At 73.1% G+C, this 54,655-nt stretch carries 57 protein-coding genes (2 of these 57 running past the window's edge); 26 read left to right on the top strand and 31 right to left on the bottom strand.

The window, feature by feature from the left end:
* Window positions 1-831 carry the end of an NAD(P)/FAD-dependent oxidoreductase gene (locus tag M1L56_RS01675; RefSeq protein ID WP_248597887.1) on the top strand. Its footprint begins 933 nt before the window's first position, so only the last 831 of its 1,764 coding nucleotides appear in the window; the start codon falls outside the window, past its left edge; the stop codon is at window positions 829-831.
* A gap of 43 nt (window positions 832-874) precedes the next feature.
* Here the strand turns inward: M1L56_RS01675 and M1L56_RS01670 are convergent, their stop codons facing one another.
* Window positions 875-1,174 carry a hypothetical protein gene (locus M1L56_RS01670; RefSeq protein WP_248597886.1) on the bottom strand — a complete coding sequence of 100 codons (300 nt, stop codon included), beginning with the start codon at window positions 1,172-1,174 and terminating at the stop codon, window positions 875-877.
* Window positions 1,175-1,345: 171 nt separating this feature from the next.
* On the opposite strand from M1L56_RS01670, the gene M1L56_RS01665 reads away from it, so the two are divergent.
* Both M1L56_RS01665 and M1L56_RS01660 read left to right on the top strand, forming a co-directional pair.
* Window positions 1,346-1,864 carry an SRPBCC domain-containing protein gene (locus M1L56_RS01665; RefSeq protein WP_067947807.1) on the top strand — a complete coding sequence of 173 codons (519 nt, stop codon included), beginning with the start codon at window positions 1,346-1,348 and terminating at the stop codon, window positions 1,862-1,864.
* Between the two features lie 7 nt (window positions 1,865-1,871).
* Window positions 1,872-3,020: an AI-2E family transporter gene (locus M1L56_RS01660; RefSeq protein ID WP_248597885.1), complete on the top strand. Its 1,149-nt coding sequence runs from the start codon at window positions 1,872-1,874 to the stop codon at window positions 3,018-3,020.
* A gap of 33 nt (window positions 3,021-3,053) precedes the next feature.
* On the opposite strand, the gene M1L56_RS01655 is transcribed toward M1L56_RS01660, so the two are convergent.
* The 3 genes from M1L56_RS01655 to M1L56_RS01645 form a co-directional block, all read right to left on the bottom strand.
* On the bottom strand, window positions 3,054-3,620 hold the full coding sequence (locus M1L56_RS01655; protein ID WP_248597884.1) for a thioesterase family protein: 567 nt from the start codon (window positions 3,618-3,620) through the stop codon (window positions 3,054-3,056).
* Window positions 3,621-3,727: 107 nt separating this feature from the next.
* A complete protein-coding gene (locus tag M1L56_RS01650; RefSeq protein WP_248597883.1) occupies window positions 3,728-5,677 on the bottom strand; it encodes a carboxypeptidase regulatory-like domain-containing protein in 1,950 nt (649 codons plus the stop codon).
* A 114-nt stretch (window positions 5,678-5,791) separates the two neighbouring features.
* Window positions 5,792-6,985, bottom strand: coding sequence for a bifunctional 2-methylcitrate synthase/citrate synthase (locus tag M1L56_RS01645; RefSeq protein WP_067947799.1), 1,194 nt, complete (start codon window positions 6,983-6,985; stop codon window positions 5,792-5,794).
* A gap of 593 nt (window positions 6,986-7,578) precedes the next feature.
* Between M1L56_RS01645 and M1L56_RS16040 the strand changes: the two genes are divergently transcribed.
* Window positions 7,579-8,202, top strand: a complete 624-nt coding sequence (locus M1L56_RS16040) for a DUF559 domain-containing protein (RefSeq protein ID WP_248597882.1) — start codon at window positions 7,579-7,581, stop codon at window positions 8,200-8,202.
* A gap of 28 nt (window positions 8,203-8,230) precedes the next feature.
* On the opposite strand, the gene M1L56_RS01635 is transcribed toward M1L56_RS16040, so the two are convergent.
* Window positions 8,231-9,769 carry an MmgE/PrpD family protein gene (locus M1L56_RS01635; protein ID WP_248597881.1) on the bottom strand — a complete coding sequence of 513 codons (1,539 nt, stop codon included), beginning with the start codon at window positions 9,767-9,769 and terminating at the stop codon, window positions 8,231-8,233.
* Window positions 9,770-9,864: 95 nt separating this feature from the next.
* On the opposite strand from M1L56_RS01635, the gene M1L56_RS01630 reads away from it, so the two are divergent.
* Window positions 9,865-11,169 carry an aminotransferase class V-fold PLP-dependent enzyme gene (locus M1L56_RS01630; protein WP_067947793.1) on the top strand — a complete coding sequence of 435 codons (1,305 nt, stop codon included), beginning with the start codon at window positions 9,865-9,867 and terminating at the stop codon, window positions 11,167-11,169.
* Window positions 11,169-11,609, top strand: coding sequence for a Fe-S cluster assembly sulfur transfer protein SufU (sufU, locus tag M1L56_RS01625; RefSeq protein WP_248597880.1), 441 nt, complete (start codon window positions 11,169-11,171; stop codon window positions 11,607-11,609). The genes M1L56_RS01630 and sufU overlap by 1 nt, the downstream gene beginning before the upstream one ends.
* Window positions 11,610-11,713: 104 nt before the next feature.
* Here the strand turns inward: sufU and M1L56_RS01620 are convergent, their stop codons facing one another.
* On the bottom strand, window positions 11,714-12,802 hold the full coding sequence (locus tag M1L56_RS01620; RefSeq protein ID WP_248597879.1) for an enoyl-CoA hydratase/isomerase family protein: 1,089 nt from the start codon (window positions 12,800-12,802) through the stop codon (window positions 11,714-11,716).
* A gap of 56 nt (window positions 12,803-12,858) precedes the next feature.
* On the opposite strand from M1L56_RS01620, the gene M1L56_RS01615 reads away from it, so the two are divergent.
* Both M1L56_RS01615 and M1L56_RS01610 read left to right on the top strand, forming a co-directional pair.
* Window positions 12,859-13,242 carry a glyoxalase/bleomycin resistance/extradiol dioxygenase family protein gene (locus M1L56_RS01615; protein WP_248597878.1) on the top strand — a complete coding sequence of 128 codons (384 nt, stop codon included), beginning with the start codon at window positions 12,859-12,861 and terminating at the stop codon, window positions 13,240-13,242.
* Between the two features lie 50 nt (window positions 13,243-13,292).
* On the top strand, window positions 13,293-13,973 hold the full coding sequence (locus tag M1L56_RS01610) for a LysE family translocator (protein ID WP_067947786.1): 681 nt from the start codon (window positions 13,293-13,295) through the stop codon (window positions 13,971-13,973).
* A gap of 67 nt (window positions 13,974-14,040) precedes the next feature.
* On the opposite strand, the gene M1L56_RS01605 is transcribed toward M1L56_RS01610, so the two are convergent.
* On the bottom strand, window positions 14,041-14,577 hold the full coding sequence (locus M1L56_RS01605) for a YbhB/YbcL family Raf kinase inhibitor-like protein (protein ID WP_248597877.1): 537 nt from the start codon (window positions 14,575-14,577) through the stop codon (window positions 14,041-14,043).
* 120 nt (window positions 14,578-14,697) lie between these two features.
* Between M1L56_RS01605 and M1L56_RS01600 the strand changes: the two genes are divergently transcribed.
* A complete protein-coding gene (locus tag M1L56_RS01600; protein ID WP_248597876.1) occupies window positions 14,698-15,597 on the top strand; it encodes a rhodanese-related sulfurtransferase in 900 nt (299 codons plus the stop codon).
* A gap of 25 nt (window positions 15,598-15,622) precedes the next feature.
* Here the strand turns inward: M1L56_RS01600 and M1L56_RS01595 are convergent, their stop codons facing one another.
* The 3 genes from M1L56_RS01595 to M1L56_RS01585 are packed head-to-tail and all read right to left on the bottom strand — an operon-like array spanning window position 15,623 to window position 18,252.
* Complete coding sequence (locus tag M1L56_RS01595) at window positions 15,623-16,747, bottom strand: serine hydrolase domain-containing protein (protein ID WP_248597875.1); 1,125 nt, start codon at window positions 16,745-16,747, stop codon at window positions 15,623-15,625.
* A 9-nt stretch (window positions 16,748-16,756) separates the two neighbouring features.
* Window positions 16,757-17,359, bottom strand: a complete 603-nt coding sequence (locus M1L56_RS01590) for a hypothetical protein (protein WP_248597874.1) — start codon at window positions 17,357-17,359, stop codon at window positions 16,757-16,759.
* Entirely contained in the window at window positions 17,356-18,252 is an 897-nt protein-coding gene (locus M1L56_RS01585; protein ID WP_248597873.1) for an LssY C-terminal domain-containing protein, read from the bottom strand. Before M1L56_RS01585 ends, M1L56_RS01590 begins: the two co-directional genes overlap by 4 nt.
* Before the next feature lie 49 nt (window positions 18,253-18,301).
* On the opposite strand from M1L56_RS01585, the gene M1L56_RS01580 reads away from it, so the two are divergent.
* From M1L56_RS01580 to M1L56_RS01560, 5 genes are all read left to right on the top strand, one after another.
* On the top strand, window positions 18,302-19,513 hold the full coding sequence (locus M1L56_RS01580) for a cysteine desulfurase-like protein (protein WP_248597872.1): 1,212 nt from the start codon (window positions 18,302-18,304) through the stop codon (window positions 19,511-19,513).
* 19 nt (window positions 19,514-19,532) lie between these two features.
* Entirely contained in the window at window positions 19,533-20,309 is a 777-nt protein-coding gene (locus M1L56_RS01575; RefSeq protein ID WP_248597871.1) for an isocitrate lyase/phosphoenolpyruvate mutase family protein, read from the top strand.
* An 86-nt stretch (window positions 20,310-20,395) separates the two neighbouring features.
* On the top strand, window positions 20,396-21,292 hold the full coding sequence (locus M1L56_RS01570) for an ABC transporter ATP-binding protein (protein WP_248597870.1): 897 nt from the start codon (window positions 20,396-20,398) through the stop codon (window positions 21,290-21,292).
* A complete protein-coding gene (locus tag M1L56_RS01565) occupies window positions 21,292-22,122 on the top strand; it encodes an ABC transporter permease (protein ID WP_248597869.1) in 831 nt (276 codons plus the stop codon). The genes M1L56_RS01570 and M1L56_RS01565 overlap by 1 nt, the downstream gene beginning before the upstream one ends.
* A 73-nt stretch (window positions 22,123-22,195) precedes the next feature.
* A complete protein-coding gene (locus M1L56_RS01560) occupies window positions 22,196-22,588 on the top strand; it encodes a DUF1304 domain-containing protein (protein WP_248597868.1) in 393 nt (130 codons plus the stop codon).
* A gap of 33 nt (window positions 22,589-22,621) precedes the next feature.
* Here M1L56_RS01560 and M1L56_RS01555 read toward each other — a convergent pair whose 3' ends face one another.
* From M1L56_RS01555 to hemE, 14 genes are all read right to left on the bottom strand, one after another.
* Window positions 22,622-23,074: a hypothetical protein gene (locus M1L56_RS01555; protein ID WP_248597867.1), complete on the bottom strand. Its 453-nt coding sequence runs from the start codon at window positions 23,072-23,074 to the stop codon at window positions 22,622-22,624.
* A 192-nt stretch (window positions 23,075-23,266) separates the two neighbouring features.
* Entirely contained in the window at window positions 23,267-24,601 is a 1,335-nt protein-coding gene (gene hemL, locus M1L56_RS01550; protein ID WP_248597866.1) for a glutamate-1-semialdehyde 2,1-aminomutase, read from the bottom strand.
* Window positions 24,598-25,593 (bottom strand): porphobilinogen synthase, encoded by a 996-nt coding sequence (gene hemB, locus M1L56_RS01545; protein ID WP_248597865.1) that lies wholly within the window; start codon window positions 25,591-25,593, stop codon window positions 24,598-24,600. The genes hemL and hemB overlap by 4 nt, the downstream gene beginning before the upstream one ends.
* An 84-nt stretch (window positions 25,594-25,677) precedes the next feature.
* On the bottom strand, window positions 25,678-26,475 hold the full coding sequence (locus M1L56_RS01540) for a uroporphyrinogen-III synthase (protein WP_067947850.1): 798 nt from the start codon (window positions 26,473-26,475) through the stop codon (window positions 25,678-25,680).
* A 14-nt stretch (window positions 26,476-26,489) separates the two neighbouring features.
* The gene (gene hemC, locus M1L56_RS01535) at window positions 26,490-27,452 is read right to left on the bottom strand and encodes a hydroxymethylbilane synthase (RefSeq protein WP_248597864.1); all 963 of its coding nucleotides are present in this window, start codon (window positions 27,450-27,452) and stop codon (window positions 26,490-26,492) included.
* Window positions 27,449-28,672, bottom strand: a complete 1,224-nt coding sequence (locus tag M1L56_RS01530) for a ferrochelatase (RefSeq protein ID WP_067947757.1) — start codon at window positions 28,670-28,672, stop codon at window positions 27,449-27,451. The genes hemC and M1L56_RS01530 overlap by 4 nt, the downstream gene beginning before the upstream one ends.
* The gene (gene hemQ, locus M1L56_RS01525; RefSeq protein WP_248597863.1) at window positions 28,672-29,409 is read right to left on the bottom strand and encodes a hydrogen peroxide-dependent heme synthase; all 738 of its coding nucleotides are present in this window, start codon (window positions 29,407-29,409) and stop codon (window positions 28,672-28,674) included. Before hemQ ends, M1L56_RS01530 begins: the two co-directional genes overlap by 1 nt.
* Before the next feature lie 59 nt (window positions 29,410-29,468).
* Window positions 29,469-29,978, bottom strand: a complete 510-nt coding sequence (locus M1L56_RS01520) for an OsmC family protein (protein ID WP_248597862.1) — start codon at window positions 29,976-29,978, stop codon at window positions 29,469-29,471.
* Between the two features lie 25 nt (window positions 29,979-30,003).
* Complete coding sequence (locus M1L56_RS16035; RefSeq protein ID WP_248597861.1) at window positions 30,004-30,690, bottom strand: GntR family transcriptional regulator; 687 nt, start codon at window positions 30,688-30,690, stop codon at window positions 30,004-30,006.
* A gap of 7 nt (window positions 30,691-30,697) precedes the next feature.
* Complete coding sequence (locus M1L56_RS01510; protein WP_157356756.1) at window positions 30,698-30,994, bottom strand: DUF3618 domain-containing protein; 297 nt, start codon at window positions 30,992-30,994, stop codon at window positions 30,698-30,700.
* Entirely contained in the window at window positions 30,978-31,385 is a 408-nt protein-coding gene (locus M1L56_RS01505) for a phage holin family protein (protein ID WP_067947752.1), read from the bottom strand. The genes M1L56_RS01510 and M1L56_RS01505 overlap by 17 nt, the downstream gene beginning before the upstream one ends.
* A gap of 27 nt (window positions 31,386-31,412) precedes the next feature.
* Window positions 31,413-31,886, bottom strand: coding sequence for a YtxH domain-containing protein (locus M1L56_RS01500; RefSeq protein ID WP_197466983.1), 474 nt, complete (start codon window positions 31,884-31,886; stop codon window positions 31,413-31,415).
* Between the two features lie 115 nt (window positions 31,887-32,001).
* Window positions 32,002-33,516 (bottom strand): protoporphyrinogen oxidase, encoded by a 1,515-nt coding sequence (hemG, locus tag M1L56_RS01495; RefSeq protein ID WP_248597860.1) that lies wholly within the window; start codon window positions 33,514-33,516, stop codon window positions 32,002-32,004.
* Complete coding sequence (gene hemE, locus M1L56_RS01490; RefSeq protein WP_067947750.1) at window positions 33,513-34,673, bottom strand: uroporphyrinogen decarboxylase; 1,161 nt, start codon at window positions 34,671-34,673, stop codon at window positions 33,513-33,515. The genes hemG and hemE overlap by 4 nt, the downstream gene beginning before the upstream one ends.
* A gap of 187 nt (window positions 34,674-34,860) precedes the next feature.
* On the opposite strand from hemE, the gene M1L56_RS01485 reads away from it, so the two are divergent.
* Genes M1L56_RS01485 through M1L56_RS01475 form a run of 3 tightly spaced genes read left to right on the top strand, consistent with a single transcriptional unit; the run spans window position 34,861 to window position 37,761 of the window.
* Complete coding sequence (locus M1L56_RS01485) at window positions 34,861-35,574, top strand: hypothetical protein (protein WP_248597859.1); 714 nt, start codon at window positions 34,861-34,863, stop codon at window positions 35,572-35,574.
* 56 nt (window positions 35,575-35,630) lie between these two features.
* Window positions 35,631-37,049, top strand: a complete 1,419-nt coding sequence (locus tag M1L56_RS01480; RefSeq protein WP_248597858.1) for a glutamyl-tRNA reductase — start codon at window positions 35,631-35,633, stop codon at window positions 37,047-37,049.
* 28 nt (window positions 37,050-37,077) lie between these two features.
* Complete coding sequence (locus tag M1L56_RS01475; RefSeq protein WP_248597857.1) at window positions 37,078-37,761, top strand: GNAT family N-acetyltransferase; 684 nt, start codon at window positions 37,078-37,080, stop codon at window positions 37,759-37,761.
* 10 nt (window positions 37,762-37,771) lie between these two features.
* Here M1L56_RS01475 and M1L56_RS01470 read toward each other — a convergent pair whose 3' ends face one another.
* On the bottom strand, window positions 37,772-38,386 hold the full coding sequence (locus tag M1L56_RS01470; RefSeq protein WP_248597856.1) for a hypothetical protein: 615 nt from the start codon (window positions 38,384-38,386) through the stop codon (window positions 37,772-37,774).
* A gap of 187 nt (window positions 38,387-38,573) precedes the next feature.
* Window positions 38,574-39,959 carry a glycine--tRNA ligase gene (locus M1L56_RS01465; protein WP_067947743.1) on the bottom strand — a complete coding sequence of 462 codons (1,386 nt, stop codon included), beginning with the start codon at window positions 39,957-39,959 and terminating at the stop codon, window positions 38,574-38,576.
* Between the two features lie 145 nt (window positions 39,960-40,104).
* Between M1L56_RS01465 and M1L56_RS01460 the strand changes: the two genes are divergently transcribed.
* A complete protein-coding gene (locus tag M1L56_RS01460; protein WP_067947742.1) occupies window positions 40,105-40,509 on the top strand; it encodes an NUDIX domain-containing protein in 405 nt (134 codons plus the stop codon).
* Window positions 40,510-40,611: 102 nt separating this feature from the next.
* Window positions 40,612-42,138, top strand: coding sequence for an alpha/beta hydrolase (locus M1L56_RS01455; RefSeq protein WP_248597855.1), 1,527 nt, complete (start codon window positions 40,612-40,614; stop codon window positions 42,136-42,138).
* Window positions 42,139-42,166: 28 nt separating this feature from the next.
* Here M1L56_RS01455 and M1L56_RS01450 read toward each other — a convergent pair whose 3' ends face one another.
* The gene (locus M1L56_RS01450) at window positions 42,167-42,832 is read right to left on the bottom strand and encodes a GAP family protein (protein WP_248597854.1); all 666 of its coding nucleotides are present in this window, start codon (window positions 42,830-42,832) and stop codon (window positions 42,167-42,169) included.
* Window positions 42,829-43,353 (bottom strand): TetR/AcrR family transcriptional regulator, encoded by a 525-nt coding sequence (locus M1L56_RS01445; protein ID WP_248597853.1) that lies wholly within the window; start codon window positions 43,351-43,353, stop codon window positions 42,829-42,831. The genes M1L56_RS01450 and M1L56_RS01445 overlap by 4 nt, the downstream gene beginning before the upstream one ends.
* 145 nt (window positions 43,354-43,498) lie before the next feature.
* Here M1L56_RS01445 and M1L56_RS01440 point away from each other — a divergent pair, with 145 nt between their 5' ends.
* From M1L56_RS01440 to M1L56_RS01430, 3 genes are read left to right on the top strand one after another with little or no spacing between them, the layout of a single operon-like run.
* On the top strand, window positions 43,499-44,245 hold the full coding sequence (locus M1L56_RS01440; RefSeq protein ID WP_067947736.1) for an ABC transporter ATP-binding protein: 747 nt from the start codon (window positions 43,499-43,501) through the stop codon (window positions 44,243-44,245).
* On the top strand, window positions 44,242-45,546 hold the full coding sequence (locus M1L56_RS01435; RefSeq protein WP_248597852.1) for an ABC transporter permease: 1,305 nt from the start codon (window positions 44,242-44,244) through the stop codon (window positions 45,544-45,546). The genes M1L56_RS01440 and M1L56_RS01435 overlap by 4 nt, the downstream gene beginning before the upstream one ends.
* A 15-nt stretch (window positions 45,547-45,561) precedes the next feature.
* Window positions 45,562-46,194 (top strand): TetR/AcrR family transcriptional regulator, encoded by a 633-nt coding sequence (locus M1L56_RS01430; RefSeq protein ID WP_067947731.1) that lies wholly within the window; start codon window positions 45,562-45,564, stop codon window positions 46,192-46,194.
* A gap of 16 nt (window positions 46,195-46,210) precedes the next feature.
* Here M1L56_RS01430 and M1L56_RS01425 read toward each other — a convergent pair whose 3' ends face one another.
* Window positions 46,211-48,199 carry a glycogen debranching N-terminal domain-containing protein gene (locus M1L56_RS01425; RefSeq protein WP_248597851.1) on the bottom strand — a complete coding sequence of 663 codons (1,989 nt, stop codon included), beginning with the start codon at window positions 48,197-48,199 and terminating at the stop codon, window positions 46,211-46,213.
* Window positions 48,200-48,365: 166 nt separating this feature from the next.
* Between M1L56_RS01425 and M1L56_RS01420 the strand changes: the two genes are divergently transcribed.
* Genes M1L56_RS01420 through M1L56_RS01405 form a run of 4 tightly spaced genes read left to right on the top strand, consistent with a single transcriptional unit; the run spans window position 48,366 to window position 52,804 of the window.
* The gene (locus M1L56_RS01420; protein ID WP_067947728.1) at window positions 48,366-49,412 is read left to right on the top strand and encodes a LacI family DNA-binding transcriptional regulator; all 1,047 of its coding nucleotides are present in this window, start codon (window positions 48,366-48,368) and stop codon (window positions 49,410-49,412) included.
* A 28-nt stretch (window positions 49,413-49,440) separates the two neighbouring features.
* Window positions 49,441-50,667 carry an extracellular solute-binding protein gene (locus M1L56_RS01415; RefSeq protein ID WP_082847081.1) on the top strand — a complete coding sequence of 409 codons (1,227 nt, stop codon included), beginning with the start codon at window positions 49,441-49,443 and terminating at the stop codon, window positions 50,665-50,667.
* A 2-nt stretch (window positions 50,668-50,669) separates the two neighbouring features.
* Window positions 50,670-51,890 carry a carbohydrate ABC transporter permease gene (locus M1L56_RS01410; protein WP_248597850.1) on the top strand — a complete coding sequence of 407 codons (1,221 nt, stop codon included), beginning with the start codon at window positions 50,670-50,672 and terminating at the stop codon, window positions 51,888-51,890.
* Complete coding sequence (locus M1L56_RS01405) at window positions 51,887-52,804, top strand: carbohydrate ABC transporter permease (protein ID WP_067947724.1); 918 nt, start codon at window positions 51,887-51,889, stop codon at window positions 52,802-52,804. The genes M1L56_RS01410 and M1L56_RS01405 overlap by 4 nt, the downstream gene beginning before the upstream one ends.
* 99 nt (window positions 52,805-52,903) lie before the next feature.
* On the opposite strand, the gene M1L56_RS01400 is transcribed toward M1L56_RS01405, so the two are convergent.
* A complete protein-coding gene (locus M1L56_RS01400) occupies window positions 52,904-53,812 on the bottom strand; it encodes a serine hydrolase (RefSeq protein ID WP_067947722.1) in 909 nt (302 codons plus the stop codon).
* 92 nt (window positions 53,813-53,904) lie between these two features.
* Window positions 53,905-54,655, bottom strand: partial view of a M13 family metallopeptidase gene (locus M1L56_RS01395; protein WP_248597849.1) — the end only. It continues 1,241 nt past the right edge of the window; only the last 751 of its 1,992 coding nucleotides appear in the window; its start codon lies beyond the right edge, outside the window; the stop codon is at window positions 53,905-53,907.

The raw sequence follows: 54,655 nt of genomic DNA, 5'->3' as shown, positions 1-54,655 counted from the left end.
CTGCTCGCGGCATCCGCTGCGCCCGACCGGACCGCCGCGGCACCCCGCGCGGCCGCCGCCGACGGCCCGGCCGCGATCGCCCCCCGCGACGAGCGCCCTACGGCCACCGACCCCGAGGTCCCCCTCGACGAGTACGCGCGCCGCCGCGTCGAGCGCCTCGGCATTCCCGAGGGCGCCCAGGTGAAGGTCAACCTGCTGCTCACGCGCCTGCCCCGCCTCCGCGACGAGCAGGTCGCGCCCGAGCAGGCGTTCGCCGGCACCTTCCACATCAACGAGCTCGGCTCGCAGCTCGCCGATGCCTACGCGAGCGCCGCCGGCGGGGTCCTGCCCGACCCGCTGCCGTGCGAGATCTACTGCCACACGCTGAGCGACCGCAGCATCCTCGGCCCCGAGCTGGCCGACTCCGACGCGCAGACGCTCACGGTCTTCGGCCTGCACGTGCCCGACCGCCTCGTCGACCGGTACGGCAACGACGAGCTGCGCGACCTCCTCCGCGACGCGGTGCTCGCGTCGCTCGACTCCGTCCTCGCCGAGCCGATCGCCGACGTGATCGCGACGGATGCCGCAGGCCGCCCCTGCGTCGAGGTGAAGACGACCCGCGACCTCGAGGAGGCGCTCGGCATGCCCGGCGGCAACATCTTCCACGGGCCGCTCTCGTGGCCGTGGGCGGAGCCCGACGCGCCGCTCGCGAGCCCCGCCGAGCGTTGGGGCGTGGCGACCGCGCACGCGCGCGTCCTGCTGTGCGGTTCCGGGGCCGTGCGCGGCGGCGCCGTCAGCGGTGTCGGCGGCCACAACGCCGCGATGGCCGTGCTCGAGGGCGAGCTGCCGTGAGCGGACGCCGCGACCTCGCGCCGCGGCATCCGCTCGCCCGGGACTAGAAGACGAACATCTGGCCCAGCACGAGCACGGCGATGAAGAACGCCGCGACCACGCTGCCCACGATCAGCAGCGCGCGCGGCGACATGCGCGCGATGCCGTAGCCGACGAGCACCGGCAGCGCGAGGAGCATGAGCGTCACCACCCACCAGAACGCCTGGTAGCCCGCGCTCGTCGCGTCGGAGAGCCGCCCGGCGAACAGCTGCTGCGTGCCGGGGTTGGTCGCGAACGCGAACGCGGCACTGAGGGGCACCGCGACCAGCGCGAACACGATGAGGCCGACGAACCACCCCCACATGTCCGGATGGCGTCCTCCGAGCCGGAGGCGGTCGTCGTCGTCATGATGCGGTGCCTGCGGGGGGTGGTGCCTGACCCGCGGCTTCGAACCGGAGCTGCCCATGCGCGTCACTCTAGCCCTGCGCTCGCACCGGGATTAGCCTGAAGCCAGGACGACACGCGGGGGGCGAAGATGACCAGCATCCGACCGACCGGCCACTACACGCAGAAAGCCGACGGGTTGTACCTCCAACTCGATCGCCTGTTCCGTGCCCCGATCGAGGAGATCTGGTTCTCGCTGACGAACCCGACGGCGCTGAACGGCTGGATCGGCACCTACACCGGCAGCCCGTCGACCGGTGCCGTGCGGTTCCGCATGGGCGCCGAGGGCGCCGAGGCGCCCTGGCAGGACGTCAGCATCCTCGAATGCGCCCCGCCGCACCGCATGCACCTCGACATCGACCAGGGCGAGGACGCGCCGCCGTGGCGGCTGCTCGTGCACCTCAACGAGGGTAGCGGCCTCACGACGCTCACGCTCGCGCACCGGCTCCCGCCGGGCGAGGACGTCGGCAGCCTCGGCGCCGGATGGGACTACTACCTCGACCGCCTCACCGCGGCGCGCGCCGGCGACCCGCTGCCCGACTGGGACCGCGACGGGTACCTCGACACGCTCGGGCCGCACTACCGCGAGCTCCGGATCCCGGCCGCCTAGGCCGCCCGTGAGCATCGAGCGCAGGCCGGGCGGTCGGCCCGGTCGCGCCGTCATCCGTTCGCGAGCCCGGAACGGGCGGGCGGTCAGCCCCGATTCGCCCCGACCGACCGAGGAGCTGTTCGCGCACCACCCGGTGGTGTGGGGCTTCCGCGTCGCGCTGGGCCTCCTCGCGGCGGCGCTGCTCGCCCTCGTCGTCGTCAACCTCAGCGACGTGCTGCTGTCGGTGTTCATCGCCGCGTTCGTCGCCCTCGGGCTCGATCCGCTCATCCGCTGGTTCGAACGTCGAGGGATGTCGCGGCCGACCGCCATCGTGACGGTGCTCATCCTGTTCATCGCTGTCGTGGTGGGCATCGTGTGGATCCTCATCCCGCCCGTCGTCGCCCAGGCGACCGCGCTCATCACCAACCTGCCGTCGCAGGTGCGCGGCCTCGAGGACTCCGGATGGTTCGAGCGGGTCAACGAGACCACCAACGGGCTCGCCGCCACCCTCGCGAACGGCATCGGCGACATCCTCTCCGACCCGAACACGTGGGCGACGATCGGCGGCGGGGCGCTCGCGTTCGGCGCCAGCATCCTCAACGCGGTCTCGACCGGGTTCTTCGTCGTGGTGCTCTCGATCTACTTCATCGCCACGCTCGACAGCTCGAAGCGCGCGATCTACACCCTCGTCGCGGCATCCGAACGGCCCGTGGTCGTGCCGCTCGCCGAGCGGATCATGCAGTCCATCGGCAAGTACCTCAGCGGCATGGTCGTGCTCGCGTTCCTGAACGCGGTGTTCTCGACGATCCTGCTCGTGCTGACCGGCAACCCGTACGCGCTGATCCTCGGCGTCATCGCGCTGTTCGTGACGCTGATCCCGCTCATCGGAACCGTGCTCACCACCGTGCTCATGACGGTCGTGTCGCTGTTCGTCTCGCCGACGGCGGCGCTCATCGTGTTCATCGCGATGCTCGTCTACATGCAGGTCGAGGCGTACATCCTCACGCCGCGCGTGATGGGCAAGGCCGTGCAGGTGCCGGGCACGATCGTGCTGATCTCGGCACTCGCGGGCGGCACCCTGCTCGGGCTGCTCGGCGCCCTCGTGGCGATCCCGATCTCGGCGGGCATCCTGCTGATCCTGCGCGAGATCGTGGTGCCGCGGCAGGCGGTGTCGTAGGCCGGCCTTTCGGCCGTCGGCCGTACTGCCGGTTCAGGCCCAGACGGACGGCGCCTCCGCGCGGGTCGCGGGCAGCGCGACATCCGCCCCCCAGCGCTCGATCCACTCGGGGAGCTCGTCGCTCACGGGCGGCGCGCCGAACGCGTCGATGAGTTCCGACACGGGAACCGTGCCGCCCTCCTTGCGCAGGAAGCGGGCGCGGATGAAGCCCTTCGCGTAGATCTCCGGCTCGCCGTCGGCGCCGGGGCGCACGAAGCGCTGCTCGCAGTACACCGCCTTCTCGTCGAAGCCGAGCAGCCGCGACTCGATCGTGAACCGCTGCCACGGCTCGAGCGACTTGCGGAACGTGATGGTCTCGCTCACGACCACCGGGTACCAGCGGCGCTGCCGCATGATGCGGAACACATCGCTGCGCACGAGCAGGTCGAACCGCGCGACGTCCATGATCGAGAAGTACACGCCGTTGTTCATGTGCCGGTTGATGTCGAGGTCGGTCGGCAGCACGATGAACCGCGTGTGCGCGACGTCGTAGTGACCGAGGTCGGGCTTGCGTCGCGACAGGAAGAGCACGTGCAGCAGCGTGCGGAACAACATGTGCATGGTCCACGACTGTAGGCGCGATCCGTGGTGGATCCTCCATCGTTCGTGGTGGCGCACAGTGCGACGACGGAAGCCGCGGCGCGGCGTTGTGCGCAGCCGCGAACGGCCTACGGCAGCACCGACACGGCGAGGCTCGCCCGTTGCGCAGTCGTGTAGCCGGCCTTCTCGCCGGTGACCACGACTCTGAGGTTGCGTCCGGCGTCGCCGGGGACCGGGGTGTAGGTCGGCCCGGTCGACAGCACGGTCGTGCCGCGCATCCACTGGATCGTGAGCACGTCGGGGTCCGGCGTCCACACGCCCAGGTCCACCGAGAGCTCGACGCCCACCTGCGGGGCCGGTACGATGACCGGCCGATCGGCGCGGAAGACCCCCTCCGTGACGGGCCCGCTCGGTGCGCTCACGGCGGTCGCCGTGGTGTAGCCGAGTCTGCTTCCGGTGATCTCGGCCGACAGGCGCGCACCGAGGTCGTCGACGCCGACGGTGTGGTACTCCCCCGTCGCACCCTCGATCGGAACGCCGTCGCGGAGCCACTGGTACGTCCATGCCTCCGCCGCGGGGCTCCATGCGCCGTGCACGGCGCGCATTCGATCGCCGACACGGGGCTCGACCGCCATCCGATCCGTCTTGAGCACGGCCGACGGCGTCGCGAACGCACCTTCGGCGACCGGCGCGGTGGGACCGCTCGCCCGAACGGTCGTGCGATGCCCGTCGAGTACCCCCGTGACGACGAACGTCAACTCACCGCCCAGGTCGGTGCCCTTCGGCACGTAGCCGCGGTTGGTGGCGCCTTCGATCGGTTCGCCGTCCCGGAACCATTGGAACGTACGGGTCGTGCCGGTGGCCCAGCTGCCGAGGGTCGTGTCGAGTCGTACGCCCACCGTCGGCGAGCCCACGATCTGCGGGGTGGGCGCCGGAGCGATCTCGGGGTCGGTCGCGGGCGACACCGGGCCGACGGGGAGGGCTTCGATCCGGGTGCGGAAGTAGCCGAGCATCTGCACGGCCTCGGCGGTCGCGGTGATCTCGCCGCCGACGGCCTCCGGTGGAACGACCAACGTCGGACGCACGGCGCCGGGGATGGGCTCACCGTCGAGGTACCAGGTGATGTGCCCGATCCGGGTGTCGTTCAGGCCCGGGATGTCGAACGGGTCGGCGAGGTCCGGCGCGAGGCTCAGGAGGCCGCCCTCGACGGGGTCGCCTTCGATGGCGAGCCGTTCGCCGGGCGCGGTCGTCTCGGGCGGGGCGAACGTCGCATCGATAGCGACCCATCCTCCGCCGGTCGACGGCACGTTCAAGATGTCGGCCCTCGATCGCGTCGCCTCGTATGGCCACCACTGCTCGACGCCTTCGGACACGAATCGGACTTGGTAGTTGCCCTGGGCTACGTCGTCGAAGACGTACTGGCCGCGCTCGACCGTCGTCGTGCGCGCGGGCGCGCCCTGCCCGATCCGGTAGAGCTCGACGGTCGCCGACTCCGCGGCGGACTGCTGCTCGTTGAACACGACGCCGCCGAGGAACGCCGCCGAACGCGCGGCGAGAACGTTGACGTACGCCGGCTGCTCGAACGATTCGTCGCCGACCTCCACCTCGAGTACCGGCGCATCGGAGAATCCGCGCACGGGCGCGAACGGATGGTACGCGTCGATGAGGCCGCCGAGGCGACCCGGCTCGTCCGTCGCCTCCGCGCCGCCGTCGGCCACCCAACCCGCCCAGGTCGGAAGGTAGCCCTCGACCGTGGCTCGGATCCGGTACGAACCGTCGGGCAGGTCGAGCCACGTGTACTCGAAGAGGAACATGGGCCCGATGTCGACGGTCATGAGCGGCTCGGAGCCGTCGCCCGTCGCGTCGAAGACCTCGATGACCCCGGGCGGCAGCTCCTCACCGTCCGCGGGGCCGAAGAAGTCCGTCGACGCCAGCAGGACGCCCACGCCCACGTTGCCGTCCGCGGCATGAGCCGGCTGCGTCGCGCCGACGCCGGCGACGACCAGCGCTGCGGTCGCGAGTACGGCGAGGAGCCGTGCCCGTCGCGAGCCGGACCCCGGGGCGAGACGTTCGGGCATGAGCGGACCTCCATCGAGGGCCCGGTCGGACGTCGGGTCGGCGTCGGCCGCTGAACCGAAGGTTACTCAGCTTCGGGGTCGAGGGCTGGCCCCCGAAGGAGGCAGATCAGCGCTTCAGGCCGCGGGCTCGCCCGTCGCGTTGCCGCGCGGCGGCACGTGCCGCTCGTCGGGGCCGTTGTAGACCGACAGCGGGCGGATGAGCGCGTTGGCCGCGTTCTGCTCCATGATGTGCGCGGTCCAGCCCGTGACCCGGCTCGCCACGAAGAGCGGCGTGAAGGTCTCCGTGTCCCACCCCATCAGGTGGTACGCCGGCCCGGCCGGGTAGTCGAGGTTCGGCTTGATGTTCTTCCGTTCGCCCATCGCCTGCTCGAGCGCGGTGTACACCTCGAGGACGTCCGGACGGCCGTAGTGCTCCGCCATCCGCTCGAGCGCATCGCGCATGGTCGGCACCCGGGAGTCGCCGTTCTTGTAGACGCGGTGGCCGAAGCCCATGATCTTGCGCTTCTCGGCGAGCGCGGCGTCGAGCCACGCCACCGCCCGCTCGGCCGAGCCGTCGCCCAGGCCGATCTCGTCGAACGTGTGCATGACCGCCTCGTTCGCGCCGCCGTGCAGCGGGCCCTTGAGCGCGCCGATCGCACCGACCACCGCCGAGTACAGGTCGGACAGGGTCGAGGTGATCACGCGCGCCGTGAACGTGGAGGCGTTGAACGAGTGCTCGGCGTACAGGATCATCGACACGTCGAACGCGTTGACGACCTCGAGCTCGGGCGCCTCGCCGAACGCCTGCCAGAGGAAGTTGGCCGAGTAGCCGAGGTCGGCGCGCGGCTCGACGAACTCGAGCTCGTGTCGCCGGCGCTGGTCGTAGGTGACGATCGACGGGAGCTTCGCGAACAGGCGGATCGCCTTCTCGAGGTTCGCCTCGCGCGAGTCGTCGGGCGTGGTCGGGTCGCTCGCGCCGATGACGCTGACGGCGGTCCGCACGACATCCATCGGGTGGGCGGTGAGCGGCAGCTCATCGACGATGCGCTTCACCTCGTGGTCGAGGCCGCGGTGGCTGCGCTCGAGCTCCTCGAACTCGGCCAGCTGCGCGTCATCCGGCAACTCGCCGTGCCAGAGCAGGTAGGCGACCTCCTCGAAGGTGACGGATGCCGCGAGCTCCTGCACCGGATAGCCGCGGTAGAGCAGCGAGTTGGTCTCGGGGTTCACTTTCGAGATGGCGGTGTAGTCGACGGGCACACCGGCGAGGCCCTTGAAGATCTGGGGCTGGAAGGCCGCGGCCGCGGTGGTCTCCTGCGTCTGCTCGCTCATCGTGCTCCTCGTGGGATCTCGGCTCGCCCGCCGCCTCGCGGGCGCCACCCCAGCCTACGACGCCCCCTCGCCCTCCGGCGATCGGACAGCATCCGGCGGCTGCACTGCCACCCGGGCGCCCGATCCTGTCCGACCGGCGAGATGCGCGTGCGTGGGGGGGGGGGGGGGGACCCTCCTCCCCAAGGTGAGGGTCCGCGCGGCGGGCGGTGGCGGGCGGCCGCGGTCGACGGCGGGACGTCCGTGGACCGGATGATGTGGGGATGCCGCATCCACGTCCGCTGCCGGCCCCGTTCGTCGACAGGCCCTTCACCGTCGCTGCCGCCCGGGCCGCCGGGGTCGACGCGGATCGGTTGCGGCGACGCGACCTCGCTTCGCCGTTCTCCGGGGTGCGGGTCCCGAGTGGCGCGCTCCCCGCGGCGAAGCTCGCAGCGGTGGCGCTGCTGGCGTGCGGACCAACGGCCTTCCTGTGCGGCGGGTCGGCGGCGGCCTGGCACGGAATGCCGCTTCCTCCGCGCCTCGCGCGGCGGACGGCGGTCGAAGTCGCCGTGCCCGCCCCCGGTCGTGCCATCCGTCGTCGGGGGATCATCGGACGGGTGCTCGACGTGACCCCCGCCGAGGTGGTCACGTCGCGCGATCGGGTGCGCGTCACCTCGCCGGCTCGCACCTGGTGCGACCTGGCCGTCCAGCTGACGGTGCCGGAACTCGTGGCTGCCGGGGATCTCCTGCTGCGAAGCGGCCGAGTCTCACTCGGAGAGCTGCGGTCCGCCGCCGACGCCCGACGCGACCGTCGCGGCATGGTGGCCATCCGTTCCGCCCTGCCCCTCCTCGACCCGCGGTCCCTCTCCCCGAAGGAGTCGGAACTGCGAGCCCTCGTCGTGCTCGCAGGGTTCCCGGTACCGGGCGTCAACGTCGACATCCACGCGCCGACCGGCGAGTTCGTCGCCATGGTCGACCTGTTCTTCGAGGAGTTCGGCGAGATCCTCGAGTACCAGGGCGATCATCACCGGACCGACCGACGCGCGTGGCGACGGGATCGAACCCGTGAGGCGGAACTCGAGGCCCTCGGATACCACGTGATGGAGGTGACCGACGACGACTTGGCGAACCCCGAGGCGCTGCTGCGCCGCATCGCCCGCAACCTCATGCGCCGCGGCTGGCGCGGCGAACCGCGCCCGTTGGACGAGATCCGGCGCCACCTTCAGATTCCGGGCGCCTGATTTCGTCTTATCGACGCGAGAGACGAGCTCAGAAGAGGCCGGTGGGGATCTCCACGTGGTTGAGGGCGCCGGGCGCGGCGGTGAGGGTCAGCTGGCCGAGCTCGTCGGGGCCGAGCTCCGGCAGGCGCTGCGCGACATCCAGGAACCGCTCGATCTCGGCCTCCTCGAGCACCCACTCGGCGAGCGTGCGGAATTTCTGCACGTACTGCTCGCGCCCGAACGGCCGGGCGCCGAGCGGGTGCGCATCGGCGACCGCGATCTCCTCGACGATCTCGCTGCCGTCGGCCAGGCGGATGACGACGCGGCCGCCGAACGCCTTCTCCTCGATGTCGAGCGAGTGGTAGCGCCGGGTCCACTCCGGGTCCTCGACCGTCGACACCTTGCGCCAGAGCGCGACGGTGTCGGGACGGTGCGCGCGCTCGGGCGCGTACGAGTCGGCGTGGTGCCACGTGCCGTCCTGCAGGGCGACGGTGAAGATGTACGGGATCGAGTGGTCGAGCGTCTCCCGCGAGGCATCCGGGTCGTACTTCTGCGGGTCGTTCGCGCCCGAGCCGATCACGTTGTGCGTGTGGTGCGACGTGTGGATCGTGATCGACTCGACCCGGTCGGGGTCGTCGAGCACGAGCGGGTACTCGTCGTGGATGCGGCGGGCGAGGTCGATGAGCGCCTGCGCCTGGTACTCGGCCGAGTGCTCCTTCGTGTACGAGTCGAGGATGGCGCGCTTGGCCTCGCCCTCCTCGGGCAGCGGGACCTCGTAGTTCGCCTCGGGGCCGCCGAGGAGCCAGGCGATGACGCCGTCCTCGCCCTCGTAGATCGGCACGGGGCTGGTCTCGCCGCGCATGGCGCGGTCGACCGCCTCGACGGCCATCTTCCCCGCGAAGGCCGGTGCGTAGGCCTTCCACGTCGAGATCTCGCCCTTGCGCGACTGGCGCGTGGCGGTCGTGGTGTGCAGCGCCTGCCCGATCGACTGGAAGATCGTCTCCTGGTCGAGGCCGAGCAGGGTGCCGATGCCGGCCGCGGCCGACGGGCCCAGGTGGGCGACGTGGTCGATCTTGTGCGCGTGCAGCGTGATCGCCTTCACGAGGTCGATCTGGATCTCGTAGCCCGTCGCGATCGCGCGCACGACGTCACGGCCGGTGAGCCCGCGGCCCGCGGCGAGGTGCTGGGCGACGGCGACGATCGGGGGGATGTTGTCGCCCGGGTGCGAGTAGTCGGCGGCGAGGAACGTGTCGTGGAAGTCGAGCTCGCGAACCGCGACTCCGTTCGCCCAGGCGGCCCACTCGGGCGAGGTCCGCCGTGCGGCATCCGCGCCGAACACGGTGGCGCCGTCGCCGCCGATCGAGACGGGGTGCGCGAGCGCCTGGCTGCGCGCGGCGACGACCGGCTTGCGGGCGAGGGATGCCGCGGCGACGGCGGCGTTGTCGATCACCCGGTTCACGACCATGTTGGCGACGTCGTCCTCGACGTCGACGGGGTCGACGGCGACGGCCGCGAGCTGCCAGGCGAGCTGGCCCTCGCGAGCGAGGTTCTCGTCGCTCCGGTGGGTGCGCAGGTGGTGGGTCTTCACGTGGCCACGCTATCGAATGGGGTGACGGATGTCGCGGACCGGCCGCTCCCGTCCTCCCAGCCTCGTCCGCTATCGCGCGTGAGACGATTGAGGCGATGAATCACACCGACGCCGACTCGGTCGGCGGCCGCCCGGTCCGCGACATCCGCCTCGACTTCCCCGCCTTCGCGACGACCGGCGACGCCCGGCCGACCGCCTACCTCGACTCCGCCGCGACCGCGCAGCGGCCCACCGCCGTGCTCGACGCGGAGCGCGACTTCCTCGAGCACCACGTCGCGGCCGTGCACCGCGGCGCGAGCGCCGCGACCGGCGACTCGACGACCCGGTTCGAAGCGGCCCGCGCCGACGTCGCCCGCTTCGTCGGCGCCGGCGAGCGCGAGATCGTCTGGGCGCAGAATGCGACCGACGCACTGAACATGGTCGCGCTCGGCATCGCCGATGCGAGCGCCGGCATCGGCGGGGCGGATGCCGCGCGCTTCGCGCTCCAGCCCGGCGACGAGATCGTGCTGACCGAGGCCGAGCACCACGCGAACCTCCTCCCGTGGCAGCGCGTGGCGCAGCGGACCGGGGCGCGCATCGTGCCGGTGCGGGTCGACGAGCACGGCTGCTGGTCGGTCGACGACGTCGCCGCGGTGCTCACCGAGCGCACGCGCGTCGTCGCGTTCGCGGAGGTCTCGAACGTCACGGGCCAGATCGCCCCCGTCGCCGAGGTCGCCGAGCTCGCGCACCGCCACGGTGCCCTCGTGGTGCTCGACGCGTGCCAGTCGGTGCCGCACCGCCCGGTGGACTTCGCGGCGTACGGCGTCGATTTCGCCGCGTTCTCGGGCCACAAGATGCTCGGGCCGAACGGCATCGGGGTGCTCTACGGCCGCGATGAGCTGCTCGACGCGCTGCCCCCGGCGCGCACCGGCGGGTCGACGATCACGAAGGTCACCATGGAGGAGGCGCGATTCCTCCCGGCGCCGCACCGCTTCGAGGCCGGGACCCAGGCCGTCTCGCAGGTCGTCGGCCTCGGTGCCGCCGTCCACTACCTCGAGGCGATCGGCATGGACGCCGTCGCCGCGCACGAGGAGGCGTTCGCGGAGCGCGTCGTCGCCGGCGTGAGCGCGATCCCCGGCGTCCGCGTCGTCGGCCCGCAGGTCGGGGAACGCCGCGGGGGCCTCGTGAGCGTCGCGGTCGACGGGGTGCACGCGCACGACGTGGGCCAGTTCCTCGACGAGGCCGGCCTCGTCGTCCGCGTCGGCCACCACTGCGCGCAGCCCCTGCACCGCGCGCTCGGCATCACCGCCACGACGCGCGCGAGCGCCCACGTCTACACGACCGCCGACGAGGCGGACCGGTTCGTCGACGCGATGGGCGAGGTCCGCGGGTTCTTCGGACTCGGACGGAAGGTGTCCTGATGGCCGGACTCGAGGGCCTCTACCAGCAGATCATCCTCGACCACTCGAAGGAGCGGCACGGTGCCGGCCCCCTCGACGGCGCCGACGGGGAGCACCACGAGTTCAACCCGACCTGCGGCGACGAGATCACCCTGCGGATCAAGCTCGACGCCGCGCACGAGCGCATCGAGCAGGTCGCCTGGGAGGGCGACGGATGCAGCATCTCGATGGCGTCGGCCTCGGTGCTGACCGACCTCGTGCAGGGCCGGCCCGTCGAGGAGGCGCTGGCGACAGCCGAGACGTTCCGTGAGATGCTCCGCTCGAAGGGCGAGGGCGAGCCCGACGAGGAGGTCCTCGGCGACGCCATCGCGTTCCACGGCGTCGCGAAGTACGTCATGCGCATCAAGTGCGCGATGCTCGGGTGGGTCGCGCTCGAGGCGGCGGTGGCGAAGGCGCGGTAGGTCTCGGTACGCCGGCTTCGCGCGGCTACTCGACCAGCGGAGGGCTTCGCGCGGCTACTCGACCAGCGAGGGGCTTCGCGCGGCTACTCGACCAGCGCGCGCGGCTACTCGACCACCGTGGCCGCGGGCCACACCGGCTCGTGCAGTTGCTCGGTGAGCACGCGCTCGGCGAGCCCGGCCGGCACGTCGTCGAGCGTGGGCGGGTCCCACTTCGGGTTGCGGTCCTTGTCGATGACCTGCGCACGGATGCCCTCGTGCAGGTCGTGCTCCCCGATGAACCACGACACGGCCCGGAACTCCTGCTCGAGCGCCTCCTCGAGGGAACGCAGCGTCCGAGCCCGTCGCACCGCCTCGAGCGTCACGGTGAGTGCGGTCGGCGAGAGGGCCTCGAGCTCGTCGGCGGCGCCGGCCGCGTAGGCGGCGGCCGCGGCATCCGCTCGCCCCTCGGCGAACGCCCGCAGGCGCTCGATGATGTCGGCGACCGTCGGCGCCGAATAGCACGCGTCGACCCACGGACGCGCCGCGGCGAGCGCCGACGGGCCGGGCGTCTCGTCGAAGAGCATCACGATCTCCCACGGCGTGCCCGGGTCGGCGCGCTCCTCGAGGGCCTGCAGCAGGTGCGGTATGCGGTCGGACGGCACGTAGGCGTCGGCGAAGCCGGCGTGCATCGCGTCGGCGGCGTCCATCGTGCGCGAGTTCAGGGCCAGGTGCACGCCGAGTTCGCCGGGGGTGCGGCCGAGCAGCCAGCTTCCGCCGACGTCGGGCGTGAAGCCGATGCGCGTCTCGGGCATGGCGACCCGCGACCGCTCGGTGACGATGCGGATCGACGCGTGCCCGGCGAGGCCGATGCCGCCGCCCATGGTGATGCCGTCCATGATGGCCACGACCGGCTTCGGGTAGCGGGCGATGGTCGCGTTCAGTCGGTACTCGTCGCGGAAGAACCGCAGCGCCTCGGCCGCGTGGCCGCCCGTGGTGTACCCGTAGAGCTCGCGGACGTCGCCGCCGGCGCAGAACCCGCGCTCGCCCGCGCCGTCGAGCACGACCATCGCGACCTCGGGGTCGTACCGCCACGCGTCGAAGACGGCGCTGATCGAGCGGATCATCTCGTAGCTCAGCGCGTTCAGCGCCTGCGGGCGCTGCAGGGTGAGGCGCCCGACCCCGTCGGCGACGGTCGCGGAGATGTGCTCGGTCACCCTGCAACGCTAGCGGCATCGGTCGGGGCCGCGTAGCGTCGGGCGCAGGAGGGGTCATGATCGAATCCGCGTTCCCCATCGTCGAGGTTCCCGACATGGATGCCGCGATGCGCTTCTACCACGACGCGCTCGGCACGACGGTGGTCTACCGCTACCCGACCGAGGGCGACCCGGTCTTCGTGACGCTGCAGGCCGGGTCGGCGCAGCTCGGACTGGGTCTCGCCGAGGGTGCGACGGCCGGCGAGGGTGCGGGCATGCTGATCTGGTTCTACGTCGACGACGTCGACGAGACGACCGCCGCCCTGGCTCGCGCGGGCTACCCGGTCGTCGAGCAACCCGACGACACCCCGTGGGGCGAGCGGATGTCGATGGTCGCCGACCCGTTCGGCACGCGCGTCCGGCTGGCGCGCGCCATCCAGCCGCAGCCCGAGGAGGAGTAGCGGCCGCGCCGACCGTCGACGGCCCCGCCTCGCGCGAGTAGCATCCCTGCATGCTCCCTCTCGAGAACGTGGCCGCGTTCGCCGCCGCATCGGCGCTGCTGATCGCCGTGCCCGGTCCGAGCGTGCTGTTCGTGATCGGCCGCTCGATGGCCCTGGGGCGTGTCGGCGGGCTCGTGAGCGTCGTCGGCAACCTCCTCGGCGTGCTGCTGCAGATCGCTCTCGTCGCCGCGGGCGTCGGGGCCCTCGTCGCGCAGTCGGCGGCGGCGTTCACCGCGGTGAAGCTCGCGGGCGCCGCCTACCTGGTCTACCTGGGCGTGCAGACGATCCGTCATCGCCACGCGTCGGTGACCGCACTCCGCGAGGCCGCGGAGGCCGGCACCCGACCGACGGCCGCCGGTCGCGCGACGCGACACGGGTTCTCGACGCGTCGGGTCCTGCTCGAGAGCGCCACGGTGGGCGTGACCAACCCCAAGTCGATCGTGTTCTTCGTCGCGGTGCTCCCGCAGTTCGTCGACTACGGCTCGGGTGCCATCCCGCTGCAACTCGCCCTGCTCGGCTCGGTGTTCGCCGTCATCGCCCTGGCCTTCGACGGCGCCTGGGCGCTCGCGGCCGGCACCGCGCGCGACTGGTTCGCGCGGCGCCCCGCGCGCATGTCGAAGCTGTCGGCGACCGGCGGCGTGATGATGATCGGCCTCGGCGGCGCGCTCGCGCTCTCCGGCAACAAGAGCTGACGTCGTCTCCGTGCTCCGGAACCATGTGAGGGGCGCGGGTGAGGGGGTCAGGCCGGTCGCGCGCCGGTCAGTCGCGGGTGGCGGTGCCGGTCAGGATGCCGCGGGCGAGCCCGTGGAAGAAGCAGCGGCTGCCGAGGATCGCGGGCGAGGTCGCGGGGTCGAGCTCGAGGCTCGGCACGTCGAGCGCGTGGACGACGAACAGGTAGCGGTGCATGCCCGTGCCGCGGGGCGGGGCGGCGCCACCGAAGCCGCGCTCGCCGTCCTCGTTGCGGAGCACCAGCGACCCGGCGGGGAGCGGCGGTCCACCGGCGGCACCCGCCCCCGCCTCGAGGCTCGTGGTGGTCACGGGCAGGTTGGCGACCGCCCAGTGCCACCATCCCGAACCGGATGGCGCGTCGGGGTCGAGGCACGTGACCGCGAAGCTGCGCGTGCGCTCGGGGAAGCCCGACCACGACAGCTGCGGCGAACGGTCGACCCCGCCGGCGGCGGCGCTCCACTGCGGCCGGGCGAGGGGCCCGCCGTCGTCGAAGTCGGTGCTCGTGACCGTGAACGAGCCCACGGGCCGGAGCTTCTGCAACGCAGCGTAGGGGTCCACGTCGAGCATCGCGATCCTCCTCGTCGGGGGTGGTCGGCGTCGCGGTCAGGATACGACCGCGGGTCCGGCTCGGGCCGTGCACGCGCCGCGGGGCGGCATCCGCTCAGCGAACCCGCCTATGATCGGCCGGTGCCGCTCGCCAAGATCCTGCTGTTCTACGTGTTCACGCCCCTCGCCGACCCCGACGCGGTGCGGCTGTGGCAGCGCGACCTCGCCGAGTCGCTGGGCCTGCGCGGCCGCATCCTCATCTCGAAGGACGGCCTGAACGGCACGCTCGGCGGCGAGATGGGCGCGCTCAAGCGCTACGTGCGGAAGACGCGCGACTACCCGGCGTTCAAGGCGATCGACTTCAAGTGGAGCGAGGGCACGGGGCTCGACGACGAGGGCCGGAGCCTCGACTTCCCCCGGCTCAGCGTGAAGGTGCGCGACGAGATCGTGTCGTTCGGGGCGCCCGGCGAGCTGCGCGTCGACGAGGCCGGTGTGGTCGGCGGCGGCACGCGCCTGAGCCCCGACGCGCTCCACGAGCTCGTGACCGAGCGGGGCGACGAGGTGGTCTTCTTCGACGGCCGCAACGCGCTCGAGGCGGCGATCGGCCGGTTCCGCGGCGCGGTGGTGCCCGACGTCGAGACGACGCGCGACTTCGTCGCCGAGCTCGACTCGGGCCGGTACGACGACCTCAAGGGCCGGCCGGTCGTGACCTACTGCACCGGCGGCATCCGTTGCGAGGTGCTGTCGAGCCTCATGACGAGCCGCGGGTTCGGCGAGGTGTACCAGCTCGAGGGCGGCATCGTGCGCTACGGCGAGCGCTTCGGCGACGACGGTCTCTGGGAGGGCTCGCTGTACGTGTTCGACGGGCGCGGCTCGGTCGATTTCAGCGACCACGCCGCGGTGATCGGCGTGTGCGAGGGCTGCGGCGGCGCGACGAAGCAGACGGTGAACTGCACGGATGCCGCGTGCCGCACGCAGCTCGTCCGCTGCGCGTCGTGCGGGCCGGCGCCGTGCGGCCGGCACGCGGCATCCGTCGCCTGAGCCGCGCGCTGCAGGGCCGCCGACGTCAGTCGCCGCGGATGACCCGCGCCATGAGATCCTCGGCGAGCGCGTCCACGGGCTCCCCGCCGTTGGAGAGCACGATCACGGCACGACCGGCCGTCCGGTCGATCATGAGGCTCGCCCCGAACCCGGCCGTGAGGCCGCCGTGGGACGCGATCTCGTGGCCGTCGTACCCGGTCGAGAGCACCCAGAACCAGCCCGTCTCCGATCCCTCCCACGCCTGGGCGGGTTCGAGGGCCGGGCTGTCGGCGAACGGGCCGTCGATGACGCCGCGCGCGTACGCGGCGAGGTCGTCGACGGTCGCGACGATGCCGCCGGCGGGTGCGAACGCCGCGAGCGTGGACGGCTCGGCCGGTCGACCGTCGGCGAGGAAGCCGGGCGCGAGGGTGTCCGGGACCTCGTCGTCCTCCACGGGCAGGGTCGCGGTCTCGAGGCCGAGCGGCTCGAAGATGCGCTCCTCGAGCAGCGTGGCGTAGTCGGTCCCGGCGGCGGCGGCGAGGGCCTGGCCGGCGAGCGCGGCGCCGAGGTTCGAGTACTGCGGCGGCGCGTCGGGCGGGATCGTCTCGGCGCGAGCGAGGGCGAGCAGCTCCGGCACGGTCTCGTCGAGCACGTCCTCGCCCGCGAAGAACCCCTCCTCGACCGACGCCATCCATTCCGGGTCGCTCGGGAACGTCGGCAGGCCCGACGAGTGCGTGGCCAGTTCCTCGAAGGTGACGGATGCCGCGGGGGCGTCGCCGAGCTCGAGGTACTCGCCGATCGGATCGTCGGGCGCGACCTCGCCCCGGTCGACCGCCTCGGCGAGCAGCAGCCCGATGAACGTCTTGCTCACCGATCCGATCTCGAAGGCCGTGTCGGCGTCGGCGCCGATGAAGGCCGTCCGCAGTTGGTCGCCGTCGACCACGGCGACCGCGACGACGTCCTCCGGGTCCGAGAATGCCGGGCGGATGGCGCGGAGCAGCTCGGCGTCCTCGGTGGGCGTGACCGCTTCGCTCGAGGTCGGCGGGGTGGGCTCCGGGTCTGCGGCGCAGGCGGTGAGCGCGGTGAGCGCGGCGACGAGGGCGGAGGCGAGGACGACGGTCCGGGCGAGGCGACGCGGCGCGTCGCGGCGGGAGGAGGAGACGTGGGGCACCAGCAGAACCTACGACGCCGTCCCGGGCGCGTCCTCAGGGTCGTCCCGGACGGGCCGGCGGGGATGCGAGGCCGCGGCGTGCCGCCCGTGCCGCCGCACCCGGGCCCAGGCGCGCGCGTCCCGGCTCGAGAGCGCGAGCAGGATCAGGATGTCGATCGCCACGGTCAGGAAGGTGGTCCGGATGGTGACCTCGGTGTCGCCCGTGAACGAGTCGATCGCCGCGACGCTGATGTTGATCGTCGCGAAGAGCATCACGGTGATGCGGGCCCAGTTGCTGCCGAACCAGATGAGCACGGCGAGCACGAGATCGATGAGCAGCACCGTGCCGCCGATGAGCAGGACGACGGAGCGCGCGACGTCCGAGGCCGCCGCCTCCGCCGCGCCCCCGAGCTGCAGGTCGAACTCGCGCTCGACCGCCGACCAGTTCAGGGCCACCGCGGCGAGCCAGATCGCGCCGGCGATCGCGCGCAGCACCACGAGCACCGCGCCGAACGAGGTCGCCGCCGGCCGCCGCATCCGTCGCTGCAGCGGTTCGTGCTCGGCGAGGCGCGCGGGCGGCTCGAACGCGGTGCGCTTCCCGACGGGCAGGTCGGGCCCGGTCGCGGCCGTCACGGTGTCGCCTCCCCGACGACGGATGCCGCGGCATCCGTCACCCGCACCGCCCGCACGTCGACCACCGGCAGGTCGCCGTCGGTGCGGATGGTGTCGCCGCCGCCGTTGCGGGAGTGGTACCCGGTCGAGAAGTCGTGCAGGACGCGCACGCGCACGCCGACGTCCGCGCCGGTGAGCGACGCGACGATGTGGTCGCGTTCGATGTCGATGTCGGCGTCGATCTTGTGCGTGACCTGCAGGGTGAACAGCGAGAAGCCGACCGCGCGGTCGAAGGTCCCGGCGGCGAGCCAGTCGACGCGCAGCCCGCCGGGCAGCAGCCAGCCGTCGGGGGTGCGCCAGAAGCGCACGTGGTGGCGCCTGGCCGGGTTGCCCTCGACCTCCTGCTGGTAGGCGAAGTCCTGCTGGCGGCCGAACAGGAACAGCGGGCTCACGGGCGCCTCGTCGTAGCTGCGGCGGCGGAGCGTGGAGGTGACGATGCGCCAGCTGGAGGCGAGCGTGATGTCGTCGGCGCGGGTCCATCCGGCGGCGCGCATGGCGGCGTGCACGGATGCCTCGGGCCCGTCGAACGCGATGTTCACCGGGTCGCCGAGCAACCCGTCGCTCGTGCGGGTGCGGCCGATGAAGTAGTCGGGCACGTAGATCGTCGTGAGGATCCGGTGCAGGCGGGGCAGGACGAGGTACGCGAGGACGAGCCAGAACACGACGAAGAACGCGATGCCCCACCAGCCGAACTCGAACGACTGCTGGAACAGCAGCCACGCGAGCCACACCGCGGCCGCTCCGGCGAAGACGAAGAAGAACCCGTCGAGCAGCGCCGTGAACGACAGCCGCGGCGGCAGGTCGGGCGCCGGACGCTCGTCGCGCGGTCCGGGCGACTCCCCTGCCCCCTGCATGGGTGCATGCTAACCCCCGACGCCGGTCACGTGACCTAGGCTCTGGCGCATGGCCTACGACGTCGCCCGCATCCGCTCCTGGTTTCCCGCGCTCGACTACGGGTGGGCGCAGTTCGACGGCCCGGGCGGCACGCAGACCCCGCGGCAGGTGGGCGAGGCCGTGGCCTCCGTGCTCACCGGCCCGCTGTCGAACCGGGGCATGACCGGCGAGTCGGAGGTGCGCGCCGAGGAGGCCGTGACGTCGTTCCGCCTCGCGGTCGCCGACCTCGTGAACGCGCACCCGCGGGGCGTCGTGCACGGGCGCAGCGCGACCCAGCTCGCGTACGACTTCTCGCGGCACCTCTCGCGCGACTGGGGCGACGGCGACGAGGTCGTGGTGACGCGCCTCGACCACGACTCGAACGTGCGTCCGTGGGTGCAGGCCGCCGAGCGCGCCGGGGCGACCGTGCGGTGGGCCGACTTCGACCCGGAGACCGGCGAGCTGCCGGTCGAGGCGATCGCCTCGCTGCTCGGGCCGCGCACCCGGCTCGTCGCGGTGACCGCCGCGTCCAACCTCCTCGGCACGATGCCCGACATCCCCGCCATCGCCGCGGCCGTGCACGCCGCGGGCGCCCTGCTGTTCGTCGACGGCGTGCACTACGCCGCCCACGAACTGCCCGACGTCGTGACGCTCGGCGCCGACTTCTTCACGTGCTCGCCGTACAAGTTCCTCGGCCCGCACTGCGGCGTGCTCGTCGCCCGGCCCGAGCTGCTCGAGACCATCGAGCCCGACAAGCTGCTGCCGTCGACGAACGCGGTGCCCGAACGGTTCGAGTTCGGCACGCTGCCGTACGAGCTGCTCGCGGGCGTGACCGCCGCGGTCGACGTGCTCGCCTCGCTCGATCCCGAGGCGACGGATGCCGCGGCCTCCCGCCGCGCCCGCCTGGCGACGTCGTACGCGGCGCTGCACGGGCACGAACGCGCCCTCGCCGACCGGCTCCGGGCCGGGCTCGACGACCTCGACGCCGTCACCGTGCGCTCGCGCGCCGAGCGGCGGACGCCGACCGTGCTCATGACCTTCGAGGGACGCGCCGCGGCCGAGGTCACGCAGCGGCTGGCCGCGGACCGCGTGCTGGCGCCGAGCGGCAACTTCTACGCGCTCGAGGCGTCCCGGCACCTCGGCCTCGGCGACGAGGGCGGGCTGCGCGTCGGACTCGCCCCGTACACCGACGAGTCGGACGTCGACCGGTTGCTCGCGAGCCTCGCGGCCGCGCTCGGCTGACGGGCCGTACGCTCGTTCCATGAACGCCTCCCCCGCGGCGGCCGCCGAGCTGCGGCGCCTCCACGACGACCCGCGCCTGCTCCAGGTCGTCAACGTCTGGGATGTCGCGAGCGCCCGCACGGTCGCGGCGCTCCCCGAGACCCTCGCGCTCGCCACCGCGAGCCACGCCATCGCCGCGACGTTCGGCTACCCGGACGGCGAGCGGATCCCCGTCGACCTGATGCTCGACATGGTCGGCCGGATCGCCGCGGCCGTCGACGTCCCCGTGAGCGCCGACCTCGAGGCGGGGTACGGCGACCCCGGCGAGACGATCCGTCGCGCCGTGGGCCTCGGCGTCGCCGGGGCCAACCTCGAGGACGAGCTGCGGCCGCTGGCGGAGTCGGTCGCCGCGGTCGAGGCCGCCGTCGCCGCGGCCGAGGCCGAGGGGGTGCCCCTCGCGCTCAACGCGCGCACCGACGCATGGCTGCGCGGCCACGACCGTCCCCGCGACGTGTGGATGGCCGACGCGATCGAACGGGGGCGCGCGTACCTCGACGCGGGCGCCACGTGCGTGTTCGTGCCGGGCGACTTCGGCGAGGACGTCGTCGCCGAGCTGGTCGACGGCCTCGGCGAGCGCCGCCTCAGCGTCATCGGACTCCCGTCGATCCCGCCGCCGGCGCGGCTCGAGGAGCTGCGCGTGGCCCGCATCTCGTACGGGCCGTACCCGCAGCGCCTCGCGCTGGGGTCGTTGCAGGATGCCGCGGCGTACCTGTACCGCGGCGGGGTGCTCCCGAGCGGCATCCGCCCGCTCAACTGAGGCCGGCGCGGCCCCGCCGCGGCCGTGTCGATAGTCTGTCCGGGGCGCGCGACGGACGCGCGCCGCACCCGACCCGAGGAGCGCGCATGGCCGACGGCATCCCCATCGAGATCAGCGGTCTCACGAAGCGCTTCGGGCAGGTGACCGCGGTCGACGACCTCTCATTCACCGTCGAGCCGGGGCGCGTCACGGGATTCCTCGGCCCGAACGGCGCCGGCAAGACGACGACGCTGCGTGCGCTGCTCGGCCTCGTGCGCCCCACGGCGGGCACGGCCACCTTCGGCGGCACCCGCTACCGCGACCTGCCGCGCCCGCTCGAGACGGTGGGGGCCGCGCTCGACGCCGCGTTCCACCCGGGGCGCACCGCGAGGGATCACCTGCGCGTCGTGGCGAGCGCCGGCGGCATCCGCTCGGCCCGGGTGCCCGACGTGCTCGCCCAGGTGGGGCTGTCGGAGTTCGCCGACCGCCGCGTGGGCGGCTTCTCGCTCGGCATGCGGCAGCGGCTCGCGCTGGCCACGACGCTGCTCGGCGACCCGCGCGTGCTCGTGCTCGACGAGCCCATCAACGGGCTCGACCCCGAGGGCATCAAGTGGATCCGCGGGTTCCTGCGGAGCCTCGCACGCGAGGGCCGCACGGTCCTCGTGAGCTCGCACCTGCTGAGCGAGGTGCAGCAGTCGGTCGACGAGGTCGTCATCATCTCGCGCGGTCGACTCGTGAAGTCGGGATCGCTCGCGAGCCTCGAGCTCGAGGTCGCGCCGCGCACCGTCGTCGACTCCCCGCACCGCCTGCGGCTGGCCGCCGCGCTCGACCAGGCCGGCCTCGACTACACCGAGGGCCCCGAGGGGATGATCGTCGACGAGCCCGATCCGGGGGTGGTGGGGCACGCCGCCTTCGTGGGCGGCGTGGAGCTGAGTTCGCTGCACCGGTTGGCGTCGGGCCTCGAGGACTCCTTCCTCGCGCTCGTGGGCGAGGGTGAGGAGTGATGTCGTTCGTGCGTTCGATCGCCGCGGAGTTCCGGAAGGTCCTCACCACGCGCATGTGGTGGCTGCTCGCGCTCGTGCTCGTCGCCTACGTGGCGGTGATGTCGGGCGGGTTCGGCGCGTTCCTCGGGTGGACGGTGCAGAACCCGGAGGCCGCGGCGCAAGCCGGCGGCAGCACCGCCATGCCGCCCGGGATGGAGCTCGCGCCGCTGCTCTACAGCTTCGCGTCCTCGGTCGGGTACGTCTTCCCCGTGCTGCTCGGCGCCCTCGCGGTCACGGGCGAGTTCCGGCACCGCACCCTCACCGCGACCTTCCTCGCCGAACCGCACCGCGCGACGGTCCTCGGCGGCAAGTTCACGTCCCAGCTCGTCATGGGTGCCGTGCTCGGCGTCATCGGGTTCGCGACCTCGGTCGGAGCGGGCGCGGCCGCCCTCGCCGCGTTCGACCTCGAGACCGGGCTCGACTCGTCCGACACGTGGGCGCTCGTGGGCCGCGGCATCCTCGCCATGGCGCTCTGGGGGGCGATCGGCGTCGGACTCGGCGCGCTCGTGCCGAACCAGGTCGCCGCGATCGTGATCGTGATCGCGTTCACGCAGTTCGTCGAGCCGATCCTGCGGCTCGCGGCATCCCTCAACGACGTGACGGCCGAGATCGGCCGCTACCTGCCCGGCGCCGCGAGCGACGCACTGGTCGGCGCGTCGTTCTACAGCGTCGCGGGCATGGGCGCGGTCGAGACGCTCGAGTGGTGGCAGGGCGGCCTCGTGCTGCTCGGCATCGCCGTGGTCGCGACGGTGCTCGGCGGCCTGACCACCTGGCGTCGCGACGTGTCCTGACGATCGCCCGGTCGTGCGCGCCCCGCCTTCGGGGCGCGTGCCGCGCAGGCCCTCGTGGGCGTAGCATCCGGCCATGGGGTTCCTCCAGGTCGCCGCGACGATCGTCGTCGTGCTCGCGGCGCTGCTGCACGTCTGGATCTTCGTGCTCGAGAGCATCCGGTGGTCGCATCCGTCGACGTGGCGGGCGTTCGGGGTGCGCACGCCCGAGCAGGCCGAGGTGCTGCGGCCGATGGCGTACAACCAGGGCTTCTACAACCTGTTCCTCGCCGTGGGCGCCCTGGGCGGGCTGGCCCTGCTGTTCTGGGCGGGGTTGCCGTACGCGGGGCGCGCGCTCGTGCTCTTCACCACCGCGTCGATGACCGCGGCGGCGGTGGTGCTGACGACGACCGGGTCCGGCTACCTGCGGCCGGGGCTCATCCAGGGCACGCTGCCGCTCATCGCGTTCGTGCTGTTCCTGTTCGTCTGAGCCCGGCGGGCGGCGCGGCTCGGTCGCCGCGGCTCAGTCGCCGCTGGTCTCCTCTTCGGCGAAGACCTCGCTCGGCACGTGGTGCTCCGCGGGCTCGGCATCCTCGGGGTCGGCCCCGTCGGCATCGGCGACGACGGGCACGCCGACCTTCAGCCGGTCGATGAGCTCGGCCGCGCGGCTGGTGCTCAGCACGAGTCGCGCGAACTCGCCCCCGGACAGCTCGAGCACGATCGCCTGCCGCTTGCGCTTGACGAGCACGAAGTCGCTGCCGCCGTGCGTCTTCCAGACGCCGACCGCGAGCACCAGGGGCACCTCGCTGCCGCGACGACGGATGCCGCGGATCCAGATCCACGGGTCGTCGGTGATGGTGGCCGAGCGGATGTCGTCGCGCTGGACGATGACGTCGGCCGACCGCATCGCGAGCGTCTTCTCGGCCGGCGTGAGGTGGACCTCGAGCCGGTCGTTGTGCACGCGGAGGTTGGCCATATGTTCCATCCTGCCCGACGGTCATCCCGGTCGCGTCGTCGACGCTCCACAAACGCGACATCCGTTTCGTGCACGAACCCGACCACCGCTGCCCCGTTCTCAGGACCCCGGGCGCCGAACCGCGCCGTTCTCAGGACGACACGCCGGTCGCCGCGGCGACCCGCCGCAGAACTCCTGAGAACGGGGTGCCGGTCAGAGGTGCGGGGGGCGAGCGGATGCCGCGGCGCGGGCTGCGGCGGGAAGGGCGTCGAGGATCCGCGAGACCGCCGCGTCGTCGTGCGCGGCCGTGACGAACCACGCCTCGAAGACGCTCGGCGGCAGCGAGACGCCGGCCTCGAGCATCGCGTGGAAGAACGGCGGGTAACGCCACGACTCCTGCGCCAGCACGCCCGCGTAGTCGCGCGCGCCGCCCGCGACCGCGTCGCCGAACAGGAAGCTGAACAGGTTGCCGGCCGTCTGCACCACGTGCGCGACGCCTTCGGCGGCGAGCGCCGCGGAGACCTCGCGCTGCAGCAGTGCCGCGACCTCGTCGAGCCGCGCGTAGACCGCGTCGTCGGCGAGCCGCAGCGTGGTGACGCCGGCCGTGACGGCGACCGGGTTCCCGGAGAGCGTGCCCGCCTGGTAGACCGGGCCGAGCGGCGCGAGCCGCTCCATGATCTCGGTTCGACCGCCGAGCGCGGCGACGGGCATGCCGCCGCCCACGACCTTGCCGAACGTGACGAGGTCGGGCGTGTACGCGGCATCCGTCTCGGCCTCGAGGCCCCACCAGCCGGCCTTCGAGACCCGGAACCCGGTGAGCACCTCGTCGCTGATGACGAGCGCGCCGTGCGCGTGCGCGAGCTCGACGAGCGCGCGGTTGAAGCCGGGCAGCGGCGGGACGACGCCCATGTTCGCGGCGGCGGCCTCGGTGATGACCGCCGCGATGCGGTCGCCGTGCTCGGCGAACACCGCGCGCAGGGCGTCGAGGTCGTTGTACGGCACGACGAGCGTGAGCGCGGCGACGTCGGCGGGCACGCCCGCGGAACCGGGCAGCGCGAACGTCGCGAGTCCCGAGCCGGCCTCGGCGAGCAGCCCGTCGGAGTGGCCGTGGTAGTGGCCCGAGAACTTCACGAGCAGGTCGCGGCCGGTGAAGCCGCGGGCGAGCCGGATGGCGCTCATCGTCGCCTCGGTGCCCGTCGACACCAGGCGCAGCTTCTCGATCGGCGCCACGCGCTGCTCGATGAGCTCGGCCAGCTCGGTCTCGACGGGCGTCGACGCGCCGAACGACAGGCCGCGCGCCGCGGCCTCCTGCACGGCGGCGATCACCTCGGGGTGCGCATGGCCGAGGATGGCCGGCCCCCAACCGGCGACGAGGTCGACGTACTCGCGTCCCTCGGCGTCGGTCACGTACGGTCCGCGCGCCGAGACGAGGAAGCGCGGCGTGCCGCCGACCGAGCGGAACGCGCGTACGGGCGAGTTCACGCCGCCGGGAATGGCCGCCTGCGCGCGGGCGAACAGGTCGGCGTTGGTCTGCGTGGCGGTGGTCATTCGATCCCCTCCCGGATCCATCCGGCGAGCTCGGTCGCCCAGTAGGTCAGCACGGCATCGGCACCGGCACGACGGATGCCGCGGACCGACTCGATCACCGCACGACGGCGGTCGATCCAGCCGTGCATCGCAGCGGCCTCGATCATCGCGTACTCGCCCGACACCTGGTACGCCCAGACCGGGACGTCGCTCGCGGCGGCGACATCCGCCAGCACGTCGAGGTACGAGCCCGCGGGCTTGACCATCACGACGTCGGCGCCCTCGTCGATGTCGATCATCGCTTCGCGGAGGCCCTCGCGGCGGTTGCCGGGGTCGAGCTGGTACGTGCGGCGGTCGCCCTCGAGGGTCGACTCGACCGCGTCGCGGAAGGGGCCGTAGAACGCCGAGGCGTACTTGGCCGAGTACGCGAGGATCGCGGTGTGCGCGAAGCCGGCGCCGTCGAGCGCCTCGCGCACCGCGGCGACCTGGCCGTCCATCATCCCGGAGAGGCCGAGGAGCTGCGATCCGGACGCCGCCTGCACGAGCGCCATCTCGCGGTAGCGCTCGAGCGTCGCGTCGTTGTCGACGCGGCCGAGCGCGTCGAGCACGCCGCAGTGGCCGTGGTCGGTGAACTCGTCGAGGCACAGGTCGGTCTGCACGACGAGCGCGTCGCCGACCTCGTCGGCCACGACGCGCGTGGCGACGTTGAGGATGCCCTCGGGGTCGACGCCGCACGAGCCCGTCGCATCGCGCGTCTCCGGGACGCCGAACAGCATCACGCCGCCGACGCCCGCGGCCGCGGCATCCGTCACCGCCTGCTTCACCGAGTCGAGCGAGTGCTGCACGACGCCGGGCATCGAGGCGATCGGCAGCGGCTCGTCGACGCCCTCGCGGACGAAGATCGGCAGCACGAGCTCGGCCGGGTCGAGGCGGGTCTCGGAGACGAGGCGGCGGAGGGCCGGCGTCTCGCGGAGGCGCCGGGGTCGCACGCGGGGGGCGGGTGCGGAAGTCACCCGCCAAGCCTACGCGCGCCCGGCTGGACGCTCGGTGGGCGCGGACTCGTGCACGGATGGCGCGGACGAGCGGATGGCGCGGGGCTAGACCGTCTGCGTGGCGGCGTGCACGACCGCCTCGATGAGGGACTCGGCGCTGCGCTCGGCGGCGACGACGTCGACGCGGAGGCCGAGCTTCGCGGCATCCTTCTGGGTCTGCGGGCCGATGGCGGCGACGAGCGTGCGCTCGGGGATGGGGCCGAGCTGCGCCTGCACCTGCTCGGCGACGCTGCCCGACGTGACGAGGATCGCGTCGACCTTGCCGGCGCGCACGTCATCGACGACCTTCTGCGCGACCGGGACGCCGACGGTGCGGTACGCGACGACCGCCTCGACGTGGTGGCCGATGCGCTCGAGCCCCACGGAGAGCACCTGCTTCGCGATCGCCGAGCGGAGCGCGAGGACCCGCAACGGCTTCACGCCCTCGGTCGCGGCCTCCCACTCCTCGAGGAGGCCCCGGGCGGAATTGTCTTCGCTGGGAACGATGTCGGCGCGGTAACCGGCCGCGACGAGGGCGGCCGCGGTGGTCTCGCCCACCGCGGCGACCTTCGTCGACTCCGGGATGACCGCGCCGTACGAGGAGAGCACGTCGACCGTCGTCGCGCTCGTGACGGTGACCCAGTCGAAGCCGCCGGCAGCGAGCTTCGCGAGCGCCGCCTCGAGCGCCGGCTGGTCGTCGGTCGGCGCGAAGTTGATCATCGGCGCGATGATCGGCGACGCGCCGCGCGCCCGCAGCGACCCGGCGACCGAGTCGCCCCAGGGTCCGCCGCGCGGCACGAGTACGCGCCAACCGGCGAGCGGCTTGGATCCATCTGCGCCGGGCAGGTGGAGGGGGCCGGTCATCGGTTCGAATTCGGTCACGGCGACTCCAGGGCAGGTGCGAGGTCGGCGGCGCCGTTGCCGAGGAGTTCCGCGACGGCGCGTTCTGCGACATCGCGGGCCGCGTCCGCCAGATCGGCGGCCGAGCGGCTTTCGGGGGTCGCGGCGTGCGAACTCGTCAACCACCGCGTCCCGTCGGCACTGTACACCGTCGCCGTGAGGAACAGAAGTTCGTCCTCGATGAACGCGGTCGCGCCGATGGGCGCGGCGCACCCGGCCTCGAGACCCGCGAGCACCAGCCGCTCGGCGAGCACCGTGGCCCTCGTCGACGCGTGGTCGACGGCCTCGAGTCCGCGCTCCAGGTGGCGCGGTCCGCGCTCGCGACGGACCTCGAGCGCGAGCGCGCCCTGGCCCGGCGCCGTGGGCCAGTCGGCGAGCTCGAAGCGCTCGGTCGCGGCATCCGCTCGACCCAACCGCTGCAGGCCGGCCGACGCGAGCAGCACCGCGTCGAGTTCGCCCTGCTCGACGAAGCCGAGGCGCGTGTCGATGTTGCCGCGCACGTCGACCGCGACCACGTCGGGTCGGGCTTGCCCGAGCTGCGCGATGCGGCGCGGCGAGCCGGTGCCGATGCGGGCCCCCTCGGGCAGGTCGGCGAGCGCGAGCCCGTCGCGCGCGCACAGGCTGTCGCGCGCGTCGGCGCGCTTGGGCACGGCGCCGAGGCGCAGGTCGGGGTGCTCGCCCGTCGGCAGGTCCTTCAGCGAGTGCACGACCACGTCGCACTCCCCCGCGACGAGCGCCTCGCGCAGGGCCGCGGCGAACACTCCGGTGCCGCCGATCTGCTGCAGCGACGCGCGCGACGTGTCGCCCTGGGTCGTGACCGTCACGATCTCGATGTCGGCGTCGGCCGCCGCACCGAGCCGCTCGGCGATCTGCCGGGTCTGCGCGAGGGCGAGGGCGCTGCCCCGCGTGCCCACCCGGATCACGTCGCGCGCAGGACTCACGGCGCGATCCCCGCGAGCGCCGGCTTGAAGCCGAGGCGCACGTTCTCGCAGCAGCCGGGGCGGCACGTGTCGTACCAGGGCCCGAGGTCGGTCAGGTGCGGGCGGTCGGCGGCGGGCGTGCCGTTCACGCGCTCGAGCACGAGGTCGACGAGGCCGGCGACGTACGCGGGGTGCACGCCGGGCGTCGGGACGCGGACGGCGGCGAGCCCGTGCTCCTCGGCCGTCTCCATCGCCTCCTCGTCGAGGTCCCACATGACCTCCATGTGGTCGCTCACGAACCCGAGGGGCACGATCACGACGGCCTTGCGGCCCGCGGCGGGCAGCTCGGCGATCGCGTCGTTCACGTCGGGCTCGAGCCACGGCTGCGAGGGGGGCCCGGACCGCGACTGGTAGACGAGCTGCCACGGCACGTCGGCGGCGCCGGCCTCGCGCATGACGACCTCGGCGACCGCGAGGTGCTGCGCCGCGTACGCGCCGCCCTCGCCGAACCCGCGCTCCGCGGGGCCCGACTTCGCGGCATCCGCCGTCGGGATGGAGTGCGTGGCGAACAGCACCTCGACCTCGGTCGTGCGGTTCAGCCCCGGGTGCTCGGCCTCGAGCTTCGCGAGCCCGTCGCGCAGGCCCTCGACGAACGGCGTCACGAAGCCGGGGTGGTCGAAGAACTGGCGCACCTTGTCGATCTCGATGACCTCGCCGAGGCCCGTGTCCTCGAGCGCGTCGGCGTAGTCCTCGCGGTACTGGCGGCAGCTCGAGTACGAGCTGTAGGCGCTCGTGGCGATCGCGATGAGCTTGGTGTACCCGCGCTCGTTCGCCTCGCGGACCGCGTCGTTGAGGTACGGGTCCCAGTTGCGGTTGCCCCAGATCACCGGCAGGTCGATGCCGCGGCCCGCGAGCTCGGCCTCGAGCGCCGCCTTCAGCTGGCGGTTGTGCTCGTTGATCGGGCTCACGCCGCCGAAGTGGCGGTAGTGGTGGGCGACCTCCTCGAGGCGCTCGTCGGGGATGCCGCGGCCGCGCGTGACATTGCGCAGGAACGGGATGACGTCGTCCTGCCCCTCGGGCCCACCGAAGCCGGCGAGGAGGATCGCGTCGTACGCGACGGGCTCCTCGACGTGCTCGGGTCCGGACCGGGCGGGCGCGGTCGCACCGGGCACGACGGCGCCCGGTGCGCAGTATGCCGAGGTCGCGGGAGCGGGCTTGCGCCCGATGTTCGTCGCGGCCATTACTGCAGTACCTCCACGAGTTCGGCGGTCGTGATGCGTCGACCGGTGTAGAACGGCAGTTCGTCGCGCACGTGACGACGGGCGTCGGTGGCGCGCAGGTCGCGCATCATGTCGACCAGGTCGGTGAGCTCGTCGGACTCCATGGGCAGCAGCCACTCGTAGTCGCCGAGCGAGAACGCCGAGACGGTGTTGGCGATGACCCCGCGGAACGCGGCGCCCTTCCGCCCGTGCTCGGCGAGCATGCGGCCGCGCTCCTCGGGCGGCAGCAGGTACCACTCGTAGCTGCGGACGAAGGGGTAGATCGTGAGCCACGCCCTGGGCTCGACGCCGCGGAGGAAGCCGGGCACGTGCGCCTTGTTGAACTCGGCGTCGCGGTGCACGCCCATCGCGTTCCACGTGGGCAGCAGCGCGCGGAACAGCCTGGCGCGCCGCAGCTCGCGCAGCGCCCACTGGAGTCCCTCGGCGGTCGGCCCGTGCAGCCACACCATGACGTCGGCGTCGGCGCGGAGGCCGGAGACGTCGTAGATGCCACGGACGACGACGCCCTCGTCCTGGACGAGGTTGATCACGCCGTCGAGCTCGTCGACGAACCGCGGGACGTCGCGGCCGTCGAGGTCGTCGGGTCGAGCTGGGTCCTTCCGGAGCACGGCGAAGAGGGTGTAGCCCTCGTACGTCTGCTCGTCGGCGGATTCGGGTCGGGGCGCGTCGGCTGCCCCTTCGGCAGCGGGGGAAGACATGTCCCTATCCTCCCCCCGCAACCTGAAAGGACGAAATGCGGTCGACGGATGCCGCGGCGTCAGCTCGTCGCCCGCACCACGACGAACTCCGGCGCCTCGGCGAGCGACTGCGCCACCACGCAGAACCGCTCGGTTCCGGTGCGGAGCCGCTCGAGCGCGGCGTCGTCCGCGTCGGTGTCGACGACGGCCGTGACCACCACGTCCATGACGCCCACGGGGACGGTCCGGTCGATGCCGAGCGTGCCCCGGACGTCGAACACGCCCTCGGCGCTGAGCTCGGCCGAGCGGATCTCGACGCCCATCGCCGTCGCCACGGATCGGAGCGTCACCCCGGCGCACCCGAGGAGCGCCTGGAGGAGGAAGTCCGCCGAGCAGGCGTCGCCGCCGTCTCCGCCCGTCGCGGGGTGCAACCCGGTTCGGACCGGGCCCGCCCAGGTGTCGATGGTGGCGGTGATGCCCGGGTCGGCGAACGACCCGCGGGCGGCCACGGGCGTGACCGCCGCGTCGGGGTCGTCGCGGTAGCGCTCCTTGAGCGGGGCCTGCAGGGCCCGCAGTTCGGTCCGGTCCATGTCGTGCGTCCTCAGGGGCGGCCGCTCAGTCGAGGAGCAGCCTGGTCGAGTGTTCGAGGTGGGCGCGCAGCGCCTCCGGCCCCCGCGTCGGGAGCTCGTCGAGGAGGCGCCGATGCTCCTCGACGACCGACGCGACGCTGTAGTGCGTCCGCGCGTGGAGGATGAACAGCAGCAGCTCGCTGCCGAGGGTCGTGTGGATCTCGATGATCCGCGGGCTGCCGGAGGCGGCCACGAGGGCGGAGTGGAAGTCGGCGTGCAGCCGCTCGACCTCGAGCCAGGCCGCGTCCGGGGCGGATCCCGGCCGGTCGTCACCGGTGCTCAACCGCTCCATCGCATCGATCGCCGCCCGCGCCGGCGCCAGCGCCGCCTCGGGCAGCGCCCCGCCGAATCGCTGGAAGGCGATCCGCACGGCCTCGACCTCGAGTGCGGCGCGGAGCTGCTGCAGCGCGAGCAGCTGCGCGTCGTCGAAGCTCGTCACGCGAACGCCCCGGTAGGGTTCGGCGACGGCGAGCCGCTCGGCGACGAGTCGCTGGAACGCCGCCCGGATGGTGTGCCGGGAGACGCCCAGCCGCGCGGCGCACGACTCCTCCCTGAGCGGCTCGTCCGGCGGAAGGGTGCCGCTCAGGATCTCCTCGCGGAGCTGCGCCGTCGCGCGTTCGACCGCGGTGGGCGCGTTGCCGGCCGCGTCGGCCGACGCCGCGGCATCCGTCACCGGATCGTCACCGTTCGAGGTTGGCGCGAACCACGAGCCACACGCCGACCCCCACCGCGACGGCCACCCCGGCGGCGACCGCGATGGCCGTGCCGGGCTGCTCGTCGGCGAAGCGCTGCACGCGGAGCTTCGCCCGGGCGGTCGCACGCGCCAGGCGCTTCGGCACGTTGAGGTGCTCCTCGATCGCGCCGAGGGTCGCCGCGAGCTCGTCGCGTGCGGCACGCGCGTTGTCGTGCGCCTGCAGGCGCGTCAGGTTCCGCTGCGTCTTCTTGTCGAGCGTCGCCACGTCAGTTCCGGCTGCCATACGCCCCCCGTCCGGTGATCGCGTCGAGGTCCTGGCGGACGCTCTCGATCGATTCGAGCGGCTCGCTGCCGCGCTTGAAGTTGAGCACGGCCACCCCGAGCAGGATCAGGATGATCAGCAGCAGCACGCCCGACACGATGAGCGCCGCCGCCCATCCCGGCATCACGAGCGACAGCGCGAGGATGCCGGTCGCGATGAGGGTGCCGAGCAGGAAGATGCCGACGAACGCCGCCACGACGACGAGGCCCGCGCCGATGCCGAAGTGCTTCGCCTTGTAGGTGAGTTCGGCCTTGACCTGGTCGATCTCGGCTCGGACCAGCGTGGAGATGCGGTCGGGCAGTTCTCCGAGCAGCGTGAACAGCCCGCGCTCGTCGTTCAGTGGTGAGGACATCGCGATTCCACCTCCGTCAGGGATCGGTCAGGACGAGCTCGAGGAGCCCGAACCCGATCCGGCGGACTTGGCGTTCGAGTTCGACGACGAGGAGGAGCCCGACGACGAGGAGCCCGACGACCCCTTGCTGCCGTTGCCGCTCGACTTCGAGGACGACCCGCCGGAGGTCGAACGCGATGAGCCCGAGCCGGTCGACGCCGTGCCCGACGACGAGCCGGTCGACGAGCCCGAGGCGGACTTCGCGGACGAGGACCGCGTGGATCCCTGCGTGCTGGTGAACTGCGACACGAGCTTCTTCGCGCCGTCGAGGACCTTGTCGCCGACGTCACCGGCACGGCTCATCGCGAAGCCCTTGACCGTGTCGACGCCCTCCTGGACCTTCGGTTGGTTCCAGACGTCCTCCGCCGCCTTGCGGATCTGCTCGTAGCGCTCGCGTCCGGCGCGCGTGCCCAGCACGTAGCCGACGCCGAGACCGACGACGAAGAGGAACTTGCCCTTCATGTGCACCCCATCCCCCGCTGCGGTTGTCAAGACAGCAGTGACACCCAGCGTAGACCCCGACCCGGGCCGCGCAAGGGGGTTGCGAGGTCTCGGGCGTCCTCGTATTCCGTTGCGGCTATGCGTCGTCGGCGACGTGGACGGCCAGGTGGCGGATGCGTCCGGCCGCCTCGGTCGCGTGCGGCACGACCGACGCGAGCCCCGTCCCGGCCACCCACGAGCCCGTGACGGCGAGGCCGGAGTGCTCGTCGATCGCCTCCTCGAGTGCGCGGACGCGAGCGCGCTGGCCGACGGCGGCCTGCGAGAGGGCGTCCCGCCAGGCGCTGCGCCCGGCGGCGCGCACCTGCGAGCGGTCCAGCGGGACGCCGAGCAGCGCCGACGCGTCGCGCACCGCGAGCTCGGTCACCGCATCGTCATCGAGGTCCGCGAGCGGCCCGGCGGCGCCCGCGCGGCCGTAGGAGAGGCGGACGACGTGACGGCCCGATGCGGCATCCGCGAGCCAGGGCCACTTGGCGCTCGAGTGCGTCAGCGCCTTCGCCGTGACGCCCGGCGCGTCGGCCGCGACGAGCACGCCGGTGCCGCGGGGCGCCGCGTCGAGCGCCGGGGCGTCGAGCACGAGCGTGACCAGTTCGACGGATGCCGCGTCCGGCCACTCCTCGGCGAGCGCCTCCTCGCCGACGAGGCCTGCGAGGAGTCCGCGGGAGACGTGCGCCGGCGTCGCGACGATCGCGAAGCGCGCGTCGACCACCACGGAGCCGGGTGCGCCGCCGTCGTAGGCGGCGGCCTCGCCGACCGCGCGCCACGCGGACGCCGGGCGGCCGTCCTCCGTCGCCGCCGGCTCGCCCCGGTCGAGTGCGGTGACCCGCACCCCGGTGCGCACGTCGGCGCCGAAGCGGTCGAGTTCGGCGAGCAGGGCGTCGACGAGGGTGTGCATGCCGCCGCGGAGCCCGAGGACCGCGCTGCCCGCCTTCCGCTCGCCGACGAGCTGCGCCACGCCGCCCGACAGGGACCCGGCACGCGTCATGGCCTCGTTCAGCCCGGGCGCGACGACGTCGACGTCGAGGTCGTCGGGATCGGTCGAGTACACGCCCGCCGAGATCGGCGCGACCAGCCGGTCGAGCACCGCCCGGCCCATCCGCTCGCGGACCAGCGGGCCGAGCCGTTCCGCTCGTCCGATCTTGAGGATCGGCCGCACCCGGTCGAGCCACGCCCGCCAGGCGCCGCCCCACCCGATGATGGCGCGCACGTCGTCGCCGAGCGGGTTCGCGGGGATGCCGAGCATGCCGGTGCGCGGCAGCGGCGCGGCCTTCGTCGCGCCGCCATCGCCCCAGACCAGCCAGGCCCCCGACGGATTCGGCCGCTCGATGCGGTCGCCGAGGCCGAGCCGCTCGGCCAGGGCGGCCACCGACCCGTTGCGGGTCGCGAACGACTCGGCGCCGCTGTCGAGCGCGAGGCCGTCGAGCTCGATGCGGCCGACGCAGCCTCCCGGCCGGTCGGCCCGCTCGAGCACGGTCACGCCGAGCCCGATCCGCGCGCACTCGAGCGCTGCGACCAGTCCGGCCACGCCACCGCCGACCACGACCACGTCGGTCGTGCGGTGCTCGGCACCGCCGGTGACCCCGGGGTCGGTCATCGGCCGGCCTCGTGCACGAGCTCCACGACGCGCGTCAGTGCGGTCGGGTCCGTCTCGGGGGGCACGCCGTGGCCGAGGTTGAACACGTGCGCGGGTGCGACCCGGCCGCGGTCGAGCACGTCGCGGACCGCGCGCTCGAGCACGGGCCACGGCGCGGCGAGGAGCGCGGGGTCGAGGTTGCCCTGCAGCGGCACGCCACCGCCGACCCGGGCGGATGCCACGTCGAGCGGCACGCGGTAGTCCACGCCGAGCGCGTCGACGCCGACCGAGGCCATCGCGCCGAGCAGTTCGCCCGTGCCGACCCCGAAGTGCACGACGGGCACGGCGCGGCGGACGGGCGCGCCCGCGGCATCCGTCGCCCCCGGCACCTCGTACTCGAGGTCGTGCACGTGCGCGAGGGCCGCCGCGGAGGCGGGGGCCACGTGCGTCTCGTAGTCGGCGAGCGAGAGCGCGCCCGCCCACGAGTCGAACAGCTGCGCCGCGGACGCCCCGGCGAGCACCTGCGTGCGCAGGAAGCGGCCCGTGAGCTCGGCGGTCCAGTCCATGAGGGCGCGCCAGGCGCCCGGGTCGGCGTGCATGAGCGTGCGCGCGGCGAGGTGGTCCTTCGACGGGCCGCCCTCTGCCAGGTACGCGGCGAGGGTGAACGGCGCACCGGCGAAGCCGATGAGCGGCGTACTGGTCGGGGCGCCGGGCGCGGTGAGCGTCGCGAGTTCGGCGACGGTGCGCTGCACGGCCTCGGCGATGGGGCCGGCGGCCTCGTCGAGCGTGGCCGGGTCGATCCTCGTCAGCTCGGCGACGCCCGCCGCATCGCCGTACGACGACCCGAACACCGGACCGCGGCCGGGCTGGATCTCGACGTCGACGCCGACGAGCTTCAACGGCACCACGATGTCGCTGAAGAAGATGCCCGCGTCGACGCCGTGGCGGCGGATGGGCTGGAGCGTGATCTCGGCCGCCATCGCGGGGTCGAGGCACGCGTCGAGCATGCGGGTGCCGACGCGCAGCTCGCGGTACTCCGGCAGCGAGCGCCCGGCCTGGCGCATGAACCACACCGGCGTGGTGTCGCTGCGCTCACCGCGGTAGGCGCGCACGAGGCGCGAGTCGTGGGTGAGGCCTGAGGCGAGCGGATGCTGCGGGGAGAGGATCACGCGCAACATCCTCCCCCATCGCGACTGAACGCGTCCTGTTCCGCCGGCGACGCCGGATGTTGGACGAATGGAGAACGAGGTCTGGTGGTCGCGCTCCCACGGCGCTACAGTCGGACGGTCGTGCATCCCCCGCGCACGGCGACGCACCGACGCCTCCCCAGCGACGGCGCGCCTCCGCCACCCACGGAGTCCCCCAATGTCCAGCACTGCACCGCGGCATCGCACCGGATCGATCGTCCTGGTCGCGCTCGCCGCCGTCCTCCTCGTGGCCGGGCTGGCGCTCGGCCAGGCCTGGGTGGAGCGGCTCGTGCCGCGCCTGCCCGAGATGCCCGCCACCGAACTCGCGCTCGTGCTCGCGACCGCGACCGCGATCGTCGCGGTCGCGGTGGCGCTGCGACGCGGCGCCGCGTCCGCGCGCGCGACGGCACGGCGCCGGGCGCTCCAGAGCATCCATCGCGGCGAGATCGCGAGCGGCATCCGCAACCGCGAGCTCGTCGCGCGCCTCACCGAACTCGGCCACCCGGGCGGCAGCACGGCCGCCCTCCCGTCGCGGTTCTCGATCGTCGCCGACGACGGCGGCCTCTCGTTCTGGAGCGGCGGACGTCGTCCCCGCCGGGTCGCCCACTTCCCGTGGCGCGAGGTGCGCACCATCCGCTCGGATCGCGCGGTCGTCGGCAGCACCGAGGTGCCCGTCGCCGTCGTGCGGGTCCGGCGGGCGGGCATCAGCGTCGAGCTGCCCGTCATGCTGAGCGACCCACGTCTCGGCCGGTACGCGCTCACCGACGCCCCGTTCTTCGCGACGGTGCGATCGTGGAAGGCGCGACACCGGGCCGCCCTCGCGGCCGAGGGGCTCGAACTGCCGCCGCTCACGGGCGCCATCCCCGTGATCCGGCCCCACGCTGCGGCCTGAACCCGATGATGACACGGCCGGTCGGAGCACCTTTCGACCACCGGTAGAATCGTCTGGTGCTCATCTGTCTCACCGCGAGTCACAAGAACGCCGGGTTCGACATGCTCGAACGGCTTTCGGCGACCGCCGAGCACGCCGCACCCCGTCTCCTCGACGGGCACCCGGCCGTGCAGGGCGCCGTCGTCGTGGCGACCTGCAACCGCTTCGAGGCCTACCTCGACCTCGACACCCCCGAGGGCGACTCCCCCGTCGACGCCGTCCACGACGCCATCCGCGCGGTCGGCGACGTCGCCGCCCTCGAGCCGGACGAGCTGCGCAGCACCTTCGGCTTCGTGCACGGCAACGCCGTCGCCGGTCACCTGTTCGCCGTGGCATCCGGTCTCGAATCGGTCGTCGTCGGCGAGGGCGAGATCGCAGGGCAGGTGCGCCGCTCGCTCGAGCGCGCTCGCAAGGAGGGCACCACGACGCCCGAGCTCGAGCGGCTGTTCCAGCGCGCCTCGCAGACGTCGCGGCGCGTGAAGAACGCGACCGGCATCGGCAGCGAGGGCCGCTCACTCGTGCGCCTCGCACTCGACCTCGCCGAGAGCCGCGTCACCGACTGGTCGGCCGTGCGGGTCCTGCTCGTCGGCACCGGCCGCTACGCCGGCGCATCGCTCGCCGCGCTGCGCGACCGCGGCGTGACCGACGTATCGGTGTACTCGCCCACGGGCCGCGGCGCGAAGTTCGCCGCGAGCCACGACATCGCCGCCGTCGAGACCGGCGACTACGCCATGGCGGCTGCCGGCGCCGACCTCATCGTCACCTGCACCATGGTCGAGCACCACGTCGTCGACCGCTCGCTGATCGAGCTCGGCCGCACCGAGCTCGCGGTGGCCGAGCGGCCCGTTCCCGTCGCCCTGCTCCGCCCGCGCGAGGGCACGGCGACCACGGTCGAGGGCGAAGCGGATGACGCGGCGCAGGCCGAGGCGCCGCGCCAGCTCATCATCGACCTGGGCCTGCCCCGCAACGTCGACCCCGACGTCGCCGGCGTACCCGGCGTCGACCTGCTCGACCTCGAGACCATCAAGATCCACGCGCCGCTCGAGGAGTTCGGTGCGACGGATGCCGCGCGCGAGCTCGTCGAGCGCGCCGCCCGCAAGTTCAGCCGCGTCGGTGAAGAGCTCGACCTCGCGCCCGCGGTCGTCGCCCTCCGCAAGCACGTGTTCGACGTGCTCGACGCCGAGATCCGCCGCGCCCGGGTGCGCGGCGACGACGACGGCCGCACCGAGGCCGCGCTCCGCCACATGGCCGGCGTACTGCTGCACACCCCCATGGCGCGCTCGCGCGAGTACGCCCGCGCGGGCGAGCAGCAGGCCTGGCTCGACGGCCTCGAGGCGATGTTCGGCATCCGGCCCGAGCCCGAGGCGGCGGCCTCCGCCGGCGCCGACGAGCGCCCCGAGGACGAGCGAGGGCGCCGCGCCGGCGGCACCCGCTGACACGTCCCGCGCGCTACGCTGTCGCCCCGTGACCGTGCACGAACGACCGGATGACGCGGCCGACGCCGGCCCGCCCGCGCTTCGGCTCCCGTTCGACGTGGCCGAGCTCGACCGCCGGCCGATCCGGACCGAACGACTGCGGCTGCGACCCCTCGCGACCGCCGACGCCGACGACGTCTGGGAGTACCAGTCCCTGCCCGAGGTGCTGCGCTACATCCCGTGGCCCGAGCGCGACCGCGACCAGGCGCGCGAGCACACCGAGACCCGCGCGGCATCCCGCCGCCTGGCCGACGACGGCGATGCGGTGTTCCTCGCGATGGCCCTCGTCGGCGAGCCCTCGACGACGGATGCCGCACCCGGCCGCCCCCGCGAGGATCGCGTGGTCGGCGACATCATGCTGCGGCTCGCGTCATCCGTCCACGCCCGTCTCGAGATCGGCTGGGTCGTCCACCCCGACTTCCACGGGCGCGGTCTCGCCGCGGAGGCGGCCGCCGCCACACTGGATCTCGCCTTCGGGCGGCTCGTCGCGCACCGGGTCGTCGCGCACCTCGACGCCCGCAATGCGGCATCCGCTCGACTCTGCGAACGACTGGGCATGCGCCGCGAGGCGACCCTCGTCGAGGAGGAGTGGAACGACGGCGAATGGCAGGACACGGCGTCGTACGGCATGCTGCGCCGCGAGTGGCGGGCGCTGCGCGCCGGGCGGGCCTGACGCGGGGAGTTCAGTCCCAGAGGGGACGCGGAGCCGGTGCGGCGGCGAGCACGTCGGCCGGTATGCGGTGCGAGAGCTCGGGGATCTCGAGCCCGCGCCATTCGACCACGAGCTCGAGGTCGTCGCCCTCGGGCCGCGTCGGCCACCACAGCCACGCCGTCTGCCTGCCGTCGTACCAGTCGGCGCCGCCGCTGCTTCCTCCGTGATTCGCCATGAGGGTCGGCGGCGCGACCGACTCCGGCTCACCCCACGGGTTGCCGAGGAGATGCAGCGGCAGCAGCGGCGCGCCATCCGGAAGCCGGAGCCCGACCCGGAAGGCCGACTCGTCGCCGGGCGGTGTCTGCCACCCCATGGCGGACTGCATGGACTCGTCCCACTCGCGTCGCGGCATCCCCGCCCGACGCGCCGACCAGCCCAGCCGCAGGTCGAGGCCGTTGCCGAACCGGCGGATCTCGCGCAGCACGAGCACGACCCGCTCACTGCGGAACAGCACCTCGTCGAGCACGACCCGGCCGGGCAGCTCGTCGCGCGGCGGCTGCATCCACGGCGGAGTGGGCAGCTCATCGGGTTCGGGCGGTTCCGGCCGCTCGACGTCGAAGAAGCCACCACCGGATGCCGCGTGCATGCGGTTCACCCTAGCGACGCGGCGGCGTCCGCGGCATCCGCTCGGCACACCCCGCACCGCGGGACCCTCGAGTGTCCACGAATGGTGGGGTTCGCCAACGCGGGGCGACGTTTCGTGGACACTCGACCGCGGGCGAGCGGGCGGGCGGAGCGAGCGAGCGAGGGGGCGGGCGCGACGCCGGCGGCGCTCAGGCGCCGACGAGGCGCGAACCGAGGTACGACTCGAGCTCGGCGAGCGGCACGCGCTCCTGCTGCATGGTGTCGCGGTCGCGCACGGTCACGGCGTCGTCGTCGAGCGAGTCGAAGTCGACCGTGACGCAGAACGGGGTGCCGATCTCGTCCTGGCGGCGGTAGCGGCGGCCGATGGCACCCGCGTCGTCGAACTCGACGTTCCACAGCTTGCGCAGGCGCGCGGCGACGTCGCGCGCGAGCGGCGACAGCTTCTCGTTGCGGGAGAGCGGCAGCACCGCGGCCTTGACGGGCGCGAGGCGCGGGTCGAGCTTCAGCACGGTGCGGGTGTCGGTGCCGCCCTTCGCATTCGGCACCTCCTCGACGTGGTACGCGTCGACGAGAAACGCCATGAGCGAGCGGGTGAGGCCGGCCGCGGGCTCGATCACGTACGGGGTCCAGCGCTCGTTCTTCGACTGGTCGAAGAACGAGAGGTCCTTGCCGGAGTGCTCGGCGTGGGTCGACAGGTCGAAGTCGGTGCGGTTCGCGACGCCCTCGAGCTCGCCCCACTCGCCGCCGGTGAAGCCGAAGCGGTACTCGATGTCGACGGTGCGCTTCGAGTAGTGGCTGAGCTTGTCCTTCGGGTGCTCGAACAGGCGCAGGTTCTCGGGGTCGATGCCGAGGTCGACGTACCACTGGAAGCGCGTGTCGATCCAGTACTGGTGCCATTCCTCGTCGCTGCCGGGCTCGACGAAGAACTCCATCTCCATCTGCTCGAACTCGCGCGTGCGGAAGATGAAGTTGCCCGGCGTGATCTCGTTGCGGAACGACTTGCCGATCTGGCCGATGCCGAACGGCGGCTTCATGCGCGCCGCCTGCAGCACGTTGGCGAAGTTCACGAAGATGCCCTGCGCGGTCTCGGGGCGCAGGTAGTGCAAGCCGGACTCGTCGTCGACGACGCCGAGGAAGGTCTTCAGCAGGCCGGAGAAGGCGCGCGGCTCGGTCCACTGGCCGCGCGTGCCGCAGTTGGGGCAGACGATGTCGGCGAGGCCGTTCTCGGGCTCGCGGCCCTTCTTCTCCTCGTACGCCTCGACGAGGTGGTCCTCGCGGAAGCGCTTGTGGCAGTGCAGGCACTCGATGAGCGGGTCGGTGAACACGGCGACGTGACCCGACGCCTCCCACACCTGGGTGGGCAGGATCACGCTCGAGTCGAGGCCGACGACGTCGTCGCGGCCCTGCACCATCGAGCGCCACCACTGGCGCTTGATGTTCTCCTTCAGCTCGACGCCGAGGGGGCCGTAGTCCCACGCCGACCGGGATCCGCCGTAGATCTCACCCGCCTGGAAGACGAAGCCCCGGTGCTGGGCGAGCGTGATGACGGAATCGAGACGGGTGGGTGCGGCCACGGTGGCTCCAATGGTCCAGTGCGGAGGGGATCGGGCGAGACGCCCGCAAGTCGGTGTCCTTATCCTACGGTCGAGCGGATGCCGCCCAGAAACGCGCACGCGTTCCGCATCCGTCACCCGCTCGGGCCGGCTCTAGGCTGAACGGATGCCGCTGCCCGACCTGCACGTCGCCGCGATCGCCGTCGTGCGCGACCGTCGCGTGCTGATGGTCACGGCTCGCGGGCGCGAGGTGCACTACCTGCCGGGCGGCAAGATCGACCCGGGCGAGACGCCGGCCGAGGCGGCGGCGCGCGAGGCCCGCGAGGAGGTCGGGCTGGTGCTCGACCCGTCGACCCTCGCCGAGGCGTTCACGGTGCGCGAGCTCGCCCACGGGCAGGGCGAGGGGCGCCACGTGCGCATGCACGTCTTCCTCGTCGAGACGGATGCCGCGCCCGAGCCCGACGGCGAGATCGACGCCGTGCACTGGGTGGGCACCGATGAGGCGCATCGCTGCCCGCCGGCGGGCGTCGAGGTGCTGCGCCGGCTCGCGGCATCCGGGCTGGTCGACTGACTCGATCGTCCGCGCACCGCGCAACCCCCTGCCCGATCCCAGCCGTCATCGGGCGGCATCCGGCATGATCGCTACCAGCAGGCAGGACGACAGGGGGTGCGGATGTCGCGGACGCGCGAGTTCCGCCTCGACGACCGGGTGACGGTGATCACCGAGTCGGGCGAGGCCGACGCCCCCGTCTTCGTGCTCGTGCACGGCATCGGCATGGGCCACCGCTACTGGTCGGAGCTCGCCGACGCGCTGGCCCGCCACGGACGCGTGCTCGCCCTCGACCTGCCGGGGTTCGGCGCGGCGCCGGAGCCCGACCGCCCGCAGACGATGTCGGAGTCCGGGGCGTACCTCGCCGAGCTCATCGAGGCGGAGCGGTTCTCGGCGCCCGTCGTGCTCGTCGGCCACTCGATGGGGACGCAGATCGTCGCCGAGACCGCCGCGCAACGGCCGGAGCTCGTGTCATCCGTCGTGCTCATCGCCCCCACCGTGAACCCGCGGGAGCGGTCGGCGTTCGTGCAGGCGATCCGGCTGGTCGCCGACCCGTCGCTGCTGCGGCCGCGAGTGGTCGCGCTCGGCATCCGGTCGTACCTGCAGGCCGGGCCCCGGTGGTACTTCAAGAAGCTGCGGCAGATGCTCGACCACCGCCTCGAGCTGGTGCTGCCGGATGTCGCCGCGCCGACGCTCGTGATCCGCGGCGAGCACGACCGCCTCGCACCGAAGCCGTGGGCCGAGCAGGTGACGCGGATGCTGCCGAACGGCCGGTACGCGGAGGTGCCCGACCGCGGCCACGAGACCATGGTCACGGCCGGCGACCGGGTCGCCGACCTCGTCGCCCGGCACGCGCGCGGCGAAGCGGTCGGTCGCGAGGTCGCGCGCGTCTCGCAGCCCGAGCCGCCGTCTCGGATCGAGCGCGCCTGGTGGTGGGCCGGCGACTACGTGTACGCGGGCTGGCGGCAGGCGGCGGTGCTCGTCGACGGATGGCACCCGCCCGAGCGGTGGCGGCACGGGGACCCGTCGCTGCCCGAGGTCGTGCTGCTGCCCGGGATCTACGAGCACTGGTCGTTCATGCGCCCGCTCGGCGATGCGCTGTCGGCCGCGGGGCACCGGGTGCGCGTCGTGCACGGCATGGGCACGAACCGCCGCGGCGTCGCCGACACGGCACGGCGGCTGGAGCGCGCGCTGGCGAAGGTGCCGGCGCCGAACGCCGGCCGGGTGATCGTCGCGCACAGCAAGGGCGGCCTGATCGCCAAGCACCTCATGGTGGCCCAGGCCGACGCCGAGCCCGACGGCGAACCCGCCGCCGAGGGCCGGCGCGGGCTGCTCGGCGTCGTCGCCGTGTGCACGCCCTTCGCGGGGTCGCGCCTGGCCCGGCTCATCGTGGACCCGAGCGTGCGGGCGCTGCTGCCGAGCGACGAGACCATCGTGATGCTCGGGCGCGCGGCATCCGTCAACGCCTGCATCGTCTCGGTGTTCGGACGGTTCGACCCGCACATCCCCGACGGCAGCATGCTCGACGGGGCGACGAACATCCGGGTGCCCGTGCCCGGCCACTTCCGGATCCTCGGGTCGGGCGAGACGCACCGGGCGGTGATCGAGGGGGTCGGCCTGCTGGCGACCGCGGATCGGCGCGTGTCCTGACCGGCCGCGGCGCGCGTCGCCACGGGGGTCACGCGAGCAGGAACGGCACCGCGGCGACGGCGGCGGCCGCGGCGAACAGCAGGACGGCGAGCGGCACCGAGCGCCGGACCGTGCCCTGGCCGAAACGCGCCACGATCCGCTCGAGCCGCGCCCGCGTGCGCTCCCGCGCGAGCAGGCCGACGACGAGGAGCACGAGGCACGGCAGGCAGTAGACGAGGGTGTACCCCGCGAGCACCAGCAGCCCCTGCCAGGCCGGGGCACCGGAATCGACGAGGCGCTCGATGGCGATGAAGTACGGGAACGCGTTCGGGAGATCGGCGGCGGTGACGACGGCGCCGAACGGCAGCGCGGTCCACGGTCCGAACCACGCCGGGAGGGCGATGGGTCGTCGGGGTCGGTCCCGGAGGCGGCGGACCCCGGCGACGACGAGGCCGACCGCGGCCGCCCCGAAGGCCGCGAACCGCAGCACCGTGATGACGCCCTCGACCGCGCCGGCGGCGGCACCCGCGGTCAGGTAGAGCGCCGTTCCGACCGCGAACACGGTGAGGGCCGCTCCCGCGATGGTCGCGAGCGCGATGAGCCCGGGTCGTCGCGGCGCCGCGAGGAGGATGAGCGCGACCGACACGATCGTCGCCGGATTGAGCGCGTCGAGTGCGGCGAGGCCGGCGATCCCGGCGAGGAGTGCGGGGGTCACGGCCGGCGGTCGGCGACCCCGAGGTGGTCGAGCAGCGTCGCGAGGTCGACGTCGGCGACGGGGTCGTCGAGGCCGGCCAGGGCGTTGCCCGCCAGCCCGTCGCCGACGAGCCGGACGATGCGCGCGCGCACGGGGTCGCCGACCTCGTCGGCGATGAGCCGCTCCCACCGGGCGATCGCGGCGGCGGCGTCGGCGAGCACTCCGGACTCCGGCCCCTCGAGCGCCCGGTGGGCGACGGCCATGGCCCGGAACAGGTCGAGGTCGTCGCCCCGGGGCACCGAGAGCCCGAGCCACGCGGCGGCGGCACGGCCCTCGGCCGCCGCCTCGCGCATGGCCAGGTCGATCTCGTCGAGGGCCCGGCGGGCGAGCCCGTCGACGAGCGCCGCGCGGCTCGGGAAGTGGTGCATGAGCCCGCCCTTGGAGACGCCGGACGCCTCGGCCACGGCGTTCAGCGACGGGATCGTGCCGTGCTCGAGCGTGAGGCGCCGGGTGGCGTCGAGGATGCGATCGCGGAGGTCCATGCACTCATGGTAGCCGTCAGACCGACCGGTCGGTCTGTGTACTGAACTCATAGGGAATGCATTGGCGCCCGCAGGACCTCTGCAGCGAGCGCATCAATACTTGCAGTCACTGCATTACGATGTGTAGCGACTGAAAGGAAGGCCCATGACCCCCGCCGCAGCACCGCCCCGAGGCGCCCCGGTGATCCGCGCCGTCGACCTCGCCAAGACCTACGGATCCGGAGAGACCCGCTTCGACGCACTGAAGGGCGTCAGCCTCGACGTGCAGCACGGCGAATCGCTCGCGATCGTCGGCCGATCCGGCTCGGGCAAGTCGACGCTCATGCACCTGCTCGCGCTCCTCGACCGCCCCAACGCCGGCCGGATCGAGGTCGACGGCGAGGACGTCGCCGGCGCCGGGGCGCGCACCCTCAACCGCCTGCGCAACGAGCGCTTCGGCTTCGTCTTCCAGCAGTTCTTCCTCACCGCCCAGCAGAGCGTGCTCGAGAACGTGACGCTCCCCCTGCTCGTCGCGGGCGTCGCACCGCGCGAGCGCACCCGGCGCGGCATGGCGGTGCTCGAGTCGCTCGGCCTCGCCGACAAGGCGAAGAACCGCGCCACCGACCTCTCCGGCGGGCAGAAGCAGCGCGTCGTCATCGCACGCGCGCTCATCAACGAGCCCGACGTGATCTTCGCCGACGAGCCGACGGGCAACCTCGACACGGCCACCGGCCGCCAGGTCGAGGACCTCCTCTTCGGCCTGCAGCGCGACCGCGGCATCACGCTCGTCGTCGTCACCCACGACGAGGAGCTCGCCGCCCGCTGCGACCGGCGCATCACCATCGCCGACGGCCGCATCATCGCCAGAACGGATGCCGCGGCATCCGTCGTCACGGAAGGAGCGGCCCGATGAGGACCGCCGACGTCATCACCACCGCGACCCGCAACGCGTTCCGCAGCCGCCTGCGCACGACCCTCACCGCGCTCAGCCTCTTCGTCGGCGCGTTCACCCTCACCCTCACCACCGCGCTCGGCGCCGGCGTCAACGACTACGTCACCAAGCAGGTCGAGACGCTGAGCACCGGCGACGTGCTCCTCGTCACCCCGGCCGCATCGACCGACACGACCGACGGGCCGAACGAGTACGACCCCGACGGGCGGCAGCAGTCCGGCCAGGCGAACCCGCTCGGTTCCGGCACCCTGCTGAACGACGACGACCTCGAGGCCACGCGCGCGATCGCCGGCGTCGACCGGGTCGAGCCCGTCCGGCAGATCAGCGTCGACTGGATCGCCGGCGACGCCGACGCGGCCGCCGACGGCCGCTACGAGCTCGACGTGAACCCCACGTCGTCGATCGGCCGCAGCGACCTCGTGGCCGGCGCGCAGCTCGACCAGGAGTCGGGCGACCTGCAGATCCTGCTGCCCGAGGACTACGTCGACGCGCTCGGCTTCGCCGACGCGGAGGACGCCGTCGGCGCCACGGTGACCCTCGGGTACACCGACGCCGCGCTCGAGGAGCAGACCGTCGAGGCCGAGGTCGTCGGCGTCGCGCGGACGAGCCTGCTCGCCGCGGGATCCGGCGTGAACCAGGCGCTGACCGACGAGATCGCCGACGCCCAGGCCGTGCCCGGCCAGCCGAACGCCTACGCCGTCGCGGTCGCGTACCTCGAGGGCTCCGGCGCCGACGGCGCGGTCACCTCGGCCGACGTGGACGCCGTCACGGCCGACCTCGCCGACGCCGACCTCGCGGGGCAGACCGTCGAGGACCAGCTCGGCGTCATCCAGACCGTCATCACCGGCATCATCGGCGTGCTCAGCGCCTTCGCCGTGGTCGCCCTCATCGCGGCATCCTTCGGCATCGTCAACACGCTGCTGATGAGCGTGCAGGAGCGCACGCGCGAGATCGGCCTGATGAAGGCCATGGGCATGTCGAACGGCCGGGTGTTCGGGCTCTTCAGCCTCGAGGCGGTCGTGATCGGCCTGCTCGGCTCGGCGATCGGCGCACTGGCGGCCATCGGCGTCGGCACCGCGATCTCCGCGGGCGCGGCGTCGACCGTGCTGGCCGACCTCCCGGGTCTCACGCTGCTGCTGTTCGAGCCCGCCACGGTGATCACGGTCATCGTCGTGATCATGGTGATCGCGTTCCTCTCGGGCGTGCTGCCGGCACGGCGCGCGGCCCGGCAGGACCCGATCGAGTCGCTACGGTACGAGTAGACCGAGGAGCAGATCATGTCGACCGAGCCGGGTGCACGCCGCCGAGGCGTCGCCGAGACGACCGCCGCGATCGAGCGCGCCACCGTCGAGCTCGTGCTCGAGCACGGGTACGACGGGGTCACGGTCGACATGATCTGCCGGGCGGCGGGCGTCAGCCAGCGCACGTTCTTCAACCACTTCAAGACGAAGGATGCCGCGCTGCTGGGGCCCGACCTCCCGCGCATCGACGAGCGGGCGGCCCGCGAGTTCATCGTCTCCGACGGGCCGCTCCTCGCCGAAGCCGTCGGCCTGGTGCGCATCGACCCGTCGAAGCTGCCCGGTGACGCCGGGCTCATGGCGCGCCGCATCCGCGCCATCTCGGGCAACCCGCTGCTCATGGCCCGGCAGATGGAGCGCCTCGCCGAGATCGAGGGCGAGCTGCGCGAGATCGTCGAGCTGCGGCTCCGCCAGCAGGCGCTCCGCGCGGGCGCCGACGAGGCCGAACTCGCCGCGATCCCCGACGAGGCCGAGATCACCACGCACCTGCTCGCCGGGGTGATGCGCTACGTGGGCCTCACCTGGTCGCGGCGCGCCGAGCAGGGGGCGCCGCCGCCCGACGGCGCCGAGGTGGCCGACGTGCTCGGCCGCGTGCTCCGCAAGCTCGCCTGACGGCGCCGGCGGGGGCTCAGCCGGCGCGGACCTCGCGCTCGCTCCCCCGCACCCGGACGCCGCGGACGGCGACCCGCCCGAACGAGGCGATCGGGTTCGTGCGCAGCTCGTCGCCGTCGGGCTCGAGGCCCAGCACGGCGGTGAGCACGGCGACGGATGCCGCGGCCGACCAGGCCTGCGGCCGGCACGCGGCCGGATACGGCACGGGCACCGACACCTCGGTCGCCGGGTCGCCCGAGTGGAGCTCGGGCATGCGGTACCCGAAGCCCGCGGCCGCCCGCAGGAGGCCCTCGACCAGCCCCGCGGCATCCGCCCCGCGACCCTCGCGCGCGAGGCCCAGCACGGCGATGGCCGTGTCATGGGCCCACACCGCGCCGCCGTGGTAGCTGAGCGGCCAGTAGCCGCCGGACGCGGTCGACATGGTGCGCAGGCCGTACCCGGAGTCGAGGGTGGGGTCGGTCAGGCGACGCACGACGAGGTCGACCTGGTCGGCGTCGAGCAGGCCCGTGCCGAGCAGGTGGCCGATATTCGAGGTGACCGTGTCGACCGCGCGCTTGTTCGCGTCGAGCGCGATCGCCGGGTAGGCGCCGTCGGGGTCGTCGATCCAGAACTCCTCGTGGAACCGGTCGCGCAGCCGGGCGGCCCAAGCCCGCCACTCGTCGCCGCCGTCGACGCCGAACGCGTCGAGCAGGTCGGCGCCGTGCACGGCGGCCTCGTAGGCGTACGCCTGCACCTCGGCGAGCGCGATCGGCCCCTCGGCGAGGGAACCGTCGCGCCACTGCACCGAGTCGCCGGAGTCCTTCCAGCCCTGGTTCGCGAGGCCGCGCCCGGAGCGGTCGACGTACTCGAGGAGTCCGTCGCCGTCGGCGTCGCCGTGGTCGCGCATCCACGCGAGGGCGGCCTGCAGGTTCGGCAGGAGCGCGCGCACCTCGTCGGCGGGCAGGCCCCAGCGCCAGGCGTCGTGGAGGAGCGCGATCCAGAGCGCGGTCGCGTCGACGGTGCCGTAGTAGAGCGGGGGCAGTTCGCCGTCGGCGCCGTCGAGCGACAGCGCGGCGCGGCGCAGCTCGTGCATGATCTTGCCGGGCTCCTCGGCCGTGGCGTCGTCGACGCGGGTGCCCTGCAGCCCCGCGAGGACGCGCAGGGTGTCGCCCGCGAGCTCGGTGCCGAGGGGCAGCATCATGCGCGCGGTCCAGATCGAGTCGCGGCCGAACAGCGTGAAGAACCAGGGTGCGCCCGCGGCGATGAACTCGGCGCCCGGCTGTCGCACCGTCGTCATGCGGAGCGCGTCGAGGTCGGCGAGGCCCTGCGCGATCCAGCGCGCGAGGCGGTCGTCGGCCGCCGCCACCTCGGGTGCCGACCACGGCGCGGGCGTGTCGACGCCGCGCACGACGGCGGCCTCGTCGACGGCGTCGAGGCGCCATCCCGCGGTCGCTTCGCCGGCGGCCGGCACGACGAGCTCGGCGATGAGGCGGATGCCGCGGTCGTCGACCGAGATCTCGAAGCCGGGTGCGGTGAGCCGGGCGGCGACCTGCTCGCCGGACCAGACGGCCGCGCCCGCCTCGAGCCGGGCGCGCGCCGACGACGTGTCGGCCCCGCCGAGCTTGACGTGGTCGACGGGGGTCGCGTCGGGCTCGAGCTCGATCTGGACGCGCGCCCGCACGTCGATCGGCTGCCGGTTGCGGAGCGTGAGGGTGTCGGCGATGCCGGCCGCGTCGACCGAGCGCTCGATCACGAGCCGGACGCCGGGGTCGGGGGTGGGGTCGTCGAGCGTGCGCACGAGCGCGTCGATGCGCACGTGGTCGCTGCGGTCGGCCCCGGTCGCGAGGTGCTCGGGCGCGCGCCCGTCGACCGTGAGGCGCATCGCGCGGACGAGTCGGACGTCGGCGCTGTAGACGCCGTGCACGGGTGCGCCGCCGATGGCGCCGTCGTGCGCGGACCAGACCTGGGTGGGCGCCCTGAGGACCGCCAGCGCGTCGTGCAGCAGTGGCTGGAGTGGTGCGGTCACGTGGTGCTCGCTTCCGGTTCGTAATGGAACGGTGACCGCCTGATGGCTTGACACCGCTGTCGGATGTGGGCAACATTAGCAAAGATTTGATCGATCAAATCGGCGGATTCCGAAGATCGTCACCGAAGACGACCCGCGCACAGCCGAAGGAGGCGACGTGTCGAGGATGCCGACGGTCGACGACGTCGCCCAGGCCGCAGGGGTCTCCCGGCAGACGGTGTCGAACGTGCTGAACAGCCCCGAGATCGTCCGCGAGGCGACGCGTCAGCGCGTGCTCGAGGCCATCTCGCGCCTCGGCTACCGGCCCCACGCCTCCGCCCGGCGGCTGCGCACGCGCAAGTCCGCCACCATCGGGGTCCGCATCGACCCGTGGCGCGACGGCATCTCCGGCGCCGTGCTCGATCGGTTCCTCCACAAGCTCACCGAGCACGCCGACGCCCGGGGACTGCGCGTCATGGTCTTCTCGGCCGCCGACCCCGACGACGAGCTCGCCCGCATCCGACGCCTCCGCGAGGGATCCGACGTCGACGCGTTCGTGCTCACCGCGACCACCCACGGCGACGAGCGCATCCGCGCCCTCACCGAGCAGGGCGTCCCGTTCGTCGCGTTCGGTCGCCCGTGGGACCCCGAGACCAGCGCCGTGCGGCACCGCTGGGTCGACGTCGACGGTCGCGCCGGCGTCGCCGGGGCCGTCCGGCACCTGCGCGAGCAGGGCGCGCGGCGCGTCGGATGGATCGGCTGGCCGCACGGCTCCGGCACGGGCGACGAGCGCCGCGCCGGCTGGGAGGCCGAGTGCGGCGTCGACGCCGACGCGCGGGCGGCGCTCGCCCGGCACGTCGAGGACGGCGTCACCGAGGGCTCCCGCGCCGCCGCCGAACTGCTCGCCCTGCCCGAGCCGCCCGACGCGATCGTCTGCGCGAGCGACTCCCTCGCCCTCGGCGCGATGATCGCCGCCCGCACCGCCGGGCGCCCCGCGCTTCCCGTCGTCGGCTTCGACGACACCCCCGTGGCCGCGGCCGTCGGGCTCTCGAGCATCGAGCAGCCCCTCGACGACGTCGTCGCCGCGGCACTCGACCTGCTGTTCGGGCCGGCGGGCGACGACGTGCGCCCCAATCCGAGCAGCGACGAGGAGCCGACCGATCGGCTCCTCGCGCCCCGACTCGTCGAGCGACGGCCTGGACACCTGGCGCTCGACGCGATCCCCGGCACCTGAGGCCGGCAATCACCAGAAGGGATACATCGTGAGGACATCACAATGGAGCGCCGTCGCCGTGGCGACGGGACTCGTCATCACCCTAGCCGCCTGCTCCCCGGGCGGGAACGACGGCGGCGAGACGAGCGGACAGGACCTCAGCATCCTGATCGGCTCGTCCGGCCAGGCCGAGACCGACGCGGTGACGCAGGCCGCCGAGGCGTGGGCCGAGGAGACCGGCAACACCGTCGAGGTCATCGCCGCGAACGACCTCGTGCAGCAGCTCGGCCAGGGCTTCTCGGGCAACAACCCGCCCGACCTGTTCTACATGCCGTGGGACCAGTTCCAGACCTACGCCGGCCAGGGCTTCCTCGAGCCGTACGCGGACGACCTGGCGAACGCGGACGAGTTCCTGCCCGCGCTGCGCGAGCAGTTCACGTACGACGACCAGTTCTACTGCGCGCCCAAGGACTTCTCGACGCTCGCGCTGCAGATCGACACCGCCGCATGGGAGGCCGCCGGCCTCACCGACGCCGACGTGCCCACCGACTGGGACGGCCTCGCGCAGGTCGCGGCGCAGCTGACGACGGATGACACGACCGGCCTCGTGCTCGGCCGCGAGTACGCCCGCATCGGCGTGTTCATGGGCCAGGCCGGCGGCGGCGTCGGCGACGCCGACGAGGTCACCGCCGACTCGCCCGAGAACGCCGAGGCGCTCGAGTACCTGCAGGGCCTCGTGGAGGCGGGCAACCTCGCCTACCCGCAGGACGTCGAGGCCGGCTGGGCCGGCGAGGCGTTCGGCCTGGGTCGCGGCGCCATGACCATCGAGGGTCCGTGGATCAACGGCGCGATGGCCAACGACTACCCCGACCGCGAGTTCATCAGCGTCGAGCTCCCGGAGGGCCCGGGCGGCCCGTCGACGTTCGCCTTCAGCAACTGCTGGGGCATCCCGGCCGAGTCCGACACGCGCGACGCGGCGATCGACCTGGTGGAGTACTTCACGAGCGACGAGCAGCAGCTCGCGTTCGCGGAGGCGTTCGGCGTCATCCCGTCGACCGAGTCCGGTTCGTCGGCCTACGCAGAGCAGTTCCCCGAGAACGCCGCGTTCGTCGCCGGAGTCGAGTACGCGCAGAGCCCGGTCGCCTTCGCCGGCGCGGCGACGGCCGTGACCGAGTTCAACGCCTCGCTCGAGACGCAGGGGCTCGCCGACCCGGCCGCCGTGCTCGGGCCGTTCCAGGAGAACCTGCAGGCCGCAGCCGACAAGGCGAACGGCTGATCATGACCGGCACCGCGTCCGGGTCTCGTCGCGGCGGTGGCATCCGCCGCGGCGAGGCCCGCGCGGGCTGGCTCTTCGTCACGCCCGCCGTCGCCATCGTGGGGGTGTTCCTCGCGATCCCGATCCTGCTGGCGCTCTGGGTGAGCTTCAGCGACTGGAACGGCTTCCGATCGCCGTTGAACCCGAACGTGAACTTCGTCGGGCTCGACAACTACGCGGCGATCACGACCGACACGGGTCTCGACCAGCGCAACTTCGGTCGGGCCGTGCGCAACAACCTCTGGTACGTCGTCTTCGTCGTGCCGCTGCAGACCATCGTCGCGCTGCTGCTCGCCGTGCAGGTCAACCGCGCGGTGCTGCGCGGGCGCGGCTTCTTCCGCACCGCCTTCTACTTCCCGTCGGTCACCTCGACCGTCGCGATCGTGGTCGTCTTCCAGTTCCTGTTCACCGCGTCGGGCGCGGTCAACGCCGTGCTCGGGTTCTTCGGCATCAACGGCCCGAACTGGTTCAACGACCCGAGCGGCGTCTTCCACAACATCCTCGCCGCCGTCGGCGTGACGAGCGCCCCCGCGGCGCTGGCCGAGTCCGGCCCGCTCGGGGTCACCTGGTGGGAGTGGCTCGCCGGCCCGTCGGTCGCGATGAGCTCGCTGATCATCCTGGCGATCTTCACGACCTCGGGCACCTTCATGCTGCTGTTCCTCGCCGGACTGCAGAACATCGGCGCGGAGGTCGACGAGGCCGCCCGCATGGACGGCGCCGGACCGGTCCGCACGTTCTTCTCGGTGACGCTGCCGATGCTGCGCCCGACGTTGTTCACCGTGCTGACGCTCGGCCTCATCGGCTCGTGGCAGGTCTTCGACCAGATCTACGTGCTCGGCGGATCGACGGCCGGAGGCACGATCGCCACCCCGGCCTTCCTCGCCTACCAGACCTCGTTCGACGACCTCAAGTGGGGTCAGGGCGCGGCGATCGCCTTCATCCTGTTCGTGTTCATCATCCTGCTCACGCTGTTCCAGCGCTGGGTGCTGCGTGAGCGCGACCCGAAGGGAATGGGCCGCAGCGGCCGTCGGGCAGGACGCGGCGGCGCGGCGGACCCCCGCCGGCACGAGCCCGACGCCGCCTCGGCGGCCGTGGGCGCCGACCCGGCCGACCGCGCGCTCCTCACGGGGGCCGACGCACGCGAGGACGGCGATGCCGGTCCGCGAGACGGGAGCCGATCATGACCGACCTCAGCACGCGATCCGTGGTCACGGGCGACGGCGGCCGCGACGCGGCATCCGCTCGCCCCACCCGCCGCCGGCGGATCTCGCCGAAGGCGCGCGCGGGGCTGTGGACGAGCTACCTGATCCTCATCGGCCTGGCGCTCATCTACATCTACCCGTTCATCCTCTCGATCGCGGCCTCGTTCAAGACCGACGCGGATGCCACGCAGAACCCGCTGTCGCTCGTGCCCGAGACGGTCACGTTCGCGGCGTACGAGCGCCTGTTCACCGGCGTGCCGTTCACCCTCTGGTTCGGCAACTCGGTGCTGGTCGCCGTGGTCGTCACCCTGGGGCGCGTCTTCTTCGACTCGCTCGCCGGCTACGCGCTCTCGCGCCTGAAGTTCCGGGGCCGCTCGATGGTCTTCGTGTTCTTCATCGGCGTGCTCGCGGTGCCGGGCGTGGTGCTGCTCATCCCGCGGTTCCTGATCCTGCAGCAGGTGGGCCTGTACGACACGTACGCGGGCATGATCATCCCGCTGCTGTCGACGGCGGCCGGGGTGTTCATCATGAAGCAGTTCTTCGACTCGATCCCCGTATCGATCGAGGAGGCGGCGCGCATCGACGGCGCGGGCCAGTTCCGCACGTTCTGGTCGGTGGTGCTGCCGATGGCCCGACCCGCGCTGGTCACGCTCATCATCCTGAGCTTCCAGGGATCGTGGAACGAGCTCGGGCACTTCATCGTGTCGCGGCAGAGCCCCGAACTGAACACCCTCACGACCGGTGTCGCATCGCTCGTGTCGGGGCAGCTCGGTTCGGGCAATCAGTTCCCGCTGCAGCTCGCGGCGGCCGTGCTCATGACCATCCCGGTCGCGGTGCTGTTCTTCATCTTCCAGCGCCGCATCATGAACACGACGGCAGGTGCCGAGAAGGGCTGATCGACCCGGTGCAGGGGCGGGGCGGATGCCGCGTGGCGAGTGCGCCGCGGCATCCGCCCCTCGTTCGCGTCGCCCCGGCCGCACGGTCGTGGCCCCGGGTCAGTGCACGTACTCGAGCAGGTCGGCGCCGACCTGCCGCATGCCGTCGAGCACCGCCAGCCGCGTGGCCAGCTGCGTGTCGGCGTAGTACATCGAGACCGCGTAGGCGACGCTCGCCCGCGGCCCGCGGAGGACGCCGACCTCACTGCGTACGCCGCCGTCGGTGCCGGTCTTGTTCATGAGCAGCAGCCCGTGGTCGGGCATGCGGTGCGCGAGCGGGTCGAGGCCGAACGCCGAGGCGACCATCGACAGGTCGGCGTTCAGCGAGAGCCACCCCACGACCCGCTGCGACACCTCGGGGCTCACGATCTCGCCGCGCGCGAGGGCGGCGAAGAGCCACGTGAGCTCCTTGGCCGAGCCGATCGAGAGCTGCGGCGCGTCGTCGGGACCGCGGTGGTCGCGCACCAGGTCGAGCAGCGCGGTCCGGGTCAGGCCGAGCGCCTCGGTGCGGGCGCGGACCGACTCGAGGCCGATGTGGCGGATGAGCACGTTCGTCGCGAGGTTGTCGCTCGTCGCGCCGACGAGCGCGGCGAGGTCTGCCATGGGCAGCGACGGCGTCTGCAGGTGCTGCCAGATGCCCGAGTCGCCGACCGCGTCGCGCGGGTCGCGGTCGAGCACGGTGAACGCCTCATGACCCGTCGTGGCCAGACGCGTGGCGACCTCGACGAGGAGCAGCACCTTGCCGATCGACGCCGTGGGCATGACGACGTGGTCGTCGACCGAGAACAGCACGCGGCCCGTGGCGAGGTCGGTCGCGCGCGCCGACACCTGCACGCCCGCGAGCGCCAGCTCGCCGAGCGCGTCGAAGCCGCGCGTGAAGTCCTCGGCGTGCTCGTCGGTGCGGTGACGACCGCGTCGGAAGCTCGCGTGCCGAGCACGGCGTTCGGAACCCTGCGACGAGGTCACCACGGTGGCTGGACGACTTCCTGTGCGGGCCGGGCGCTCCCCCACCGCGGCATCGCGGTGCGCTCGACGGGATCGGACGGGGGTGGATGGAGGGGTTACCAGATGCGGACGCGCTCGGCCGGGTCGAGCCAGAGCGCGTCATCGGGTGCGACCTCGAAGCCAGTGTAGAACTCGTCGATGTTCCGCACGATCTGATTGCACCGGAACTCGTTCGGCGAGTGGGGATCGATGGCGAGGAGGCGGATGACCTCCTCGTCGCGGCCCTTCATCTGCCACGCCTGCGCCCACGAGAGGAAGAAGCGCTGCGCCCCGGTCATGCCGTCGATCACGGGCGGCTCGGCGCCGCCGAGCGAGAGCTCGTAGGCCTTCCAGGCGATCGCCAGCCCGCCGAGGTCGCCGATGTTCTCGCCGATGGTGAGCGCGCCGCTCACGTGGTGCGGGGTGCCGCCCTCGCCCTCGACGGACCCGCCGTCGAGCTGGGCGGGGACGAGCACGTCGTACTGGTCGATGAGCGCCTTCGTGCGCTCCTCGAAGGCGGCCCGGTCGGCCTCGGTCCACCAGTCGATGAGGCGCCCGTCGCCGTCGAAGCGCGACCCCTGGTCGTCGAAGCCGTGGCCGATCTCGTGTCCGATCACGGCGCCGATCGCGCCGTAGTTCGCCGCGGCATCCCGCTCGGCGTCGAAGAACGGGAACTGCAGGATCGCCGCGGGGAACACGATCTCGTTGAAGCCGGGGTTGTAGTAGGCGTTGATCGTCTGCGGCGTCATGAACCACTCGTCGCGGTCGATCGGGTTGCCGATCTTGCCGAGCTGGCGCTGGAACTCGAACTCGGCCGTCGCCCGCACG

It is taken from the genome of Agromyces sp. C10 (assembly GCF_023217995.1).
Taxonomy (GTDB): Bacteria; Actinomycetota; Actinomycetes; order Actinomycetales; family Microbacteriaceae; genus Agromyces; species Agromyces indicus.
The sequence above is the reverse complement of the archived record's forward strand: the minus strand, read 5'-3'. Positions and strand labels throughout refer to the sequence as shown.

What these genes read in the sequence shown, in the direction of transcription:
- M1L56_RS01615 (WP_248597878.1), top strand. Translation starts at nt 12,859, where the DNA reads ATGATCGAATCCGCGTTCCCCATCGTCGAGGTTCCCGACATGGATGCC.
- M1L56_RS01560 (WP_248597868.1), top strand. Translation starts at nt 22,196, where the DNA reads ATGGGGTTCCTCCAGGTCGCCGCGACGATCGTCGTCGTGCTCGCGGCG.
- M1L56_RS01435 (WP_248597852.1), top strand. Translation starts at nt 44,242, where the DNA reads ATGAGGACCGCCGACGTCATCACCACCGCGACCCGCAACGCGTTCCGC.
- hemQ (WP_248597863.1), bottom strand. Translation starts at nt 29,409, where the DNA reads ATGTCTTCCCCCGCTGCCGAAGGGGCAGCCGACGCGCCCCGACCCGAA.
- M1L56_RS01565 (WP_248597869.1), top strand. Translation starts at nt 21,292, where the DNA reads ATGTCGTTCGTGCGTTCGATCGCCGCGGAGTTCCGGAAGGTCCTCACC.
- hemG (WP_248597860.1), bottom strand. Translation starts at nt 33,516, where the DNA reads ATGACCGACCCCGGGGTCACCGGCGGTGCCGAGCACCGCACGACCGAC.
- M1L56_RS01520 (WP_248597862.1), bottom strand. Translation starts at nt 29,978, where the DNA reads ATGGACCGGACCGAACTGCGGGCCCTGCAGGCCCCGCTCAAGGAGCGC.
- M1L56_RS01605 (WP_248597877.1), bottom strand. Translation starts at nt 14,577, where the DNA reads ATGCTCGACGTGGACCCCTACGCTGCGTTGCAGAAGCTCCGGCCCGTG.
- M1L56_RS01655 (WP_248597884.1), bottom strand. Translation starts at nt 3,620, where the DNA reads ATGCACATGTTGTTCCGCACGCTGCTGCACGTGCTCTTCCTGTCGCGA.
- M1L56_RS01650 (WP_248597883.1), bottom strand. Translation starts at nt 5,677, where the DNA reads ATGCCCGAACGTCTCGCCCCGGGGTCCGGCTCGCGACGGGCACGGCTC.
- M1L56_RS01430 (WP_067947731.1), top strand. Translation starts at nt 45,562, where the DNA reads ATGTCGACCGAGCCGGGTGCACGCCGCCGAGGCGTCGCCGAGACGACC.
- M1L56_RS01485 (WP_248597859.1), top strand. Translation starts at nt 34,861, where the DNA reads ATGTCCAGCACTGCACCGCGGCATCGCACCGGATCGATCGTCCTGGTC.
- hemE (WP_067947750.1), bottom strand. Translation starts at nt 34,673, where the DNA reads ATGTTGCGCGTGATCCTCTCCCCGCAGCATCCGCTCGCCTCAGGCCTC.
- M1L56_RS01505 (WP_067947752.1), bottom strand. Translation starts at nt 31,385, where the DNA reads ATGTCCTCACCACTGAACGACGAGCGCGGGCTGTTCACGCTGCTCGGA.
- M1L56_RS01580 (WP_248597872.1), top strand. Translation starts at nt 18,302, where the DNA reads ATGGCCTACGACGTCGCCCGCATCCGCTCCTGGTTTCCCGCGCTCGAC.
- M1L56_RS01500 (WP_197466983.1), bottom strand. Translation starts at nt 31,886, where the DNA reads ATGAAGGGCAAGTTCCTCTTCGTCGTCGGTCTCGGCGTCGGCTACGTG.
- M1L56_RS01405 (WP_067947724.1), top strand. Translation starts at nt 51,887, where the DNA reads ATGACCGACCTCAGCACGCGATCCGTGGTCACGGGCGACGGCGGCCGC.
- hemL (WP_248597866.1), bottom strand. Translation starts at nt 24,601, where the DNA reads ATGACCACCGCCACGCAGACCAACGCCGACCTGTTCGCCCGCGCGCAG.
- M1L56_RS01445 (WP_248597853.1), bottom strand. Translation starts at nt 43,353, where the DNA reads ATGGACCTCCGCGATCGCATCCTCGACGCCACCCGGCGCCTCACGCTC.
- M1L56_RS01460 (WP_067947742.1), top strand. Translation starts at nt 40,105, where the DNA reads ATGCCGCTGCCCGACCTGCACGTCGCCGCGATCGCCGTCGTGCGCGAC.
- sufU (WP_248597880.1), top strand. Translation starts at nt 11,169, where the DNA reads ATGGCCGGACTCGAGGGCCTCTACCAGCAGATCATCCTCGACCACTCG.
- M1L56_RS01665 (WP_067947807.1), top strand. Translation starts at nt 1,346, where the DNA reads ATGACCAGCATCCGACCGACCGGCCACTACACGCAGAAAGCCGACGGG.
- M1L56_RS01455 (WP_248597855.1), top strand. Translation starts at nt 40,612, where the DNA reads ATGTCGCGGACGCGCGAGTTCCGCCTCGACGACCGGGTGACGGTGATC.
- M1L56_RS01540 (WP_067947850.1), bottom strand. Translation starts at nt 26,475, where the DNA reads ATGACCGGCCCCCTCCACCTGCCCGGCGCAGATGGATCCAAGCCGCTC.
- M1L56_RS01440 (WP_067947736.1), top strand. Translation starts at nt 43,499, where the DNA reads ATGACCCCCGCCGCAGCACCGCCCCGAGGCGCCCCGGTGATCCGCGCC.
- M1L56_RS01585 (WP_248597873.1), bottom strand. Translation starts at nt 18,252, where the DNA reads ATGCAGGGGGCAGGGGAGTCGCCCGGACCGCGCGACGAGCGTCCGGCG.
- M1L56_RS01420 (WP_067947728.1), top strand. Translation starts at nt 48,366, where the DNA reads ATGCCGACGGTCGACGACGTCGCCCAGGCCGCAGGGGTCTCCCGGCAG.
- M1L56_RS01630 (WP_067947793.1), top strand. Translation starts at nt 9,865, where the DNA reads ATGAATCACACCGACGCCGACTCGGTCGGCGGCCGCCCGGTCCGCGAC.
- M1L56_RS01555 (WP_248597867.1), bottom strand. Translation starts at nt 23,074, where the DNA reads ATGGCCAACCTCCGCGTGCACAACGACCGGCTCGAGGTCCACCTCACG.
- M1L56_RS01570 (WP_248597870.1), top strand. Translation starts at nt 20,396, where the DNA reads ATGGCCGACGGCATCCCCATCGAGATCAGCGGTCTCACGAAGCGCTTC.
- M1L56_RS01530 (WP_067947757.1), bottom strand. Translation starts at nt 28,672, where the DNA reads ATGGCCGCGACGAACATCGGGCGCAAGCCCGCTCCCGCGACCTCGGCA.
- M1L56_RS01470 (WP_248597856.1), bottom strand. Translation starts at nt 38,386, where the DNA reads ATGCACGCGGCATCCGGTGGTGGCTTCTTCGACGTCGAGCGGCCGGAA.
- M1L56_RS01610 (WP_067947786.1), top strand. Translation starts at nt 13,293, where the DNA reads ATGCTCCCTCTCGAGAACGTGGCCGCGTTCGCCGCCGCATCGGCGCTG.
- M1L56_RS01410 (WP_248597850.1), top strand. Translation starts at nt 50,670, where the DNA reads ATGACCGGCACCGCGTCCGGGTCTCGTCGCGGCGGTGGCATCCGCCGC.
- M1L56_RS01575 (WP_248597871.1), top strand. Translation starts at nt 19,533, where the DNA reads ATGAACGCCTCCCCCGCGGCGGCCGCCGAGCTGCGGCGCCTCCACGAC.
- M1L56_RS01670 (WP_248597886.1), bottom strand. Translation starts at nt 1,174, where the DNA reads ATGTGGGGGTGGTTCGTCGGCCTCATCGTGTTCGCGCTGGTCGCGGTG.
- M1L56_RS01645 (WP_067947799.1), bottom strand. Translation starts at nt 6,985, where the DNA reads ATGAGCGAGCAGACGCAGGAGACCACCGCGGCCGCGGCCTTCCAGCCC.
- M1L56_RS01510 (WP_157356756.1), bottom strand. Translation starts at nt 30,994, where the DNA reads ATGGCAGCCGGAACTGACGTGGCGACGCTCGACAAGAAGACGCAGCGG.